Source organism: Streptomyces sp. NPDC056987 (assembly GCF_042673865.1).
Taxonomy (GTDB): Bacteria; Actinomycetota; Actinomycetes; order Streptomycetales; family Streptomycetaceae; genus Streptomyces.
On record NZ_JBHURV010000039.1, the window covers coordinates 1 to 57671 of the forward strand.

Sequence of the window (57671 nt, forward strand, 5' to 3'; positions counted from 1 at the left end):
GGCGGAGAACTCGTGCCGGCGCGGCCGCCCCTCCTCGACGTGGCCTATCCCGCGTGCACCTTCCGGTACAGGTCGCCGTCGTAGAAGTCGGCGGGGTCGGGGTTCTCCGCCAGTTGCTTGTTGTGGACGAAGAGGTCGCCGAGCTTGCCGAGCGAGCGGCCGATCTCGCCGCTCGCGGTCTTCGCCGCCAGGTCGTCGGTGGAGAAGGTCTCGACATGCGAGGCGTCGGCCTTCGCCTGCGCCTCGCTGACGTGCAGCATCGCGGCCACGAGGGCGACGGACTCCTCGGGGTGCTGCGCACGCCAGTCGTTGGCCTGCTGCAACACCTTGATCACTTTGGTGTTCTTCTTCCCGGACACCTTGTTCCCGGCGACGAAGGCGGTGGGGAAGGCGTCACCGGTCTCCTTGGTACTGGCCACCTCCACCAGGTCCGGGACCTTCTTCCTGATGGTGTCGATGGAGGGGTAGAAGATGCCGGCGCCGTCGATCTTTCCGGAGGTGAAGGCCGACACGACGGTGGAGGGATCCATGGCGATCTTCTGGATGTCCTCCGTGGTCATCCCGGCCTTCTCCAGCGCGATGTTGAGGATCATGTCGCCGGACGTGCCCTCCGGCACGCCGACCCGCTTCCCCTTGAGGTCCTTCATGGTCCGGATGCCGGGCTGGGCGATGACGCGGTCGGCGTAGGTGTAGGTGTTGACCGCGATGACCTTCGCCTTGCCGGAGGCGGGCAGCCACATCGCGCCCGGGCCGATGTAGCCGTAGTCGAGGTCGCCGGAGCCCAGCGCCTGGATCTGCACCGGTCCGTTGGTGAACACCTTCGTCTTCGCGGTGAGGCCCTGCTCCTTCCACAGGCCCTGCTCCTGGGCGATGGCCAGCAGACTGGCGCCGTTGTAGTCGCCGATGTAGCCGAAGTTGACGGTGTCGTCGTCGGAGGCGCTGCCGGAGCAGGCGTTCAGGGCGAGGGTGAGGACCGTGACGGAGAGGAACGCCGACAGGGCGCGGCGGATGGTGTTTCCGGGCATGGCGGAGTGTCCTAACGGGGAGAGAAGGGCGGCGGGACTTTCGAGACACGCTCCGGGCGGCTACGGGGCGGGGGCGGCGGTCTCCTGGTGGTGTACGGAGGTCCACACCGCGTTGCGGATGCTCCGGAACTCCGCGGAGAGCCGGATCTCCTCGGTACGGGGATAGGGCAGGTCCACGTCGATGACGCGGTGGACGCGGCCGGGCCCGGCGGCCATGACCACCACCCGGTTCGCCAGGTACACGGCCTCGTCGACGTCGTGCGTGATGAACAGCACGGTCCGTTTCTCCTGGCTCCAGGTCGCCAGGAGCTGGTCCTGCAACTGCACCCGGGTGAGGGCGTCGAGCGCTCCGAACGGCTCGTCCATGAGGAGGACCCGCGGGGCCACCGCGTAGGCGCGGGCGATGGCGCAGCGCTGTTTCATGCCGCCCGAGAGCGTCTTCGGAAGGGCGTCGGCGAAGTCGTCGAGCCCGACCAGGGAGATGGCCTCGGCGGCCCGGCGGCGCCGCTCCTCGGCGGGAACGGAGGCGATCCTGAGACCGAACTCCACATTCTGACGCACCGTCAGCCACGGGAAGAGCGCGTACTGCTGGAAGATCACCCCGCGGTCCGGCCCGGGCCCGGTCACCGGACCGCCGTCCACCAGTACCCGGCCCGAGGTGGGTTCCTGAAGGCCGGCGGCCATGCTCATCAGGGTGCTCTTGCCGCAGCCGGAGGGGCCGACGACGGTGACGAACTCCTGGTCGGCGATGTCCAGCGACACCCCGTTCAGCGCGGTGAACTCGGCCCCCTTGAGCGGGAAGGTCTTCACCACGTCCTGAAAGCTGATCTTGCTGTTCATCGTCGCTCCTGCCAGCCGGTGAGCCGTCGTTCGGCGAGCAGCAGCAGCCGGTCCATGAGCAGCCCGAGCACACCGATGGTCACCAGCGACACGAAGATCGTGTCCATCTCGAACCAGGTGGACGCCTTCTGCATCCGGTAGCCCAGCCCTTCCTGCGCGCCGATCAGTTCGGCCGCGACCACGGTGGCCCAGGAGGCGCCGAGCCCGATGCGCATGCCGACGAGGATGAACGGTGTGGAGGCGGGGATGACCACCTTGGCGAAGATCACCCGGTCCGAAGCGCCCAGCACCCGGGCCGCGTTGATGAGCGTACGGTCCACATCGACGACGCCCTGGAAGGCGGCGACGACGCAGGCCATGAAGGAGGCGAGGCAGATCACCGCGATCTTGGGGACCTCGCCGATGCCGAGCAGCACCACCGTCAGCGGGATGAGCGCCAGCGGCGGGATCGTGCGGAAGAACTGGACGTAGGGTTCGACGACGGCGCGGACCACCGGGTACCAGCCCATGAGGAAACCCACGGGTACCGCCGCGATCACACCGAGGGCGTACCCCAGGAAGACCCGGCGCAGGCTGGCGAGCGTGTCGGCCGCCAGGGTGCCGTCGGCGGCCATGTCCCCGGCCCTGCGCGCCACGGCGAGCGGCGTCGGCAGGTTCTCCACCAGTCCCGGCGCGGCGACGGCCGCCCACACGAGGACACCGGCCAGGAGTGCGACGGCGTTGAGGACCAGCGGCCGCCGTCGGGAGCGGTCTTCGGTACGCCGCGGGGAGGGGGCCGCGGCGGTCTTCTCCGGAGGGACGATCACGGCCATGGATGCCTGCCTGGGTTCACGCGTGCTCCTCGGTGACGGGCTGCGGATAGCGGGAGAGCAGGGGGGATTCGCGCAGGACGAGGGCGATACCGCCCAGCGCGCTGCCGGCTTCGCCGAGGGCGGCGCGCCGTACCCGCACCCGGTGGCGGACCATCGGCAGCACATGGGTGCGCAGCGCCCGCTCGACGGGCTCGAACAGGGCGGCGCCGGCCTCGGCGAGTTCGCCGCCGATGACGATGACGCCGGGGCCGACCGCGTTGCACACGGCGGCCAGCACCGTGCCGATGTCGGCGCCGGTACGCTCCAGCACCGCGTGCGCGCGCCGCTCGCCGGACGCGGCGGCGGCCAGGAACGCGGAGATGTCCTCGGCCCGGCCGCCTGCCGAGCGGTAGCGGCGCAGCACGGCGTCGAGCGAGGCCACGGTCTCCAGACAGCCGGTGCCGCCGCATTCGCAGGGCGCGCCGCCCGGGTCGACGGTGATGTGGCCGAACTCGCCCGAGACGCCGTACATCCCGCGGTGCAGCCGACCGCCCGTGACCAGACCGCCGCCCACCCCGTGGGACAGCCGCAGGTACACGACGTCTCCGCGGTCGGAGGCCGCTCCCCACACGGCCTCGGCGAGGGCGGCGAGCCGGGTGTTGTTGTCGAGCAGTACGGGGACACCGAACCGCTCGCGCAGCAGTCCGGACAGGCCGTCGGTGCCGCGTCCCTGTGGGCCCGCGCCGTCGGGGTCGACGACCGGTCCGACCACGCCCACCCCGATCGCGCTGAGCAGGCCCAGCCGGAGTGTGCCGCGCCGGGGGGCGGGCCCGGCGCCTTCCCGGGGAGGCCCGCCGAGCGAGCCGAGGAGACGCTCCGCGATGTCGGCCCGCTGCGGCCAGGTGAGCCCGGGGGCGTGCGCCTCACTGGCCGAACCGATCACCTCATGGGCGACGTTGACCACCGAGACATGGACCGCGCGGCGGGCGAAGTCGATGCCGATCGCCTCTCCGGCGTCCGGGTTGAGGCTGAGCTTCTCGACCGGCCGGCCGCGCCTGCGCACCTCCGCCCGCGGCGTGGCGGCGACCACGGCGCCGCCGTCCACGAGGCCGGCGACGATGTCGTACAGGGTGGTCCGGGAGAGACCGCTGTGCGTTCCCAACTCGGCCCGGCTGAGCGGGCCGTGCTTGCGGAGGAGGTCCAGAACGGACTGCTCATGGCTCTTGCGCAGCCGCGTCAGCGGACCGTCGTGTGCCTGCATGCCGAACAGCATGGGGAGCGCCACGTTTTTCGTCAATGAGTCGGAACAAAGGAATTCCCGGCCGGTGCGACGGGCCGGGAACCGCTCCCACCGTGCCGTTGAGGCCCTGCGCCGCCCTGGCGGGCGGCGCAGGGGTGGCCGGAGGCGCCATTAATGTTCGCACCATTGACATAAAACTTGTGCGGGCCGGAACATGCCTCGCGTGGCACCGGTCAAGGTCGCCCCCGCTCGCCACCGACCGAACCGAAAGGGTCCCCGTGCGCCCCAACATGCTCTTCCTGATGACCGATCAGCACCGGGTGGACACCTTGGGTGCCTACGGCAACCCGCATGTCCGCACCCCGAACCTGGACCGGCTCGCGGCCGAGGGCACCCGGTTCGACAGCTGCTACACCCCCACCGCGATCTGCACCCCCGCCCGCGCCAGCCTGCTCACCGGCGCCGCGCCGTTCCGCCACAAGCTGCTGGCCAACTACGAGCGCAACGTGGGCTATCTGGAAGACCTCGCCGACGGCCAGTTCACCTTCGCCGAGCAACTGAGCGCCGAGGGCTACCGGTTGGGGCTGATGGGCAAGTGGCACGGGGGCGTGCGCCGGACCGCCGCCGACTACGGCTTCGAGGGCCCCGACCTGGCGGGCTGGCACAACCCGGTGGACCACCCGGACTACCTCGCCTACCTGGCGGAGAACGGCCTGCCGCCCTACCGCATCACCGACCCCGTGCGCGGCACCACTCCCAACGGCAGCCCCGGCAATCTCCTCGCCGCCCGGCTGCACCAGCCGGTCGAAGCGACCTTCGAGCACTACCTCGCCACCCGCACCATCGAGATGCTGAGCCGTTGGGTGGCGGAGGGGGCACCGCCCGGGGCGGCCGCGCCGGGACCCGGGGGCGGCGGGCAGCGGCCGTTCTTCCTGGCCACCCACTTCTTCGGCCCGCACCTGCCCTACATCCTGCCGGACGCGTACTACGACCTGTACGATCCCGCGCTGGTCGAGCTGCCCGCCTCGGTGAGCGAGACCTTCGCCGCGAAGCCGCCGGTGCAGAGCAACTACAGCAAGCTGTGGGCCTTCGACACGATGCCGATCGAAGAGAGCCGGAAGCTGATCGCCGTCTACTGGGGGTACGTGACCCTCATCGACGAACAGATCGGGCGGATCCTCGACGCGCTCCGCGACCTGGGCCTGGAGGAGCACACCGCGGTGTTCTTCACCGCGGACCACGGCGAGTTCACCGGCTCCCACCGGCTGCACGACAAGGGCCCGGCGATGTACGAGGACATCTACCGGATCCCCGGCCTCCTCAAGGTCCCCGGCGCGCCGCCCGGCCAGGTCCGTGACGAGTTCGTCTCGCTCACCGACTGCACCGCCACCATCCTCGACCTCGCGGGCAGCGACACCGGGCCGGCCGTCGACAGCCGCAGCCTGCTCCCGCTGGCCGCAGGTGAGCGGCCGGAGTGGCCGCAGCACCACCTCGCGGAGTTCCACGGCCACCACTTCCCGTACCCCCAGCGCATGCTGCGCACCCGCCGCTACAAGCTGGTGGTCAACCCCGAGTCCCACAACGAGCTGTACGACCTGAGCGACGACCCCGACGAGCTGCACAACCGCTACGACCACCCCGAACTGCGGGAGGTACGGGCCGAACTGACCCGCACCCTCTACGGCCTGCTCCGCGAGCGGGGCGACAACTTCTTCCACTGGATGACACCGATGTACGACGTGGAGACCGACTACGACACCACGCTCTCGGCGTTCGAGAGCGAACCCGGCGGCGCCCCCGTTCCGGGGCGGGCGCGGCAGGAGCACGCGTGACCCCGGCGGACCCGGGGGCCGGCGCGCGCACCTGCTGCACCCCCGCCCGTCAGCCGCCCGGTGCCGCGGCCCAGGCTCCCGGGTCGGCCGTCGCGCGGGTACCGGACGGCGCGGCGCAGGCGTACCGGACACGGATCGAACTGCCCGGCGGCGCCTTCCGGATGGGCAGCGAGGACAGCGACGCGAACCCCGGGGACGGGGAGGGACCGGTACGCGAGGTCACCGTGGAGCCGTTCGCGCTGGACGCCCACGCCGTGACCAACGCGCGCTTCGCCGCGTTCGTCGAGGCGACCGGGCACCGCTCCGACGCCGAACGCTTCGGCTGGAGTTACGTCTTCGGGGCGTTCCTGCCCCGGCCGCTGCGCGAGGCGGCACCGCGCCCGGTCGCCACCCCGTGGTGGTGCGCCGTGGAGGAGGCCCGCTGGGACGCGCCGGAGGGGCCCGGCAGCGGACTGGACGGACGCTGGGACCACCCGGTCACCCACGTCAGTTGGGCGGACGCCCGCGCCTTCTGCGCCTGGGACGGCGGGCGCCTGCCGACCGAGGCGGAGTGGGAGTACGCGGCCCGCGGCGGACTCGACCAGGCCCGCTATCCGTGGGGCGACGAGCTCACCCCCGGGGGAGCGCACCGGTGCAACATCTGGCAGGGCGACTTCCCGGACGGCGGCACCGCCGAGGACGGCCACGCGGGCACCGCGCCCGTGCACGCCTACCGGCCCAACGGCTTCGGGCTGTTCAACGTCGCGGGCAACGTCTGGGAATGGACGGCGGACCTCTGGCACCGGAGGGCGCCGGGGCTGCGGGCGATGCGCGGCGGCTCGTACCTGTGCCACGACTCCTACTGCAACCGTTTCCGCGTCGCCGCGCGTACCGCCAACACCCCGGACAGCACCACGGGGAACCTCGGCTTCCGGGTGGCCCGTGCCTCCGCCGCCCCGACCCGCTGAGACAGGCACCGCCCGCTCTCCGCCGGGTGTGAGGCGCGCCGGTTCCAGGCCCCCGTAGCTGCCCTCATCGCGACGTTACTGTACCTTCTGGATTGTATAGTTACTGTCTTCGGCCACGCGGGTGTGTCACGGCGCGGCGAAGGACGGAACGGTGACGACGGATGAGGGAAGAACTATGAACGGCAGCGCGAGGCGCTGGTGGCTGCTGGTGACCGTGTCGGCGGGCCTGCTGCTGATCAGCCTGGACATGTCGGTGCTGTACACGGCACTGCCGAGGCTGACGGAGGATCTCGGGGCGGACGCCTCGCAGAAGCTGTGGATCATCAACGCGTACCCCCTGGTCATGGCGGGACTGCTGCTCGGGGCGGGCACGCTGGGTGACCGCGTCGGGCACAAGCGGATGTTCCTCACCGGGCTCGTCCTCTTCGGTGCCGCCTCCGCGCTGGCGGCGTTCGCCGCCACCCCCGCCCTGCTGATCGGCGCGCGGGCCTTCCTCGCGGTGGGCGCCGCGGCGATGATGCCCGCCACGCTCTCGCTGATCCGCGTCACCTTCGACGACGAGCGCGAACGCACCATGGCCATCGGGGTGTGGGGCTCGATGTCCGTGGTGGGAACGGCGCTCGGACCGATCGTCGGCGGACTGCTCCTGGAGTACTTCTGGTGGGGGTCGGTCTTTCTGATCAATGTGCCCGTGGTGCTGCTCGCCCTGGTCGCCGGCGCCGTCCTCGCCCCCGGCGACACCCACGGCTCGGACAAGCCCTGGGACCTTGTCGCCTCGCTGCTGGTCATGGCGGGACTGGTCGGCCTGGTCTACGCGGTCAAGGAGGCCACCAGGCCGGGCGCGCAGCCGCTGTACGTCGTGGCGGCGCTCCTCGTGTCGGCGGCCGGGTTCACCCTGTTCGTCCTACGGCAGCGCCGCCAGACCCATCCGCTGCTCGACCTCGCCCTGCTGCGCCATCCGCACATCCTGTCCGGCATCGTCGCGGCGGCACTGGCCATGTTCGGCACCGCGGGCGTCCAACTGGTCCTCGCCCAGCGGCTGCAACTGGTCGTCGGCCTCACCCCGCTGCACGCCGGAGTACTGGTGGCCGCCTTCGCCCTCGGCTGCCTGCCCGCCGGTGTCGCCGCGGGGAGTCTGGCCTGGCGCACCGGTCCCCGTCCGCTGATCATCGGCGGTCTGCTGACCGCGGCGGCGGGCGTCCTCCTGACGCTGCTGCTCACCCCCGGCGCGCTGCCGGTCCTCGACGTCCACCCCGACCACCCGGTCTGGGTCGTCCCCGGACTGCTCGTGGCGGGCGCCGGGACGGGCCTGGCCATGACCGCCGCCTCCGCGGCCATCATGGGCAACGCGCCCGCCCACCGGGCCGGCATGGCCGCCTCCGTGGAAGAGGTCTCCTACGAACTCGGCAGCCTCTTCGGTGTCGCCGTCCTGGGCTCCGCCCTGACCTCCCTCTACACGAACACCGTCCGGCTGCCCGAGGGCAGTCCCGCGGTCGCGAAGGACAGCCTCGACCAGGCGCTGACGGCATCCGGCGGGCTGCCCGAGGACCGGGCGCGCGGCCTGCTGGACGCGGCCCACTCCGCGTTCGACAACGGCTACGTCGCCGTTCTGCTCGTCGTCACCGCCGCCCTGGCGATCGGCGGAGCGGTCACGGCCCGGCTTCTCGCCCGCCCCACCGCCGCAGTTGAGCAACCGGAGCACGCGCCGCGATGAGGCCCGGATCCGGGCACGCCGTGCCCGTACGACGATGAAGGGATGGAGACCCAACCGACCGGCGCCGCACGGCAGATGCCCGCCGGACTCACGGAACGGGGACTTGCCGAGGATCCGGCGTCCGCGGGCTGAGGGCCGGTCCGCGGACGCCGGGAACACGCGGACCGGGCGCCGGCCCGCGGGCCCTCGGCCGCCCGTCCCCGCGCCGGCCTGGTCACCGGCAGGCCCTAGGCCGCCTCGGTGACGCGCCGGCGGCCGCGGGCGCGCTGGACGAGCAGGCCGGTGATGCCGAGGGCGAGCAGGACGTAGAGGGTGATGGTGATCGGACTGGAGACCAGGGCCGTGGGGTCGTTCTCGCTGACCGCCATGGCGCGGCGGAACTCGGTCTCGGCGAGGGGACCGAGGATGACCGCGATGAGGACGGGGGCGACGGGCAGCCCGTAGCGGCGCATGGCGAAGCCGAGGAGCCCGATGGCGAGGACGAGGACCAGGTCGAGGATCTTGCTGCTGGTCGCGTAGACGCCGAGCATGGCGAACACGGTGATCCCGCTGTAGAGGTAATGGCGCGGGATCTTGAGGAGTTTGGCCCAGAGCGGTGCGAACGGCAGGTTGAGTACGAGCAGCACGGTCATGGCGATGAAGAAGCTGGCCAGCAGGGCCCATACGAGGTCACTGGCCCGCTCGAAGAGCAGCGGGCCGGGCTGCAGACCGTACTGGCGGAACGCGGCCAGCATCACGGCGGCCGTCGCCGAGGTGGGCAGGCCCAGAGCGAGCAGGGCGCCCATCGCGGTGCCCGCGGTGGCGTTGCCCGCCGCCTCCGGGCCGGCCACACCCTGGATGGCGCCCTTGCCGAACATGGAGCCGGGGCGGCGCGAGCCGAGCCGGCGTTCGGTGCCGTAGGCCAGGAAGGTGGGCACCTCGGATCCGCCGACGGGGATGATGCCGAACGGGACACCTATCGCTGTGCCGCGCAGCCAGGCGGGCATGGCCTGGCGGATCTCCTGGCGGGAGAGCCACAGCCGGCCGGTGGACGGCATGACACGCAGGTCCTCGTCGGTGCCGCGGCGGGCGGCGACGGAGATGACCTCGCCGAGGGCGAGCAGACCGACGGTGATCACCACGATGTTGATGCCGTCGAAGAGTTCGGGCAGTCCTCCGGTGAAGCGCGCGGCGCCGGACATGCCGTCGACCCCGACCAGCGCGATGGCGAGGCCGATGACCAGGGCGGCCAGACCGCGCAGGATCGAGTCGCTGACCACGGCGGAGATCGCGACGAACGCGAACACGGCGAGCGCCAGGTACTCGGCGGGGCCGAAGAGGGTGGCGAGTTCGGCCAGCGAGGGCGCGAAGAACACCACGAGCACGGAGGAGAGGATGCCGCCGGTGAAGGCACCGATGGCGGCGGTCGCGAGGGCCTGGGCCGCGCGACCGGACTTCGCCATCCGGTGACCCTCGATGGATCCGGCGATCGCGGTGCTGTTGCCGGGGGTGTTCATCAGGATTCCGGCGGTCGAGTCGCCGAACAGGCCGCCGAACAGCACACCCGCGAACATGATGAACGCGCCGATGGGGTCGAGCGAGAACGTCACCGGCAGCAGCAGCGCCACCGCCATCGCCGAGCCGAGGCCGGGCAGCACGCCGACGGCCGTGCCCAGCAGGGCGCCGACGAGCACCCACAGCATGTTCATGGGTGTCAGGATCGTGAGGAACCCGTCACCGAGGTTGCCGAGTGATTCCATCAGAGCACTCCTGCCAGGATGCCCGGGGGAAGGCTGAGGCCCAGTCCCGCGGAGAAGGCCAGTTGGACGGTGGACGAGATGGCCACCGACAGGAAGATGTCGAACACCGGACGGCGGCTGCCGAGCGCCCGCGCCACGCCCCAGAAGAGCAGCGCGCCCGAGAGCAGCCAGCCGAGCGGGACGAGCAGGGCGATGAAGGCCCCGATCGTGCCGACCAGTCCGGCCACCGCCCATCGGTTGCTGCGGGTCCGGACCGCCGCGGGGGTCTCATCGGCCGTGGTGCCGGTGGCGTCCGTGGCCGCGGTGGTGTCCGTGGGCGCGGCGGCGACCGTGGAGGAAACGGAGGAGACGGAGACGGCGGCGGCCTGCTCGGGCTCCGGGCGGCGCAGTACGTCGATGCCCAGGAGGACGGCGAACACCAGACACGCGACCGCGACCACGGTGGGGAACATCTGCGGGCCCGGCGAGGCGACGTTGGCCGGAACCTCCATGGTGAGGGTTCCGGCGCCCAGTACGACGCCGGTGACGAGCAGCAGCAGCGGAATGATCAGGCCGGTGCGGCGGCGCAGGAAGGCGGCCGGGCCCGGGTCCGGCGCGGGGTGGGTGGTCACAGACCCAGCTCCTTGATGATCGTGTTGACTCGCGCCTGGTCCTGGCGGATGAAGTCGGCGAACTCGTCACCGGTCAGGAGGCTCTTCACCCACTTGTTGCGGGTGAGCGCGTCCTCCCACTCGGGGGTACGGGTCGCCTCGGTGACGATGTCGGTCAGTTCGCGGCGCTGTGCGTCGCTGATGCCGGGCGGCGCGACCAGACCGCGCCAGTTGGGCAGCGACACATCGACGCCCTGCTCGATGAAGGTGGGTGTGTCGATGCCCGGCACCGGCTTGTCGGCCGAGACCGCCAGCGCCCGCAGATTGCCCGCCTCGATCTGGTCGCGGAAGTCGTTGTAGCTGCTGACCCCGATCTCGACCGTGTTCGACAGCAGCGCCGTGAGCACTTCGCCGCCGCCCGCGAACGAGATGTAGTTGACCTCCTTCGGGTCGATGCCGGCCTCCCGCGCGGCGAGCCCCGCGAGCAGGTGGTCGGTGCCGCCGAGCCCGCCGCCGCCGACGGCGTGGCCGTGCGGATTCTTCTGCCACGCCGCCATGAAGTCCTGGAGCGTCCGGTACGGGGAGTCCGCGGGGACGATGAAGACCTGGTAGTCCTCGGCGAGCCGGGCGATCGGTGTGGTGTTCTCCAGGTCCACCCGCGACTTGTTGACCGTGATGGCGCCCTCCATCACGGTGCCGGTCATCATCAGCCGTGTCGGATCGTCGCCGAGCTGGACGAACTGCCCGAGCCCGATGGTGCCGCCGGCGCCGGGCACATTGACGACCTGGACGTTGTTGACGATCGAACCGGCCCGCACTGCCTGCTGGAACTCGCGTGACGCGAGGTCCCAGCCGCCGCCAGGTGCGGCCGGAGCCGTGACCGTCAGTTTCGACCTCGCAGTGGCGCCCGAGGTGGAGTTGCTGGCGTCCACGACGGCGGCTCCGGCGAGCACCGCGGTGCTCAGAGCGCCGGCGACGCCGAGCATGAAACGTTTCCTCTGCACGACCACTCCCTTGTGATCTCGTACCGAGCTGATTCCCGAGATGGCCGGTTACCCCGGTGTGTCCATCTGGTGGATATTCATGACCGCCAGATGGTAAACATCATCTCCGGGACGAAGCAATGGAGACGACACGGCGAAGAAAGGAAACCGATGTCCGCGACGACCGACGGTGGTGGCATCCGGGCGGTGAACCGGGCGTGGCAGGTGCTCCGCGCGTTCACCCCGGAGCGCATGTCACTCACACTGACCGACCTCGTCCGTGAGACGGGCCTGCCGAGGACGACCGTCCTGCGGCTCGTGGAGACACTGGCCGGGGAAGGACTGGTGGAGTCCGGGGCGGACGGACGGGTCCGGGTCGGCACCAGCCTGATCGCCTTCGCCGCTTTCGCCGAGACGGCCTGGACGGTCCCGCCCGCCTCGCTGGCACGCATGCGGGCCCTCGCGGCCGAGACCGGTGAGACGGTGAGCCTGTACGTACGCGAGGGCACGCGGCGGGTCGTGGTCGGCCAGGCCCCCAGCCCCAACAGCCTGCGCCATGTGGTGGAGCCGGGCGACTCGCTCACCATGTCGGTGGGGTCGGCCTCCTACGTGCTGCTCAGCCTCGAACCGCCCGAGGAGCGGGACGCACTCGTCACACGCATCGCCGCGGAGTGCGGCAGTGACCCCGAGGCGCTGCGCGCCGGGGCGCGGGCCGCGGCGGAGCGGGGCTGGTGCGTCACCCACGGGGAGCGCGAACCGGGCAACAGCGGGCTGGCGGTTCCCGTCCCGTTCCCCGGCGGCGCCGCACCCGCCCGCCCGCCGGTCCTCGCCGTCGGCGGACCCACCGTGCGGTTCACCGAGGACAAGATCCCCGGCTTCGTCCACGCGGTCCGCCGCTGCGCGGAGGACATCGCCAGGACCGGTCTGCCGCCCGCGCTGTACTGACCCGGCCGGTCCGTCACCACCGACCCGGCCGGTCCCGCACGTGCACCGCACCGACTCGACCGCACCGACTCGACGACACCGCACTGACTCAACCGAAGGAGAACCGTGCACGACTATCCGCCCCCCGGGGCGTTCCCCGTCGCCACCGTGTCCGACGCGATGGACCGGTTCGGCGTCGCCGACGGCATTCGCCCGCTGTGGCCGGGGGCCGTCCTGTCCGGCCCCGCCTTCACGGTGTGGACGCGGCCGGGTGACAACAAGGGCCTGCACACCGCGTTCGAGACGATCCGGCGCGGGGAGGTGCTCGTCGTCAACGGGGGCGGGGACACGACCCGCGCGCTGATCGGTGAACTCGTGGCGCAGAAGGCGAAGGCGCTGGAGATCGGCGGCATCGTCCTCGACGGCGCGGCCCGGGACGTCGTCGAGCTGGCGCAGCTCGGCGTCCCGGTGTTCGCCCGTGCCGTCACCCCCGCCGGACCGTGGAAGACCGGCCCGTACCGCATAGCGGGCCCGATCGCCGTCGGCGGGGTGCCCGTCGCCCCCGGGGACTGGGTGCTCGGTGACGACGACGGCGTGGCCGTCGTCCCGGCCGCCCAGGCCGAGGACGTCGTCGCGCGGACGCGCAGCCTCATCGACGGCGAGACCGAGCGCCGCGCGGCCAACCAGAGGCTGGTGCCCCGTGACTGAACGCCCGCTCGTCTGGATCCCCCGGCCGGTCCACACCGACGCCCTGGCCCGCCTGCGCCCGCACGCCGACGTACGTCCCGGATACGGCGCCGACGGGGCCACGTTCGACGAGATCAGCGACCGGGTCGCCGCCATTCTGCTGCGCACCGAACGCGTCGACGGCGCCATGCTGCGCCGCGCCCCCCGCCTGCGCATCGTGGCACGGCACGGCGTCGGCCTCGACACCGTGGACGTCGACACCGCGCGGGAGCTGGGGATCGCCGTCACCACCACCCCGGCGGCCAACAGCCGGTCCGTCGCCGAGCACGCCATGACCCTGCTGCTGGCGGTGCGCCGGGGCATCGGTATCGCGATCCGCAACGAGGGCGACACCCGCGCGGCGATCCGCGGCCGGGAGCTCTCCGGCGGGGTGCTCGGGCTGGTCGGCTTCGGCCGGATCGCCCGCGAGGTCGCCGCGATCGCGAGCCACGGCTTCGGCATGCGCGTCCTGGCCCACGACCCGATGGTGCCCGTCTCCGTCATGACCGACGCCGGTGTCGAACCCGCGGACCTCCCGACGCTGCTCTCCCTCGCCGAGAACCTCAGCCTGCACGTGCCGCTGGTCGAGGAGACCCGCGACCTCATCGGGCTGCCCGAACTCATGGCGCTGCCCGAGGGCGCGGTGGTGGTGAACACCTCGCGCGGGGGCATTCTCGACGAGTCCGCCCTCCTCGACGCCGTCCGGCGGGGCCATCTCGCGGGCGCCGGCCTCGATGTCACGACGGTCGAACCGCTCCCGTCCGACCACCCCCTGCGCGCCGAGCCGTCGGTCGTCATCACCCCCCACACCGGAGCGCAGACCGAGCAGGCGCTGCGCCGCATGGCGACCGAGGCGGCCGACCACATCATCGCCCGCATCACCTGACCCACCCCCGTGCGCCCCGGGCCCACGCCTGCCCACAGCGAACCACCAGGTGGTTCGCTTGTGCCGCTGGATGGTTCCGTGGTGTGATGAAACGGCCCACTCACCGGCGAGGCGTCCGCCTCGCCGTGTGCCGAGACACGAAGGAAACGGCATGCCCGAATCCGACGCAGGCGGCGTCCGCAGTGTGCAGCGCGCGGTGGAGCTGCTCGCCCTCTTCGACGCCGACCACCCCAGCCGGCCCGTACGCGAACTGGTCGACGCGACCGGACTGCCGAAGACCACCGTGGTACGGCTGGTCCACACACTGGAGCAGTGCGGCCTGCTCTGGAGCCGGGGGGACGGCCACCTCGTCCCCGGCACCGGACTCCTGCGCTGGGCCGAACTGGCCGGCCGGACCTGGCGGTTGCCGGAAGAGGCACTGCGCCGCCTCGCCGAGCTGAGCGAGGCGAGCGGCGGGGAGACGGCGTCCGTCTACGTCCGGCAGCAGAACACCCGTGTCTGCATCGCCCGCCACGAAGGCACCCGTACGCTGCGCCATGTCGTCCACATCGGGGCGGAGATGCCGCTCTGGTCGGGGGCCGCGAGCCACGTCCTCCTCTCGCGCTCGGACCGCGCCGACATCGCCGCGGTCGCCGCCCGAGCATCGGGCGGCGACGGGGACGACCGGCTCGGGGAGCGCGTCCGGAAGGCCGCCGAGGACGGCATGGCCGTCAGCCACGGCGAACGCGAGCCCGGCGTCTCCGGCGTCGCGGCCCCGGTCTTCGCCCCCGCGTCGGGCCGCCTCACCGCGGCGGTCGCGCTCGGCGGCCCGACCACCCGTTTCACCGACGAGGCCATCGCCGGTTTCACCCCGGCCCTGCTGGACACCGCACGGGCCCTCACCGCGCTCGACTGCATCGGAGGCACCGCCTGATGACGACCCCTCTCCTGGAGGGCGTACGGATCCTCGATCTGACCAACGTCCTCGCCGGCCCCTTCGCCGGCTATCAGCTCGCTCTGCACGGCGCCGACGTCATCAAGGTCGAGCTGCCCGCGTCAGGCGATCTCGCCCGCCAGTTGGGCGCGGACCGCGAACTCGGGGAGGAGCTGCTGGGCGCGTCCTTCCTCGCCCAGAACGCCGGCAAGCGCTCACTCACCCTCAACCTGAAGGACCCGGACGGACGGGAGGCGCTCCTGCGCGCCGTCCGCGAGGCGGACGTCCTGCTGGAGAACTTCCGTCCCGGCGTGATGGACCGGCTCGGCGTCGGCTGGAAGACACTGAGCGCCGAGAACCCCCGGCTCGTCTACTGCGCCATCTCCGGCTTCGGACAGACGGGCCCGCTGCGGGACCGCCCGGCGTACGACCAGATCATCCAGGGCCTCAGCGGGATGATGAGCGTCACCGGCACCCCGGGGACCGCTCCGCTGCGGGCCGGATTCCCCGTCGCCGACACCCTCGGCGGCATGGCGGCCGCCTACGCGGTCGCGGCCGCGCTCGTACGCCGCGGACGTACCGGGGAGGGCGCCTTCGTCGATGTCTCGATGCTGGAGTCCGCGCTCACCGCCATGGGCTGGGTCACGTCCAACTACCTGATCAGCGGACGCGTACCCCACCCCATGGGCAACGAGAACTTCACCGCGGCCCCCTCGGGCACCTTCCGCACCGCCGACGGCCACCTCAACATCGCCGCCAACCGGCAGCAGCAGTTCACGACCCTGTGCCGGCTCATCGGACGCGAGGACCTGACGACCGACCCGCGCTTCACCCACCCCGCCGACCGCAAGACGCACCGCGACGCCCTGCGCGACGAGGTCGAAGCGGGACTGGCCGCCCGGCCGGCGGCGGAGTGGGAGGAGATCCTCTCCGACGCCGGAGTCCCGGCGGCGCGCGTCCTGTCGGTACCGGACGCCCTCGGCCTGGACCACCTGGACGCGCGCGGCTTCGTCCACGACCTGCCCTTCCCCGACGGCCGCGAGCGCGCCCTGCGCGTCCTCGGCAGCCCGGTGCGCGTGGACGGTGAACCCGCCGTGACGCCTTCCCCGCCACCCCTGCTGGGGGAACACACCGACACCGTGCTGGCGGAACTCGGCTACACCCCGGCGGAGATCACCGCGCTGCGCGAAGGCGGTGCAGTGTGACCGGGGCACCGGTACCCGCGGGCGACGGGCAGGGGCTGGACACCGCCGACGGGGGAGAGAAACTGATCGCTGAACGCACCGTGACCGACTGGTGGTCCACGGCGGTGAGCGAGATCCACCCCGGCGAGATCCGGCTGCGTGGCTATCCGGTCGAGGAACTGATCGGCCGGGTCACCTTCGCCGAACAGATCTGGCTGATGCTCCGCGGCGAACTGCCCACGCCCCGTCAGGGACGCCTCCTGGAAGCCGCGCTGGTCGCCGCCGTCGACCACGGCCCGCAGGCCCCCTCGATCGCCGCGGCCCGGATGGCGGCCACCTGCGGCGTGGGACTCAACAGCGCCGTCGCGACCGGCGCCGGCCTGCTCGGCGACGTCCACGGGGGAGCGGGGCAGCAGTGCATGGAGGTACTGCAACGCGTCGCCGACGGTGAACCGGCCTCCGACATCGTCGCCGAATACCGCCGTCGCCGCGCCTACATCCCCGGATTCGGCCACCGCTTCCACCCCCGCGACCCGCGCCGGGACCCGCTGCTCGCGCTGGTCCGGGAAACCGTCGAGGCCGGCGAGGTCCCCGGCCGGGCCCTCGCCGCCGGACTGGCGCTGGAGGCCGCGCTCGCCGAGGGCCGGGACCGCCCGGTCCCGATGAACATCGACGGGGCCACCGCGATCATCTACGCGGAACTCGGCTTCCCGGCCCAGCTCGGCCGGGGCCTGTTCGTCCTCTCCCGCAGCGTGGGCATCCTCGCCCACGCGTGGGAGGAGACGGAGAACGGAACCCGCATCAAGGGGCCGCTGCCCCGGCCCCTCCTCGCGGGCTACCACGGCACACCCGAGCGCCACCTGGACCGGGACGCCTGACCCGTGGGACGGGGGAAGCCATGCGGCTGACCGAGTTGGAGATCGCCCGGCAACCGTGGCAGGACATGGTCTGCGGGTGCGGCGACTCCGCCGAGCACCTTGCCCAGGACCTGCTGCGGCTCGCCGGGCGCGGACCCGGGCAGGAGCCGGGCCAGGAGCCGGGTCAGGCCAGTCTCGAAGGGCACGTCTGGTCCCCGGTGATCCTGTGGGAGCCCGCTCCCGCCGTGGCGTCCGTCGCCCTGGCGGCCCTCGCGGACGGGATCGCACCGGCTGCCCGCGGCCGGTTCCTCGACCTCCTTCAGCGTCTGGTGGCGGGCGAGGGCACGGACTTCGCGTCCGCGGGGCGCGGGCTCGACCTTCCGGAGAGCTGCCGGGAGCTCGCCGTACAGGGACTGTGGCTCCTTTACGCGGAGGTGATGTCGAACCCGACCACCGGTGCGGCCGGCACCGCCTTCGAGATCCTGACGGTGGTGGAACCCGACCGGGCCCGTCTGCGGCGTGTCCGGGAGATCGCCGCCGAACGGCTGCCCGTGTGCTGCCGGACCGGCCTCTGCGACGACGACCCCGTCGGCCCCGGGGCATGAGGGATGCCCTGGCCCCGGGGCGAGGAGAACGGCGAAGGGGACCCGCCGGTGGCCGCCGGGTCAGGACGGGGCCGGCCAGGGGCCCACGGTCAGGGCCGTCCCGGTCGTCCGGTCGGCGGACGGGCCCGTCGCGATCTCGAACGTCCCCGGTTCCACGGCCTGTTCCAGGGAGCGGGTCACCGAGGCCAGGGTCTCCGCGCCGATGGTGAAGGACACCTCGGCCCGTTCACCCGGCGCCAGCGCCGTCCGTACGAAGCCGCGCAGTTCGCGCACGCGCGGCCACGACGAGCCGCCCACCAGCCGGCGCACGTACAGCTGCACCGTCTCGTCCACCGGCCGCGCCCCGGTGTTGGCGACCTCCACCACGCAGGTCAGCGGAGGGACGGCGCCGGACGGGGACACGGTGACCGCGTCCCGGGAGAGCCGGGGCGCCCCGTACTCGACCGTCGTGTAGGACAGGCCGTGCCCGAACGGGTGGCGGGCGGTGGCCGGCTGGTCGACGTACCCCCGGTAGCCGTGGTCCTTCCCGTTGTAGAACACCGGCAGTTGCGCCGCCGAGCGCGGTACGGAGACCGGCAGCCGGCCCACGGGTCCGGCCGCGCCGAAGAGCACCTCGGCGATCGCGCGCCCGCCCCAGGGGCCCGGATACCAGGCGCTGAGCACCGCCCCCGCCCCCGCGGCGAGCTCCTCCGGCACGGCGTGCGGCCGGCCCTGCACCAGCACGACGACGACCGGCGTCCCGGTGGCGGTCACGGCGCTCAGCAGCGCCGACTGGCCCTCTGGAAGCCCGAGTTCGGCGAGGTCGACGCCCTCGCCGCAGGTCATGTCCACCGGAAGGCCCGAGCTGACCACCGCCGCGCCGTTGGAGTCGAAGCGGGTGGCGGACTCCCGCGCGCTCGATCCGCCGAGCATCAAGACCGCCACCTCGCAGGAGGCGGCCAGCGCGACCGCCTCCGGGATGCCGGACCGGTCGCCGCCCACGAGTTCACAGCCGCGCGCGTACCCGACCTCGCCGCCCGCCGCCGCCCTGATCCCGTCCAGGACGGTGACACCGGACCCCGGGCGCTGGGGCGCCGTGTAGTCGCCGATCTGCTGCGGTACGGAGTCGGCGTTCGGGCCGATGACGGCGATCCTGCGCAGATGCTCCGGCAGGGGCAGTGTGGCGCCGTCGTGCCGCAGCAGCACCACCGACTCCCGCGCGATCCGCTCGCTCAGCTCACGCAGCCCGGCGGGCGCGCGCCGCTCGCCGGTGTACGGCCGCTCGAACAGACCGAGCCGGAACTTGAGCGCGAGCACCCTCCCGACCGCCGCGTCCAGCACGCTCTCGCGGACCAGACCGCGCCGCACCGCCTCGGCCAGCCGGGGGAAGCTCTCGTCCCACAGGCTCAGATCCGTACCGGCGGCCAGGGCGAGCGCCCCCGCCGCCACCGGATCACCCGCGAGCCGCGTCAGCCGGTCGAGCGCACACCCGTCCGCCATCACCAGGCCCTCGAAACCCCAGCGTTCGCGCAGCAGCCCCGTCAGCAGCTCCCGGTTGGCCGCGCACGGCATCCCGTCGAACTCGTTGTACGCCGCCATGACGCCCGCCGCCCCGGCCCTGACCCCCGCCAGCGCGGCCGGGAGGTGGATCTCGTGCAGCTCACGGGCGCCGAGTTCGGTGGCCGCGCTGTTGCGGCCGCCCACCGTGGCGCCCTGGCCCGCGAAGTGCTTGAGGACCACCGCCGCCCGGTCCGCGCCGTACGACACGGGCCCGCGTCCGGGCCCGTCACCGGGGCCCTGCGCGCCGCGCACCAGCGCCTCGGTGAACCGGGCCGCCAGATAGGGGTCCTCGCCGAAGCACTCCTCGGCGCGCCCCCAGCGCGGGTCCCGTACGAGATCCAGGGCGGAGACGAGCGCGACATGGCCGCCGCGCGCCCGCAGTTCGCCCGCCGCGAGCGCCGCGGCCTCCTCGTACAGCCCCGGGTTCCAGGTCGCGCCCACCGCCAGGTTCACCGGCAGCACCGTGCCGTCCAGCGCCTGATGGCCGTGCGGCATCTCCTCCACCATGAGCACGGGGATGCCGAGCCGGGTGGTCTCCACGACGTGCCGCTGCACCGCGTCGGACACCCGGGCGCCCTCGGCGGCGCCGATGCCCGTCCCGAACGTCACCCCCGACCAGGGGTCGGCCCGCTGGAGCCCGTAGAGCGCGCCCATGCCGTCGTACGCGGCGACCTCGGCGTGGAACGCCTCGGTGAGGCGGTGGCCGGCGGCGGTGCGCTCGTACGCCTGCCAGCCGTACATGCGCTGGTTGACCTGGCCCACCTTCTCGGTGAGCGTCATCCGGGAGAGCAGGTCGCGCACCCGGTCCGCGACGGGCGCGGCGGGATCCCGGTACCGGGGCTGGGACATGGGACGGATCTCCTCGACTGCTTCGACGGGACTGACCTGTCTGACGGGACTTACGGGACTGGCGGGATCGGCGGAGCCGACAGGACTGCGGCGGTGCGGTCAGTCCAGCTCCAGGACGCGCACCCCGTACGGGGCGATCACCACGTCCCGCACCGGCTCCCCGCCGTCCAGGTCGCGCAGTTCACCCTCCGCGCGGGGGCGCACGGTCAGTTCCCGCTCCGCCTGGCTCACCAGCCAGACGAAACGCTTCCCGTCCTCCCGTACCAGCGTGTCCGCCGAGACGTACGGCGTGTCGACGGTCACCGGCCGCGCCGCGCCCGCGAGATCCGCGAGCGCCGCGTACAGCCGGTGGGTCTGCTCCGGATTGACGCGGGCGGTGCGGGCCGCCATGTGCTCCAGCGGATACGTGGCCAGGACCGTACGGCCCCGCCCCGTCTCGTGGACCAGCAGCGCCGGGCGGCCGTGCGCGTCGGTGGCGACGACCCGCGCCCCGGCCGGGACGACCGGCAGATAGGCGCGGCTGTCCTCGTTCCCCGCGACCGGGAAGCGCAGCGTCTCGCCCGCCGCGACCGAGCCGAAGTCCTCGGTGAACGTCATCTCCAGCACGTCGTCCTCGATGGGCTCGGCCACCCCGTACGAGAGCTGGAGCTCCACCCCGAAGAGCCCGTCCAGGTCGTGGAACCAGGGGCCGCGCGTCGTCGGGTGCTCGCCCGAGCAGAACGACAGGTACACCGTCGCGCCCTCGCGCGCCCGCCGTTCCAGCTCCCGCCGGGTGCGCGTGGTCAACTGCCGGGTGGCGGGCAGCAGATAGAGCGAGGCGTCATCCGGCAGCCCGTCCGCCTCGCGGACCAGGGCGACGGGCAGATCGGCGCCGCGCGCGGCCACGTACCCCTGGTGCAGCGAGGTGAAGATCAGCGGGCGGTCGGCGGGCCGGCTGTAGGGGTAGCCGCGTTCCAGGAACGCGGGCACCACCAGCGCCGCGTCGGTGTCGGCGCGGCGGCAGCGCGCGAAGTCGACGCGCTCCAGCACCGCGGCGAAGGCGGCCAGTTCGCGCAGCGGCTCCTTGGGCCGGCCCGTGTGATCGGTGATGCCGAAGTGCATCTCGAAGGGGTGGTGGTCGTACGGCGATCGCTCCCACAGGTCGTCGTAGTCCGTGTTGTTCCAGGCGATCCAGCCGGTGGCACCGCCGAGCAGCGAGTTGTGCAGCGTCTGCCGGTAGAAGACGCCCGCGTTCGCCGCCGAGACCGTGTCGGTGGACAGGCCGAACTCCTCCAGCACCACCGGCTGTCCGGTGACGGAGGCGAGTTCGCACTCGAAGGCGGCGCGGTAGTGCTGGCGCGGCCGGTCCGTGTCCGAGCGGTACACGTGCGGTCCGACGAAGTCGACGTACTCTGCGGTGTCGCGCAGCGAGAAGCCGTTGTCCCGGCCGGTCACCTCGATGCCCCACGCGCCGTCGCCCAGCGACACCGGCTGCGTACCGCCCGCCGCGCGCACCGCGTCGCACATGAACTGCGCCCAGGCGGTGACGACGTCGGAGGAGGGCGGGTCGACCTGGTAGACCCGGCCGTACCCCGGCATCTCGTTGGTGATCAGCCAGCCGGTGACGGCGGGATGGTCCTTGAAGCGCCGGGTCATCTGCGAGACGAACCAGGCCTGGCGGCCGACGAGCCAGACGTCCTCGTACAGATCCCGGCCGCCGCGCCATGCCGGGTCCCAGTTCTCCCCGGACATGTGGCCGACGATGAAGGTGGGGACCGTGCCCATCCCCGCCTCGGTATGGGCGTCGAGGAAGTCACGGAAGTGGTCGCACAGCTCCTCGTCGATCCGGTGCGGCTCCGGGTGGAAGTCCGGCCAGTAGAAGAAGGACCGGGTCATCGTCAGTCCGTGGTCGCGCAGGACGGCCAGTTCCTCGCGGACCGTCTTCGGCTGATACTCCCGCCACATCAGCGGACCGCCGCTACGGGACCAGAAGTTGGCGCCGAGCCAGGGCAGAACGGCGGAGTCATGGGTGAGCTGGGCGCTGTGGCGTCGCATGGGGTCTTTCTCTGGATATGGGTGGGTGGACGGGGGAGAGGGAAGTGCGGTCAGGGCGCCGTCGGCGCCGGGCCCGTGGTCTCCCGTACGACCAGCCGGGGCCGGCCGTCGAGCACGGGCGCCGGTACGTCCTCACCGCACTCGGCGAGCAGGGCCCGGGCCGCGGCGGCGCCGACGGCCTGCACCTGCTGGTCCACCGTGGTCAGCCGGGGGTACATCCAGCGGCCGAGCGGCAGGTTGTCGTACCCGACGACGGACAGGTCGCGCGGTACCCGAAGCCCGGCGCGCTGGGCCGTGCCGATCCCGCAGACGGCCATCGAGTCGTTGGAGTACACGACGGCCGTGGGCCGGTCTGCCAGGGCCAGCAGTTCCTCGGTGGCGGCGACCGCCGCCGCCTCCGTGAAATCGGTCTCCCGCACGGCGACCGGCCGTACCCCGGCCTCGGCGAGCGCGTCCTCGAAGGCCGCGCGGCGCAGCCGGGTGTGCGTCAGCTCGGCGGGCCCCGTGACACAGGCGATCCGCCGGTGGCCCAGCTCCAGCAGATGCGCGACGGCTTCCCGCACCCCGGCGCCCTGCTGCCCGAGCCCCACGTTCACTACCGGGGAGGCGGGGTCGGGCGCGCTCAGCAGGACGGCCGGCAGCCCGAGCCCGCGCAGCAGCGGCGGGCGCGGATCGTCGGCGCGCGCGTCGGTCAGCACCGCTCCGTCGATCCGGCCCTCGGCGACCAGCCGTTCGTACAGCGCGCTCTCCTGCGCCATGTCGGCCACCAGGTGGAGCAGCAGACCGTAGCCGCGCGGGGCCAGTTCGCCCTCCAGACCCGTGATCAGCTCGCCGAAGTGCGGGTCGGCGCCGAGCACATCGGTGGCGCGGCGCACGACCAGCGCGATCGTACGGGTCCTGGCCCGGCGCAGCGCGGTCGCGGACGCGCTCGGTGACCAGCCCAGCTCGGCGACGGCGTCGAGCACGCGGCGCCGGGTGGCCTCGGTGATCCGGCCGGTGCCGTTGACGGTCTGGGAGACCGTGGCGGTGGAGACGCCGGCCGCGGCGGCCACGGCCTTGATGGTGGGGCGTTCCCGGGCGGGCGGGGTGTCCCGTTGCCGGGGTGCCCTCTGGGGATGCTGGGTCACATCTTCACCGCCCCGCTGACGAGAGCATGCTGCATCCGCTTCTGGAGCACGGTGTAGACGATCCACACCGGCACCAGTGTCAATACCGTACCTGCGGTCAGGATCCCGTAGTCGGTGCCGGTCACGGACCTGAGGGTGGGCAGCGCCACCTGCACCGTGCGCTGCGCGGGATCCGGGCCGATGATCACGAGCGAGTAGAGGTACTCGTTCCAGAAGGTCAGGAAGTTCAGCAGCAGCACGGTCGCGATGCCCGGCATGCACATCGGTGTGTAGACGTGCCGCAGCACCGCGAACGTGGACGCGCCGTCGATCCGCGCGGCCTCCTCCATCTCGCGCGGGATGGTCCGCATGAACTGGACGAGGATGACGACGGAGAGCGGCATCGCCGTGGCCGGGAGGAACAGCACCATGAAGGAGCGTGTGTGGAACAGCCCGGTGGCCGCGGAGAGCAGGAACGTCGGGAAGAGCGCGGCGAACGTGGGCACCAGGAACCCGAGCGAGAACACCCGCTCCACCAGCGCCCCCAACGGCCCCTGCGCGCGGGCGATCGCGAAGGCCGCGGGGATGGCGAGCAGCAGGGTCAGCACGAGCGCGAACATGGTGACGAGCGCCGAGTTGACCACGGCCAGGCCCAGGTCGGCGGAGGAGAACGCCTCGTCGAAGTTGCCGAAGGAGAAGGAGGTGGGCAGCGCGAAGGGGCTGCCGAAGACCTCGTCGTTCGTCTTGAACGCCGAGACCAGCAGGTAGTAGAGGGGGACCACCAGCAGCACCGCGTACAGCCACGCGAGGATGTGCGCGGGCAGCCAGGACTTTCCGAGTTTCGTGGCACTGGGCTTCATGGCACGGGCTCCAGATCTGCGGATCGGTTCAGTAGTTCTGGCGGAAGACACGGCGGATGACGAGCAGACCGGTCAGCCCGACCAGGAAGAGGATCACACCGACGGTCTGGCTGTAGCCGAGGTCCGCGGCCATGAACGCCTTCTGGTACACCAGGAAGGACAACGTTGTCGACGAGCTTCCCGGGCCGCCCAGCGTGAGCAGCAGGACGTTCTGGGCGGAGCCGAACAGCGTCCACAGGAACTGGAGCATCGTCACGACGCCCACGAAGTCCCGGATGACGGGGAAGTGGACGCGCCACATCGTGCGCCAGTGTCCGGCGCCGTCGAGCTGCGCGGCCTCGCCGATCTCGTCCGGCACACTGCCCAGGCGCGCGGCGAACAGGACCGCCGTGAACCCGATGCCGCTCCACACGTCCACCACGATCAGGCAGAGCAGCGCGGTGGAGGGCGAGGCCAGCCAGGCGTCGGTCAGCGAGCCCAGCCCGGCTTTCGTCAGGGCCCCGTTGAACAGCCCGTCCGGGGAGAGGACCGCGTAGAACACCATGGCCTTGGCCGGGGCCGAGATCAGACCGGGGATGAAGAGGAGGTAACGCAGCACACGGTGGCCCGGCGGCCGCTGTGTCACGTAGTAGCCCAGCATGTACGCGGCCACGATCATCACCGGCAGCGCGACGGCGAGCTGGACGGCCGTGTTGGCCACGGCGTCCCGGAAGACCGGGTCGGCGAGGACCGTACGGACATTGCCCAGCCCGGCGAAGGAGACCGGCTGGAGCATGCCGGGCCAGTGCAGGGCCGCGATGACGAAGATGGCGACCAGCGGGCCGACCATGAAGACCAGGTACCAGAGCAGCGCCGGAACGGCCAGGATGACGCCGCCCTGGTGACGGCGGTCGCGGCCGGCGGGGGACGGGGACGGACGGGCGGGGGTGTGGTGGGCCGTGGTGCCGCCGGGGGTGGCGGACGAGAGCATCGTCATGGCCTGACTTTCGGAGGCTCGGGCGAGGGATCCGGAGGTCGCTCGGACGGGCGGGACGCCGCTGCGCCCGTCCGCGCCACCTCTCAGGCCCCGCGGTACGCGGATTCGAGGGCGGAGCGTACGGAGGCGGCGCTCGTGCCCCGGGTGAAGGCGGTACTGGTCGCGGTGATCAGCGGCTGGGTGGCCGCCGGGGGCACGTACAGATCGGGCAGCAGCACCTGGCCGACCCGGTCGCCGAGCCGCTGCGCCGCGGCCACGAGCGGGAAGTCCGTGCTGACCGTGTCCGTCACCAGCGCCATGTCCCGGCCGCTCTCGGTGATGAAGCGGGAGACCACGTCGGGCCGGTACATGAAGCGCAGGAACTTCTCCACGGCGGGCAGTTTCTTCGTGCCGTTCGGGCTGATCCAGAAGCCGATGAGGGTGTAGGCGCGCATGATCGTCGGCTTGTCGTGCACGGCGCCGGGCGCGAGCGGCCAGCCGCCGACCTCGGTGTGCGCGGCGACCTCCGCCGGCACCTTCCCGAGGGCCGAGGACATCGCGGACGCCATCGCGGCGGCCTGCGTGTTGTACTGCGTGGTCATCGTGTCGGAGGTGAGCCCCTGTGCCTTGTCGGCGAAGACCCCGGCGTCCCGCAGGGAGACGAAGTACTCGATGCCCTCGCGGACGCCCCTGCCGCCGAAGTCGCCGGTCGCGTAGACCTGTTGGGCCTCCTCCTGGGTGAGGAAGGTCTGGATGATCTGGGCGAGCAGCTTCTGCCCCGTCCAGTCGTTGCCGCCGACGGTGACGGGGGCGATGCCCTTGGCGCGCAACTTGCGTGCCGCGCCGATGAGTTCGTCCCCGGTGGTCGGTATCGCGCTCACCCCGGCCCGGTCGAGCAGGGCCGTGTTGAAGGCGACGGGCCAGTTGGTGGCGAAGTACGGGAAGCCGCGCAGCCGCCCCTTCCCGTCGGTCCACGCCGTCAGCGCGGCGGGGAGGACCCGCTCCCGCAGCCCCCAGGCGTCGAGATACTCCTCGACGTCGACCGTCGCCCCGACATCGGTCCAGGCCAGCGTCTTGTCATACAGGTTGACCATGACGACGTCGGGTTCCTTGCGGGCCAGCCGGGAGGTCTCGTACACCTGGCCGAGGTCGTCGCCGTTGACGAGGTTCTTGATCCGGAGCCCGGGATTCTCCTTCCGGAACTGTTTCACCATGGCGGTGTACGTGACCGAACCGGGCGCGGTGGTGCCCAACTGGGTATGGACGAGCAGGGTGTCGGGATCGGAGTCGGCCGCGGCGATGGAGGAGCAGCCGGACAGGGCGGGAAGAGCGGTGGCGGCGGTGATACCGGAACCTGCGGCAAGGAAGCCGCGCCGACTCAGGGGTGAGCGCACAGCGGGATATCTCCAACCAGAGGACGTCAACCAGAGTTGGTTAATCGATGTACCAGCGGGTTGCGAGAAAGGTAGGGGCACTTGCGTGTACGGTCAACCCCTCGTGCGGCCGACGGGACGCGTGTGCCGCGTGCGGGCATCCGGCGTGAGGGTGGGGCGGGGAAGGGAACCACCGGCGCGATGTGGGGGGCGGGTTGCGAGAGCAACGGCGCGACGGTGGGGCGGACTTCCGCGTCACCGCGCCGCGAAGCCGGCAGGGGAGCAGGCAGGGAAGCATGCAGGGAAGCAGGCCCGGAGCGCGGCCGAGGCTCTTCGGCCGGCCGCGCTCCGGGCCGCTTGCGGCAGCCACCGGGTGCCGCTCACGAGGTGTCCGTGCCCGGATCGGCGTGGCTGTTCGCGCCGCTCCGGGCCGGGTCAACTGCTGCGTCGGGTGAGGCTGTAGACGAGGATCAGCACAGCCGCAGCCATCACCAGCACGTGTAACCACGCGGGGGCGGCGGAGGCGTCGGCGGCCGAGATCGTCGTGAGTGAGGTCATCGTCATGTCTCCTTCAGCGCGGTCGTCCAGGACGGAACCGCGTTCGTCGTGTGGGTCCCTGCCGCACGGGAGCGGGCCCGGATCGGCCCGTCGGCGGCGTCCGCGGGACGCACTTCGGGTCGGTGCCGCGGTACGGGTCCGCGCACGGCCGAGGGGGCGGCCCGGCCGTCACCGGCCGGGGTGAGGCCGCCACCCGCACGGCGAGCGGTGCCGGGCACAGTGCCTGTCGTTCACCGACGCGACGGCCTTGTCCGACGCGATGTACGCGGCGTCGATCGGAGAGGTGGCGCTCAGCAGTACGCGGCTGTCCCAGCATGACCGGCTCCTTCGGCAGTCCCTCTGCGTGTGCCCCCAAGTCGCGAGGACAGACCTGTTCCGGCCCGATCCCGGTCCCGCCGCCACCGCCGGCCCGGCGCCACGCTCAGTGCGTGAGCCCCGATCCCAGCAGCCGTCCCACCGACCGGCGCCCGGCGTACAGGGCCAGCCCCAGCCCGATGCCGCAGGTGGCGGTGACGGTGAGGTACGAGGCGCTGTCGATGGCGGTGAACAACTGGCCGAGCAGGCCCGCCAGGGACGAACCCAGGGCGAGAGTGAGGAAGTTGAGTCCGACCATCTGGGAACGGAACTTCTCCGGGCCGATCCTCGTCGCCAATGACAGCCCGATCGGACCGACGAAGACCTCGGAGGAGCCGGCCGCCATCATGAACAGGAGGATGAGGGCCAGCGGGATCTCGGCGTCGCCGGTGGTGGTCTCCGAGATGACGAGCAGGAACAGATAGGCGCAGCCGATCTGGATCAGCCCGATGGCCACCTTGGTCACCGGACCGGGCTGGCGCTCCCCGAGGGTGTTCCACATCCGGGCGACGAGCGGGGTGATCAGGACCGCCGCCAGCGGACTGACGGTGGTGATCCAGGCGACCGGGAAGGTCCAGCCGCCGATGTGGAGATCGATCCGTTCGGTGATGAGGATCGAGATCGCGGTGAACTTCTGGAACAGGAAGCCGAAGTACACCCCGGACGCCAGGAAGAGCGGAAGGTAGCCGAGGATGCGCCGGCGCTCGTTACCGGTGACCGTCGCCGAGGTGGTCATCGTGAGGAAGTAGGTGGCGGCGGCCACCAGCGCGGCGACGGTGACCACGGTGGACAGGTTTTCCGCCCGCAGCAGCCCCGTCACGACGGCCCCGCCCGCGAGGGCGATCACCCCGAGGGCCGCGCAGGCCACGAGCGGACGACGGCCCGCCGGGAGAGGGTTGTTGACGATGCGGGCGCGCTCGGGGAGTTTCCCCATGGAGACGAGGTACTGGACGAGCGCCCCGCACATGCCGATCGCCGCGAGCCCGAATCCGAAGTGGAAGCCGAGTTCGTTCTGGGCGAGGCCGGTGGTGAGCGGCCCGGCCACCGCACCGATGTTGATGGCCATGTAGAAGTACGAGAACCCGGCGTCCCGGTACCGCTCGTCGGGGTTCTGGTCGAGGACGAAGCCCACGATCGAGGTGATGTTCGTCTTGAGCGCGCCGGTGCCCAGGACGATGCACAGCAGTCCGGCGCCGAGGCCCGCCGGGCCGGGGGCGAAGGCGAGCACCACATGTCCCGCGGTGATGACGACGGCACCGTACAGCACCATGTTCCGCGGGCTGACCAGCCGGTCGCCCAGCCACGCGCCGAGGATCTGGCAGAGGTAGACGGCGCCGCCGTAGGCGCCGACGATGCCCGACGCGACGGCCGGGTTCAGGGCGAGGCCGCCCTGCGCCACCTCGTAGAGCAGGTAGAACGAGAGGATTCCCTGGAGCCCGTAGAACGAGTAGCGCTCCCAGAGTTCGGTGAAGGCCATGCTCCACAGGCCCTGCCGGAAGGATCCCCGGGGCGCGTCGGCCTGTGTCCCGTCGGTCCGTGTCCCGTTGAGCTGTGTCCCGTCGGTCCGTGTCCCGTCGGCCCGCGGGGCGACGGGGCCTGCGGCGCGGTCCGGTGTCGTCCTCATTCGCTGAGTCCTGCCAGTCGTGATCCGAAACGGGCGAGGAGGGAGGTGTTCCGGGAGTGCCGGATCTCCTCCCACCGGTCGGCGACGCCGAAGAGCCGGTACATGCCGTGGACGCCGATCCAGCGGAGCGGTTCCGGCTCCCAGCGTCCCGAGTCGTGGTCGTTCCAGGGCAGCCGGGTCAGCGCGGTGTCGCGACCCGCCGCCCGGTCCAGCAGGGTGCGTGCCGCGAGGTGGGTGGCCGTCACACCGTGGCCCGCGAACCCCCGCGCGACACCGATCCTCGTGGCGGGATCGAAGGTGATGCCGGCGCACCAGTCGCGGGTCACGCCGATGGCGCCGCGCCAGGCGTGCTCGACGGTGAACCGCACGTCGGGGAAGAACAGGTGGAGCCGTTCGCTCAAGGCGCGCACGGTCCGGGCGTCGACGCTGCCCTGGCCGGGGGTGCCGGAGTTGAAGGCGTACGGCGTGCCGCGGCCGCCGATGGCGATGCGGTCGTCGGCCGTGCGCTGCGCGTAGACGAAGGTGTGCGCGGCGTCGCCCAGGCACTCCCCGCCCTGCCAGCCGATCCGCTCCCAGACCTCGGCGGGGAGCTGACCGGTCACGACCATCGAGGAGTTGACGGGGATGATGTCGCGCCGGCCCAGGCCCCGGGCGTCGCTCGTGACCTGCCCGGAGTAGGCCTCCAGGCAGGTCAGGACCGTCGCGGCGGTCACGGTCCCACGGGTGGTGGTGACGGCGCCGGGCGCGACGTGGGTGGCGCGGGTGCCCTCGTGGATACGGACGCCCCTGGCCTCCGCGGCCGCCGCGAGGCCGTGGACGAGCTTGGCCGGGTCGACGCGGGCGGTGGTGCGGGTGAGCAGGCCGCCCAGCGCCGGACCGATGGCGATCCGCCTCTTCACCGCCTCGGCGCCGAGGAGTTCGAGGTCTTCCGGGCGGTACCCGCCCGCCAGGTCCGCGGCATGGGTGGCTTCGAGGCGCTTCAGCGCGGCCGGTGTGGTGGCCACGCGCAGATGCCCGCCGCGCCGCTGATCGGCCTGGATCCCCTCCTGTTCGAGGACGCGCAGGGTGTCGTCGACGGCTCCGTCCATCTCCCGCTGGAAGGAGGCGACGGCGGCGGCGCCGTCCTCGCCGCGCCGGCTCGCGGCCCTGGCGTAGACGGCGCGGTTGCCCGGGATGAGCGGGGACAGCCAGCCGCCGTTGCGGCCGGAGGCCCCGTATCCGACCTCCTCGGCCTCCAGGACCGAGATCCGCGCGCCGGGACGCTCCACGGCGGCGTGGTAGGCGGCCCAGAGCCCGGTCAGGCCCCCACCGACGATGACGAGGTCCTGTTCTTCGCCGGGCAGGGCCATGGTCCGGCGCCGGTCCTGGCCGGCCGGCCCGCCCGCGCTGCGGGAGGCCCTCATCCAGTGCGAGATCTCGCCGTTGCGGTAGGGGGTCATCACTCTCTCCGGGGGACGCGCGGTGGTTCGGTGGGCCGGTTTCGGTAGGCGACGGGCCGGCTTCAGTAGGTGGGGGGCGCCATGGCCCACAGCACGCGGGCCTCCTGCGTGCCCGTGCTCTCCGCGACGCGGTGCGGGTCGCTGCTGATGTAGTGGACCGAGTCCAGGGCGGACAGCCGGTGGTGCCGCTCGCGGACCCACACGTCCACCTGGCCGGACAGGACCAGGAGCAGTTCCTCGGAAGCGCCGTGGGTGTACGGCTCGACACCGGTGGAACCCCCGGGGGCGAAGTGCCCGAGGAGCACCTCCAGGTGGTCGAACGACCCGGGAGTCAGCTTGATCTTCGTGGCTCCCTCCCCGAAGGACATGCCGCGGGCATCACGGAACCGGAGCACCGGACTGGTTTCGGAACCACTCTGCTCGAAGAGGCCGCCGACGGTGAGTTTCAGTACGTCGCAGATCCGCTGCAGGGTCCGCACGCTCGCGTTGACCTGATCGCGTTCGACCTGGGAGAGGTAGCCCTCGGTGAGACCGGTCCGGTCCGCCACGTCCTTCAGCGTGAGGTGGAGTGCCCGCCTGCGCCGGCGCAGCCGGGCACCTATACCGGCCGCCGGGCCGGACTGCTCGTTCGACATGAGGAGGAACGTAACAACGCTGTGCCCACATCACAATGCCTATTGCCATGAGAAAAGTTTTCTTTGATGAGCGTGACGGCGCTGACAGACCGGGCCCGCGTCGGTGGCCCGGCGCCGGACGGTCCCTGGTCCCGTACTGGGTAGACTGACCTACCTACTAACGGATGGAGGGTCGGATGAGCGAGATCGGCACCGCGGCGCAGCGCCCCCGCGGACGGCGGGGAACCGCGCGGGAGCGGCTGCTCGCCGCCGCGTCCCGGCTCTTCTACGCGGACGGTGTGACGGCGACGGGGATCGACGCGATCACCGCCGAGGCGGGCGTCGCGAAGATGAGCCTGTACAACAACTTCTCCTCCAAGGCCGATCTGGTGAGGGCCTACCTCGACGCGCGCCACGAGGAGTGGCTGGAGCTGTACCGGCGGCGGCTCGAAGGGGCGCGGGACGGCCGTGGCGGGGTGCTGGCGGTCTTCGACGCGTACGCCGATCACGCGGCCTTCGCCTACGAGCACGGCTTTCGCGGCTGCGGCCTGCTGAACGCGGCGGCCGAGCTGCCCGCCGGGAACGAGGGGCGGTCCGTGGTGCGCCGTCACAAGGAGGAGGTCGAGTCCCTGCTCGCCGGGCACGTCGGGGAGATTCTGCCGGGGCGGCCCGAGCAGGCGCGTGCGATCGCGGAGCAGTTGGCGTTCCTGCTGGAGGGGGCGATGGCGCGGGCCGGTCTGGAAGGCGGGGGGACGCGGGTCCGGCATGCCCGGGCGATGGCGTCGGACCTGCTGGAGCGTCTGTGAGGCGGGCCGGCGGGGAGCGGTCCGCCGCGGCGGGCGCGGGGTCGCTGTGCATTCTGGTCGCGTCGGTGCTGTGGGGCACCACGGGTACGGCCGCGACCTTCGCCCCTGACGTGGGCCCGCTGGCGATCGGGGCCGCCGCCATGGGGGTGGGCGGACTGCTCCAGGCCCTGGTCGCCGCCCGCCGCGTGTCCCGGCAGGCGTCCGCACTGCGGGCGCGGAGAGGGGTGGTGCTGCTCGGCGCCCTGGCGGTGGCGGTCTACCCTCTGGCGTTCTACAGCAGCATGCGCCTGGCCGGAGTGGCCGCCGGAACCGTGGTGTCGATCGGATCGGCCCCGCTCGCCTCGGCCGTCGTCGAGCGCGTGGTGGACGGACGCCGCCTCACCCGCCGCTGGACGACCGGTGCGGCCCTGGGGCTGTCCGGAACCGCCCTGCTGTGCCTGGCCGAAGCGGCCGGCGCGCACGACGGCTCCGGGGCCCGGCCGGTGGGCTCCACGGTCCTCGGCGTGGGACTGGGGCTGGTGGCCGGGGTCACCTACGCCCTGTACTCCTGGGCGGCCCACCGTCTGATCAGCCGCGGTGTCGGCTCGGGCGCGGCGATGGGGGCCGTCTTCGGGATCGGCGGGCTGCTGCTCCTGCCCGTGCTGGCGTTCACCGGCGCTCCGTTGGTGGACTCCTGGTCGAACGCGGCGGTCGGCGTGTACATGGCCCTGGTGCCCATGTTCCTCGGCTATGTCCTGTTCGGCTGGGGGCTGGCCCATGTCCCGGCGAGCACCGCGACCACCCTCACGCTCCTGGAACCCGCTGTCGCGGCCGTCCTGGCCGTGCTGGTCGTCGGTGAACGCCTGCCCCTGCTGGGGTGGTTCGGCATCGCCCTGGTCCTCGGCTGCCTCGCCGTCCTCACCGCGCCGTCCCGCGCCCCCGCCCCGTCACACCCGGCGCCGGCCTCCGAGCCCGAGCAGGTCACCACGGGCTGACCGAGCGGTCCCCGGGCGGCGGATGCGCCGCCCGGGGACCGCCGGGGCCCGGCCGGAACTCAGTCCACGGTCGTGACGGGGAACGGCACCGCTCCGGCCGTCGGGGCGAGGGCGCCGCCGAAGTTGCCCTCGACCTCCGCCTTCTCGGCCGTGTTCGGGTACGGGTTCGTGCACGTGGTTCCCGCGCTGGACCCGGACATCAGACTGGAGCAGGGGCCGGGCTTGCGGTCCGGCAGGCCCAGGATATGGCCCAGTTCGTGGGAGGAGATGCGGATCGTGTTGTGCCCCTCCGTCACGGCCTGCCGTCCGATGTAGACGGTTCCGTTGCCCAAGGACGTGGTGATGGCGCGTGGCCAGCCGTTGTCCGCCAGGACCCGTATGTTGGCCCGCTGGCCGGCCGCGGCGGGCCGCAGCTCGACCGCGTCGACACTCTCGTTCCAGATCGCCGCGCCCCGGTCGACCGCGGACCTGAACTCCGCGGTACCGCTGGCGTCGTAGGTGACGACCCGCGCGGCCAGGGCGCTGTCCGAGGCCGTGGACGGAGCGGCCGATGCCTGGCCACCCATCAGGGAGAACGTCACCGCCACAGTGGCAGCGAGCCCACCGGTCACCGTGCGAACGTGCATGGTCGGCCTCCTTGCGGAAGAGGTAGTCGTGCACATGACAGACGATTCCTCTGCTCACTGCCCAGCGAAGGGTGCCACCAATCCGTCAATCAGGCGACCGCCGAAGTCCTCGGGTGCGGCGGGGAGTTGTCGGGTGGGGAGGCGCGCACCGGGGGCCCGGCGGAACACTTCCGGTTCACCCTCTTGACGCGAGCTGAGCCGAGGCCCAGAGTACGCAGTTAATGCGCATTACTAATGCGCATTAACGCGCGGGAATCGCGCCGGAGTCGTACCGGAGACGTACCGGAGTCGTGCCGAGAAGGAGTGCCGGTGGAGCAACCACGCAAGCGGGCCAAGCCGGGACGGGCCGCCACGCCCCCGGGCCGTACCTCACGGCCTCGCCAGGCCGAGGTGGCCCGGCTGGCCGGGGTCTCGCAGGCCACGGTCTCGCTCGTGCTCGGCGGCAAGAAGCAGGGCGCCGCGATCTCGCCGGAGACGCGGCAGAAGGTGCTCGACGCGGCCCGCAGCCTCGGCTACGTACCGGACCCGGCGGCCCGCAGGCTCGCCGCCGCGCGCAACGACCTGCTCGGCGTCTTCAGCTTCACCGCGACCTTCCCCACGGACGTGCAGCACTCGTACTACCCCTTCCTGGTGGGCGTGGAGCGGGAGGCGGCCGCCCGCGGCTACGACCTCGTGCTCTTCACCGGTTCCAGCTCCGGTGGCGCGGGGGCCGCCGGACCGGACGCGCTGAGCCGGGTCCGGCTCGCCGACGGCTGCCTCTTCCTGGGGCGGCATGTGCCCACCGAGGAACTGCGGCGCCTGGTCGGAGACGGCTTCCCCCTCGTGCACGTGGGCCGCAGGGACGAGTTGGAGGGCCTGGCCTGGGTCGGTGCCGACTATGTGAGCGCCAGCCACGAGGTCGTCACCCGGCTCGCCGCGCTCGGCCACCGGCGCGTCGTGCTCGTCCGCGAGGACGACGACGCGCCCGCCTCCACCGACCGTGAACACGGCTTCCTCAAAGGGCTGGAGGCGGCCGGCCTGCCCGCCGGCCCCGACGCGGTCTTCCGCACCGCCGACCCCGTGCGCGCGCTCTCGCCCGAACGGCTGCGGGCCTGGCTCGACGACGGGGTGACCGCACTGGTCGCCGAGGAGACCGACAGCGGCGGCCCGTGGCGGGCCCTGCGCACCGCCGTCGACGGGGCCGGTCTCGACTGCCCCCGCGAGCTGAGCCTCGCCCTGCTCGGCAGCCCGCCCGCCGATCTCGCGGCCGGACCGGTCCCGACCGGGTTCGACATCCCCCGCCCCCAGCTCGGTGCCGCCGCCGTCCGGCTGCTCGCCGCGCTGGTCGCGGGGGAGGAGGCGGACGAGCCTCTCGTGGCCTGCCCCTTCAGGACCGGCGCCACGGCCGGGCCCCCGCCCCACAGCACCTGACCCCCACGCCCGTACGACCGCACCACCGGCACCACACCGCACCACCCGCATCACAGTGCATCACAAGGAGAACCGTGACCAGCCAACCTGACATCCTCGTCGTCGGCGGCGGACTCGGCGGGGTCGCCGCCGCCCTGGCCGCCTGCCGCGCCGGCCGCACGGTCGTCCTCACCGAGGAGACCGACTGGATCGGGGGCCAGCTCACCTCCCAGGCCGTCCCGCCGGACGAGCACCCCTGGGTCGAGCAGTTCGGCGTCACCGCCTCCTACCGCGCGCTGCGCGAGGCCATCCGCGGCTACTACCGCGACTGGTACCCGCTGCGCGCCGAGGCCGCCGCCCTGCCAGGACTCAACCCCGGCGCCGGCCGCGTCAGCAAGCTGTGCGCCGAACCCCGCGTCGCGCTCGCCGCGCTGGAGGGGCTGCTCGCCCCGCACCGCTCCGCCGGCCGGCTGACCCTGCTCACCGAGCACCGCCCGGTGGCCGCCGAGACCGAGGGCGACACCGTACGGTCCGTCACCCTGGAGGACCTGCGCGGCGGTGGCCGCCGTACCTTCACCGCCCCGTACGTCCTCGACGCCACCGAGACGGGCGAACTGCTGGAGCTGGCCGGGGTCGAGCACGTGCTCGGCGCCGAATGCCGCGACGAGTTCGGCGAACCGCACGCCCCCGAGCAGGCCGACCCGCTCAACCAGCAGGGCATCACCTTCTGCTTCGCGCTCTCCCACCACGAGGGCGAGGACCACACGATCGAGAAGCCCGCCGACTACGACTTCTGGCGCGGCTACACCCCGGAGTTCTGGCCCGGCCCGCTGCTCGGCTTCCTCGCCCCCGACCCGCGCAGCCTGGAGGCGGTACCGCGTACCTTCGTACCGAACCCGGATGTCGACCCGCTCGCCGTCAGCGCCGACCAGTCCGCCGACGCGGGGGACAAGGAACTCTTCGGCTTCCGCCGCATCCTCGCGCGCGGACTCCACCAGGACGGCGCCTTCGACTCCGACATCACCCTCGTCAACTGGCCGCTCAACGACTACTGGCTCAAGCCGCTGATCGGCGCCGGGGAGCGGACCACGGCCGAAGCCCTGCGCGAGGCCAAGCAGTTGTCGCTCTCCGTCCTGTACTGGCTCCAGACCGAGGCCCCGCGCCCCGGTGGCGGCGCCGGCTTCCCCGGGCTGCGGCTGCGCCCCGACGTCATGGGCACCGAGGACGGCCTCGCCAAGGCTCCGTACGTACGCGAGTCCCGCCGGATCAAGGCCGTCACGACCGTCACCGAACACGACGTGGCCATCGACCTCGTCGGCCCCACCGGCGGCACCCGCCACCGGGACTCCGTCGGCGTCGGCAGCTACCGCATCGACCTCCACCCCTCGACCGGCGGCGACAACTACATCGACATCGGCTCCGTGCCCTTCGAGATCCCGCTCGGCGCGCTCGTCCCGCGCCGGACCCGCAACCTGCTGCCCGCCGGGAAGAACATCGGCACCACCCACATCACCAACGGCTGCTACCGGCTGCACCCCGTCGAGTGGAACATCGGCGAGGTCGCCGGCGCGCTCGCCGCCCACTGCCTCGACGAAGGCGTCGAACCGCGCGAGGTGCAGGCCGAGGACAAGCGCTTCGAGACCTTCGCCGCCCTGCTCGACCGCGCCGGAGTCGAACGGCACTGGCCGCAGGTACGCGGCTACTGAACCCCACCGGAGACCGGGAAGCAGTACGGCGCGCCCGGCCGCCCGGCGGCGGGACGGCCGGACGGGAGCAGCTCCACCTGCCCCGCCCGGCCCACCGCCCGCGTACGCGCCGACCCAGCACAAGGAGGTGCCCAGACCATGACCACCCACCGCATCCGCGTCGGCATCGACGTGGGCGGAACCTTCACCGACGCCGTGGCCGTAGACGCCACGACCCTCGACCTGCTCGGGCAGGTGAAGGTTCCCACCAGCCACCATCACGAGGACGGGGTCGCCCACGGCATCGTGGAAGCGCTCGACCGCCTGCTGGAACAGACCGGCCACGCCCCTGAGGACGTCGCCTTCCTGGCCCACGGCACGACACAGGCTACCAACGCCCTGCTGGAGGGCGATGTCACCACCGTCGGGATGCTCGGCATCGGCACCGGCGCCGGAGCCGCCTTCACCCGCCGCCTCGCCGCCCTCGGCAAGCTGGAACTGACGCCCGGCAAGCGGTTCCCGCTGGTCTACGCCCATGTCCCCGACCCCGGGGACCGGAGCGCCGTCGAACGCGCCGTCGACGAGGTGGTGCGCGGCGGCGCCCAGGTCCTGGTCGCCACGGAACCCTTCAGCGTGGACCGCCCCGAAGGGGAGGACGCGGTGCGGAAGGTGGCGGCCGAGCGCGGTCTGCCGATGACCGCCGCGCACGACATCACCTCGCTCTACGGCATCCAGAAGCGCACCAGAACCGCCGCCGTCAACGCGGCGATCCTGCCGAAGATGTTCGCCACCGCCGACCTCGTCGACGCCTCCATCACCAAAGCCGGCGTCACCGCCCCGCTCATGGTGATGCGCTGCGACGGCGGTGTCATGTCGCTCGACGAGATGCGCCGCCGCCCGCTGCTGACCGTGCTCTCGGGACCCGCGGCCGGCGTCGCCGGGGCACTCATGCGGGAACGCGTCAGCGAGGGTGTCTTCCTGGAGACCGGCGGCACCTCCACCGACATCAGCGTGGTGCGCCGGGGCAAGGTCGCGGTGCGCCACGTGCCGCTCCTCGGCAGGTCCTCGTACCTCTCCGCGCTCGACGTGCGCACGGTGGGCGTCGGCGGCGGCTCGATGATCCGGACGAGCGGCGGGAAGATCACCACCGTCGGCCCGCGCAGCGCGCACATCGCCGGACTGCCCTACGCGTGCTTCGCCACCGCCGAGGACCTCGCGGGCGCGCGGGTCGCCACAGTCCGCCCGCTGCCCGAGGACGCCGAGGACCACGTCGTGCTCGACGCCGCGGGCGGCCGCTACGCCCTCACTCTGACCTGCGCCGCCAACGCCCTGGGCCGGGTCCCCGAGGGCGACTTCGCGCGCGCCGACCGCGAGGTCGCCCGCGCCGCCGTCACCCCGCTGGCCGCGCTCCTCGGCACCGACGTCGACACGGCCGCGGGCCGGATCCTCGACGCGGCCGTCGCACAGGTCAGGAGCGTCGTCGACAGCATGATCGACGAATACCGCCTCGACAAGGACACCGTCCTGCTCGTCGGCGGAGGCGGCGGCGCCGCCTCCGTCACCCCGCACCTGGCCGCCACCACCGGCCTCCAGGGGCGCATCGCCGCCCACAGCGAGGTCATCAGCCCCATCGGGGTCGCCCTCGCCCTCGTACGCGAACAGATCGAGCGGATCATCCCCGGCGCCGGCCAGGAGGACATCCTCGCGGTGCGCTCCGAGGCCGAACAGGCCGTGATCGCCCAGGGAGCTGTCGCCGACGCCGTCGAGGTGGAGGTCACCGTCGACCCGCAGACCAACACCGTGCGCGCCGTCGCCACCGGCGCCACCGAACTGCGCACCCAGGACCGCGCCCACCGGGCCGACGACGCCGAACGCCTGCGGCTGGCCGCCGCGAGCCTCAAGGTCCCCGAGAACCAGGTCGACATCCTCGCGGGCACCCCCGCCTACACCGTCTACGGCACGGAACAGCGCCGCAGGCTGCGCGGAGTGCGCCACCCGGTGCGTGTCGTCGACGCCGACGGCGTGGTCCGGCTGCACGCCCCGGACGCCCGCGTGCGCACCACCGTCGTCGGCTCCGCGCAGCAGACCCTCGCCACCCTCGTCGACGGCGCCACCGCCTACGGCGACGGCGGCGTACGCGCCCCGGCGCTGCGGCTGCTCATCGGCTCCCGCATCGCCGACCTCTCCGGGGTGCTCGATCCGCAGCCCCTGCTCGCGCTGGCCCGTACCGAGATGGAGGGCCGCCCCGGCGACGAGCCCGTCGTCGCGATCGTGGAGGAGCGGCCATGACCCGCGCCACCGCCACCCGCGCGGGCACCGGTCTCGCCGCCGTCGACGATGTCGAGTACGGCGCCCGCTTCCTCGGCTCCCTCACGCTGCACGAGGGCCGCGACCCCGCACTGCTGCGCCACTGGGCCGCGACCGCGGCCGGGTTCGGCGCCGCCCTGGCCCCCGCCGGGACGCCCGCCCGGTTCCGGATCGTGGAGCGCGGGGACGGCCTGGAGCGCGGGCTCCTCGCCCGCTACACCTCCAAGCCCCCCACCGTCGAGCTGTACACGGACTCCGTCGCCGCGGCGGAGTGCCTGGTGGCCGCGTACGGCTGGCGGGAATGGTTCCCGGCCGGCTCGGTCCGGGCCGCCGCCCTCGCCCACGAGGCGGTTCACGAACGGCTGCACCACGGCCCCGAGCGCACCGCGCTCAAGGAGGCCCTCGGCCACACCGCACTGCGCCTCGGGCGCCTGCGGGTCCTCGCACACGTCGCGGGCGCCGAGGAACTCGCCGCGCACGCCTACGCGCAATCCGTCTGCGGCCTGGGCCGCAGCCCGCTCCTGCTGTCCGCCGCCCTGGCCGCGTCCGCCGCCCCGGCAAGAGAGAAGTAAGTCATGGGCATCGTCATCCTGATCATCATGGCGGCCGGTGTCGCCGCGATGCTCACCAAGAAGCTCCCCACCGCCTTCGCGCTCGTCCTGCTCGGCGTGGCCATCGCCTTCGTCTCCGGCGCCCCGGTCACCGGCGAGAACAGCGTCCTCGACACGGTCCTCCAGGAGGGCGTCGCCACGCTCGCCGCGACGATGATCGCGATCCTGCTGGGCTCCTGGCTGGGGAAGCTGCTCGACGAGACCGGCATCGCCGGCACCCTCGTCCGCAAGATAGTCGAGTTCGGCGGTGACCGGCCCACGGTCGTCGCGCTCGGCGTGCTGATGGTCTCGACCCTCGTCGGCACCGTGACCGGCTCCGCGCCCGCCGCGATGCTCGCCGGCATCATCGGCATCCCCGCCATGATCGCCGTCGGCATCCCCAAGGTGACCGCCGCCGGGACGATCCTCATGGGCATCGCCGCGGGGATCCCCTTCGAACTGCCGGTGTGGCAGTTCTTCTCCAGCGCCCTCGACCTGCCGGTCTCCGACGTACGCGACTTCATGGTCAAGCTCTTCCCGTTCGCGCTCGCCGCCGCCGTCACGTTCGTCCTCGTCGAGTCCCGCAGGCGCGGGGTCGAACACGCCTGGGCCTTCCGCACGGAGGAGCCGCGCACCAAGGCCGGCAAGCGGCGCGCCCGCCTCGGGGACGCGCCGTGGTACGCGCTGCTCACCCCGGTCGTCCCTCTCGTGCTGGCCCTCGGCTTCGAGATCGCGATCATCCCCTCGCTGCTGGCCGGAGTCCTCTACGCGCTCGTGACCACCACCCGCCCGCGCGACATGAACCGCCGGCTGCTGCGTACCCTCTACAACGGCTTCGAGGTGGCCGCCGCGCCCATCACCCTCTTCGTGGCCATCGGCATCCTGCTCACCGCGGTCAAGCTCCCCGGCGCCGTGACCGCCCTCGAACCCCTCGTCAAGGCCGTCAGCCCGCAGAACCCGGTGCTGTTCGTCGTGGTCTTCACCCTGCTGGTGCCGCTGTGCCTGTACCGCGGGCCGCTCAACGTGTACGGCCTCGGCGCGGGCATCGCGGGCGTCCTCATCGCCGCCGGCATCTACCCGGCCGTCGCCGTCCTCGGCATCACCGCCTCCTACAACCAGGTGTTCGGCGTCGCCGACCCCACCAGCACCCAGACCGTGTGGAGCGCGCAGTACGCGGGGGTCGGCGCCCAGCAGGTGATGACGCGCACCCTGCCCTACGTCTGGTTCGTCGCTCTCGGCGGTTTCTGCGTCACCGCGGCCACCGCCCTGTGACCGCTCAACTCCCGCACCACACACCCCTGCCACCTATCGGGACGGAGTACTCCATGCACGAGACACCCCAGCCCAGCCGCCGCATCCTCCTCAAGTCGGCCGTCGCGACGACGGCGGCCCTCGCCGCGGGCTCCGCGGCCTCGTCGGCACTCGCCGCCGACGCCACGGCCTCCCCGGCCCTCGCGGCGGGGTCAGAGGCCTCCCCGGCACTCGCCGCCCAACCGGCCGCGGCCCCCGGCGGATTCCCCGACTACCGCTACGTCAAGACCCTCCTGACGCCCGGGCAGCTCAAGTACAACCCCACCGGCGAGATCATCTTCCCGTGCATCCGGGGCACCAAGGACCGGCTGTCCGCACCGCTGGGCCGCTACTACCTCTACTACGCGCCGCACGACGAGCCCGGCGGGATCTGCCTCGCCTACGGGGACCACATAGAAGGCCCCTTCACCGAGTACCCGCGCAACCCGATCGTCTCGAACACGTGGCAGCCGCACTACTCCGTGGGCCACGTGTCGTCCCCGCACGTGATGTGGAACGAGAGCGCGAAGGAGATGTGGCTCTACTTCCACGGCGAGAACACCACGACACGACTGGCCCGGTCCAAGGACGGCATCAACTTCACCTACGACAAGGTGGTCCTCACCACCGCCATGCTGCCCGCGGGCACCACCGAGACCTCGTACGCCCGGGTCTTCCCGTACGAACTGCCCGCGAAGAAGGCCCACTACGTGATGTTGTTCATGCTGAACAACAAGACCAACCACCGTGACATCCACTGGGGCTGGTCGGCCGACGGCCGCAACTGGACCTTCGACCAGACGGCCCTCGTCAAGCACACCGATGTGTCGGCCGTCAACATCGGCGGCCCGCACTTGCTGACCCGTAACGGCAGCGCCTTCGTCGTCTACAACAAGGACAAGGCGAGCGGCGGCGACCTCATGATCACCGAGGTCGGCAAGGACTTCACACTCCGCCGCCACCTCGGCCGCTTCTACGACTCCGGGAACGGCGCCCCCGACAACGGCCGCAGCGCCGCACCCAGCTTCGGCACCGAAGGGGGAGTGCCCTACATGGTGTACGAGGCCGGTGAACGCCTCAAGGGCAGCATCGCGGTCGCCAGGGGCTGACCGCACCGCGCGGGCCTGCCCGCACCAGAGCGTGCCCTGGTGCGGGAAGGCCCGGCGCGACGCGGGGCCGGGACAGGGTTTCAGCGATGCGATGCCGACGGGCGTTCCCGGCTTACGACGGCCGCCCGCCGAACTGCCAGTTGTGCACCTCGATGTCGGCGTACCGGCCCGGGGTCAGAAGGGCGCCCGCCGTGTCCGCGTCCGGCGCCCGGACCAGCGCCGCCGTACCCAGCCAAGTGGCACCGTCGTCGGACAACAGCGGCCCGTAGGCGATCAGTTCGTCGCGGCCGGGCGGCACCGCGAGGTCGGCGGCCTGCCCGGTGCCCAGGCCGAGCACCAGGTACCGGTTGCCGCCGTTCCGGCCGCCGGGGAAGTCCCACATGGTGCGCCCCAGCGTGTTGCGCCACCGCCGCAGCAGCACGTCCCGGTAGACGCCGGCCTGGTAGCTGGGTTCGTCGAACGCGAACGCCCGCGCCGCGGCGGGATCGGGCAGATCGACGATGTGCACGCTTCCGGTGGGCGTTCCGCCGCCGGCGGCGAGGGTCGGGCCCCGGGCGATCATCTCTTTCGCGTACCGGTCCATATAGGCCCAGTGCTCTGCCAGCAGCTTGTCGCGCAGGGGCAGGGAGTCGGGCCGGTCGCGGTGGTAACAGAGGAACTCCATGCCTGAGGGTCCCTCCACAAGAGTGACCAGGTCCAGAGGGTTTCGCCGCGGCAGTTCCCCAGGAGTGGTCGTCGTCCGCGTGCAGGTCGTACTCAGACCAGGGTGGAGATGGCAGAACGGGTGGCCCGCGGGGGCCGGCAGCACCCGCCACCGGTCCGGGTCCGGCTGGAACTCGGGCTCGACGGCCCCCGGCGCGAGCAGCCGGGACTGCGCGGAGTCCAGGTCGTCGACGCCCAGTTCGATCCGGGCCTGCTCCTCCTGAGCGGGGTCCGGCCAGGTGGGACGGCGGTAGTCGGCCAGCCGGTTGAATCCCAGCCCGGCCGAGCCTTCCTGGCCGATCAGGACGGAGTCCTCGGTGGCGAAGGCGACGGGCAGGCCGAGGACCCCGTCACCCCCGCGGCCGACGGCGGGGCGGCGTAGGAGGTCGCGTGCTTGACCTTGACACGGTGACAACGTCTTCACTGTGGCCGAGGAGGTGATCCCGATGACCTTGCCGAAACAGGACACCGACAGGATCCGAGTTCTCCAGGGGCTGGAGAACAGCAGCGCGTCGACGCGGCTGCGGGCGGCGCTCGCGGTCGGCACGACCCCGGACCCCCGGTTCATCGAGGGACTCGTCGAACGATGCGCGATCGAACCCGACTTCCACGTACGGGAGATGCTGACCTGGGCACTCACCCGCCACCCGCCGTCGATGACGGTCCCGGAGCTGCTCCACGCAGTCCGCTCGGAGCACGCTCAGGCACGGAGCCAGGCGTTGCACACGCTCTCCAAGATCGGAGACCGGCAGGCGTGGCCGGCGATCACCCGGGAGCTTCTGACCGATGCCGACGACGAGGTGGCGCGGACCGCCTGGCGGGCGGCGGTCGTGCTCGTACCCGAAGGCGAGGAGCCCGGGCTGGCCGCAGTATTGTCGACACAGCTCGGGCGGGGTGAACGTGAGACGCAGCGGAGCCTCAGCCGGGCACTGATCGCGCTCGGTGAGGCGACGGTGCCGGCTCTGCATGCGGCGATGACGGATCCCGGGCCTCACGTGCGGCAGCACGCGATCGCCACGGAACGGCTGTTGCGCGACCCGGACGCCGGATTCGAGTGCGTGATCGAGGAGGCGAAGCGCGCCGTGGCCCTCGGCGGGACCGGCGCTCAGGAGGGGTGACAGGCAGTGCTGATCGGTGAGGTGGCACGACGTTCCGGGGTCAGTGCCCGCATGCTCCGGCATTACGACGCTCTCGGCCTGGTGCGGCCGACGGGCCGTACCGACGGCGGCTACCGGGAGTACTCCGGCGAGGACATCCGGCGGATCTTCCACATCGAGAGCCTGCGGTCACTGGGGCTGTCGCTGCGTGAAGTCGGGTACGCGCTGGACGATCCCGGCTTCACGCCCTCGGCGCTCGTCGACGACCTCATCCGCCAGACGCGGGAACGGATCGCGGGGGAGACGGCGCTGCTCACGCGACTGTGCCGGATCGGCGCGGCGGAGCCCGCCGGCTGGGAGGACGTCCTCCAGATCGTCGCGCTGCTCCAGGCGTTGGGATCGACGAGCGCCGGGACACGCCAGCGCGCGGCCCTGTCCTCGGTCGAAGAGGGCTCCCTGCCGGTGGAGACCCTGGTCGAGGCGGCTCTGAGGGAGGCCGACCCGCACGTCGCCGGAGCCCTCCGCTGGGCCTTGGCGCAATCGGGCGGCGGAGCACTGCCGCTCCTGGCGGAAGGCCTCGGCTCACCCGTGGCCGAGGTGCGCCGGCGCGCCGTCCGGACCATTGTCGAGATTCCGGACGGTGAGGCGACCGTCCTGCTGCGGGACGCGCTCACCCACCCCGACCTCGTGGTCCGCAGATACGCGGCCCTGGAGCTCGGGGCACGGGGGGTGCCCGACGCGGTGCCGACGCTCATCGGCATGGTCGTGGAGGAGACGCTCGATGTCGACGCGGCCGACGCGCTGAGCGTGCTGGCGAGCTGTTCCGCTTCGGCGGACCGGATCGCCACCGGGCTCGTCGACCACCTCGCCAGAGGTGAGCCGTCCGCACGCCGCCGGCTGGCACAGGCGCTCGCGGACATCCCCGGCGCCACCGCGGGACGCGCCCTCGCGGAGCTGTCATGTGACCAGGACCGTACGGTCGCGCTGACCGCGGCCTATGTTCTCGGGCTGCGCGACCCGCGATGAACGGCCGGGCGCGGTCGGCACGTACCGGACGCCGCCGCCTCATGCAGGGCCTGGTAGGACGTCGTCGGGATCCGTGGTCAGCGCCCGCAGCATCCGGAGGATCTCGGCGCTGATGCCCTCGGCGGTGGCCCGGTCGAAGAGCGCGGTGGCGTAGACGAGGGTGCCGGTGACACCGCCGAGGCCGGGCTCTTCCGTGAGGTGGAACAGCAGGTCGAACTCGGTGTGCGGTACGGGTACGGGGCGCGGCCGGGCCGTCAGCCCCGGGAGGCGGGGCGTCCCGTCGCCGTGCGGCGCGGTGTGGGTGACGGCGACCTGGAACAGCGGGTGCCGCGAGGCGGAGCGCTCCGGGTTGACCAACTCGACGAGCCGGTCGAAGGGGTACTCCTTGTGGTCGTGGGCGTCCAGCAGACCGTCCCGGACCCGCCCGATCAGCTCGCGGCCGGTCGGCCGCCCGGAGGTCGCAGTGCGCAGCACCACGGTGTGCACGGCGCAGCCCACCAGGTCGTCGAGGGCCTCCGTGCCCCGGCCGCTGACGGCGACGCCGACCGGAATGTCCGTACCCGCGCCGAGGCGGGTGAGCGCGGCGGCCAGGGCGGCGTGCCACACCGTGTAGGGGGTGGCGGCGCACTCCCGCGCGACCCGGTGGATCCGCTCGTGGGCCGCGGCGTCCATGGAGAACGCGAGCGTGGCCGCGCCCTTGCCGGCCGCCCTGGAGCGGGGCCGGTCCAGGGGCAGCGGCAGCTCGTCCGGGAGCCCGGCGACGGCCGCGCGCCAGTACCGCGCCCCGGAGGCGGCGGTACTGCCCGGGTCGGCCTCGTCGCCCGCCCGGTCGCGCAGCCACCGGGCGTAGTCGGCGTACTGCGGGGCGGGCGCGGCCCAGGCGGGGGGCGCGCCCCGGAGCCTGCTGCCGTAGGCGGTCGCGAGGTCCCGCAGGAGCGGGGCGAGCGACTCGCCGTCCACCGCGATGTGATGCATGACCAGGAGCAGCAGGTACCGGCCGTCGGTGACGCGGAAGAGCCGCACGCGGAACGGCGGCCGGCGCAACAGGTCGAATCCGGTGCGGAGTTCGGCCTCGACCGCGGCGTCGAGTCCGGCGGCCGGCACGTCGGCGCCCTTCAGGTCGAGCTCCGCGGACCCGGGCGGCAGGATCCGCTGGACCGGGCCCCCTTCCATGTACGGGTAGACCGTCCGCAGGACCTCGTGGCGGTCGACGACATCGCCGAGGGCCGCACGCAGCGCGGCGGTGTCGAGTGTCCCCCGCAGGTCGAGGGCCGCGGTGGTGAGGTAGTCGGGCTGGTGGTCCGCGAGGTAGTGGATGGTCCACAGCCGTTCCTGCGCGGGGGAGAGCGGCGCCTGGTCCGGGCGGGGACCCGGCGGCGGCGCCGGGAACGCGGCCCTCGCGGCGGGGGCGTCCGGAGTGCCGGCGAGCCGCCGCTCCAGCGCGGAGACCGTGGGCGCGTCGAAGAGGTCCCGTACGCCGACCCGTACCCCCAGTCCGGTACGGAGACGGCCCACGAGCCGCATCGCGGCGAGCGAGTTGCCGCCGAGCGCGAAGAAGTCGTCGTCGGCGGCGACGGGCCCGGTACCGAGCGTCTCGGCGAACAGCGCGGCGATGACCTCCTGACGCGGGGTGCGCGGAGCGCGGACGCCCCCCGAGCCGGGCGCGGGCAGGGCGGCCGTGTCGACCTTGCCGTGGGCGGTCAGGGGCAGGGCGCCGACCGTGACGACCGTCGCGGGGACGAGATAGCCGGGGAGCACCGCGGTGAGCCGGTCGCGCAGCGCCGCGGGATCGACGGGGGTACGGGGGACGACGTACGCGGTGAGCGTCCTGCCGGTCCCCGCGGTGTGGGCGGTCACGGCCGCGGCGGCGACCTCGGGTTCGCGGCACAGCGCCGCCTCGACGGTCCCGGGCTCGACGCGGAACCCGTTGACCTTCAGCTGCCGGTCGGCCCGGCCGAGGAAGTGCAGCCGGCCCTCGGCGTCCCAGCGCCCGAGGTCGCCGGTGCGGTACAGGCGCGAACCGGGCGCGCCGTACGGGTCGGCGACGAACCGTTCCGCGGTGAGCGGGGCCGCGCGGTGGTACCCGGCCGTGAGCCCGGCCCCGGTGAGGTAGATCTCGCCGGGCGCTCCGGTCGGCACCGGCCGGAGCGCCGTGTCCAGCAGCGCGACGGACGTGTTGTCGATGGGCCTGCCGATGGGCAGCGGCTCGTCGCCGAGGGGGCCTTCGGGGACCGGATGGCCGAGGGCGAAGGTGGTCGTCTCGACGGGACCGTAGTAGTTGACGATCCGGAGGCCGGGGCGCGCCCGCCGGGCGCGGCGGACGGCGGCGGGCGGGACGACGTCACCGCCGGTGGACACCTCGCGCAGTCCGGCGAGGACGCCCGGAGCCTCCTCGCTGATCAGCGCGAACAGACCGGCGGTGAACCAGGCCGCGGTGACCCGGCCCGCGGCGACGACGGCGGTGTAGTCGTCGAGGTCCAGGTCGCCCGGGGGAGCGATCACGGCCTGACGGCCGGTCAGCAGCGGCATCCACAGCTCGTAGACCACGGGGTCCCAGCTGTGCGAGGAGTGGAAGAGCACCCGCGCGTGCCCGTCACCGCGGAAGGCACGGTCGTACACCCGCGCCAGGATGTTGCCGTGGGTCACCGCGACCCCCTTGGGGACCCCGGTCGAGCCCGAGGTGAACATCAGACAGGCGGGCGTGTCCGGCGGGATCTTCAGCCCGGGGTCGGTCGCGGGCCCGCCGGCCGCCTCCGCCGCCGCGACGCCGGGGCCGTCCAGGACCAGTTCCGCGCCGGCCCGGGTCAGCAGGTCGCCGGCCGCCGCGGGCGGCAGGTCCTCCCGCAGCGGGACGCAGACCGCGCCGAGCTTGGCGAGGGCGAGGAAGGCGACGGCGACCTCGGCGGACCGCTCCAGGCGCACGCCGACCGGGGTGCCGGGGCGAACACCGCGGCGCAGGAGGTGGTGGGCGAGCCGATTGGCGCGGGAGTTGAGCTCTCCGTAGCCGGTCGTCCGGCCGGCCGACCAGAGCGCGGGCCGGCCGGGACCGGCGCCGACGACCGCCTCGAACGCCTCCGGAAGCGAGCCGTACGGCACCGGACGGTCCGGGCCGCGCCCCCGGGCGGGCAGCCGCTCCCGGTCCTCGGGGCCGAGGAGGCCGATGTCGCCGACGAGCGTGGCGCCGGACCCGGCGAGCGCCCGGCACGCCTCGGTGACGAGCCGCCGGATGTCCTCGGCGCCGCCGAACCGGGCCGTGCGTCCGGGCCGGAGGTAGCAGCGGAAGTCGAGCCGGCCGGCGCGGGGCAGCACCGCGAGGGCGAGGGGGTAGTGCGTGGAGTCGTGGACCTCCGCCACGGTGGCCCGCAGCCCCTGTCCGGGAGCGCTGAACTCCTCCGACTCCAGCGGGTAGTTCTCGAAGACGAGAAGCGTGTCGAAGAGGCCGCCGGAACCGGCCGCCTCCTCGACGGCGGCCGGACCGAGGTGCTCGTGGCCGAGCAGCCGGACCCGGGCGGCCTGGACGGAGGCGGCGAGATCAGTGAGGGGAAGGGCGGCGGGCAGCCGTACCCGTACGGGCACGGTGTTGATCAGCAGGCCGACCATCTCCTCGGCCCCGTCGAGTCCGGCGGGCCGGCCGGCGACCGTCACACCGAAGACCACGTCGTCCCGGCCGGTGAGATGGCCGAGCACCAGCGCCCACGCCGTCTCCACCAGGGTGTTGACGGTGAGTCCGTGGCGCGCCGCCGTCGCCGTCAGCGCCGCGGTCGTCTCCTCCGGCAGGGTGAAGGTGTACGGCGCCGACGGCCGCGGCCCGGCGTTCCGGTCTCCGTCGCCCACCCGGGTCGGCTCGGCACCGGCCAGCTCACGGCGCCAGACCTCCCGCGCCCGGTCGGCGTCCTGGGCCGCCAGCCACGCCAGATGGCGCCGGTACGGGACGGCGGGCGGCAGCTCGGTGCCGTGGTACAGCGCGAAGAGCTCCCGGAGCAGGATCGGCACCGACCAGCCGTCGAGCAGGGCGTGGTGATGGGTGAAGGCCAGGGACCAGCGCCGGGCCCCGGTCCGGGCCAGGGTGAAGCGCAGCAGCGGCGGCCGGTCCGGGGAGAACGGCCGGCGGTCCTCCGCCAGCCGCTCGCGGAGTTGTTCGGCGGAGAGCGGCCCCGACTCCGGGTCAAGGGTCCGCCAGGGCGGGGTGACCCGCAGGGGGACCACGCAGAGCGGCTGAGCCCCCTCGCCGGCCCGGAAGGCACCGCCGAGATGGGGGTACCGGCGGAGCAGGGACCCGGCCGCCGCCCGCAGTCGCCCGGGATCGACGTCCCCCGCCGACCCCGTCGGCCCCGCCGGCCCTTCCAGATCGAGAACGAGCTGGACGACGTACGGGTCGTGGTGGGCGGCGCCGTCCTCCGGCGCGGTGAGCGCGTGGAACAGCAGCGCCGACTGGAGCGGCGCGGTGGGCAGGAGGTCCGTGAGGGGCCCCAGCTCGGCCTCGAAACGGTCGACGTGCGTCTGGGTGACGGACACCAGGGGGAAGTCCGACGGGGCGTGCCCGCCCCCGTCGGCGTCCGGGTGGTGCTCGGCGAACGCTTGGAGCGCCGCACGCCAGGAACGGGCGAGCGCCTCGGCCCCGGACCGGTCGAGGACCCCCTCGGCCCAGGTGCAGGCGAAACGGAACCGGGGGCCGTCGTCACCGGGTTCCACGAAGGCCTCGGTCTCCAGGGCGTGGGCGACCGGCAGCGCCGGGTCGGCCTCGCCGCGCAGTGATCCGGGCAGCGGTTCGAACGCGCCGTCGCCGGGGCCGTCCTCCGTGTCGAAGCGGCCCAAATAGTTGAAGCCGATCGGTGCGGCGGCCGCCAGCCGCTCCCGGAGCGCGGGGTCGGCGCCGTACCGCAGCAGGCCGTACCCGATGCCCTGGTGCGGTACGGCGCGCAGCCGCTCCTTCATCCGCCGCACCGCGTCGCCCAGGCCCGCGCCCCGGGCGGTCAGGGCGTCCCAGTCGTCGGCGCGGGCGTCGAGCGGCGCCGGGTGGACGACGGTGAACCAGCCGACGGTGCGTGACATGTCGAGACCGGCCACCTCCGCCAGGCCGGGATCGCGGCCGTGGCCCTCGACATCGACCAGGACGGGTCCGCCGTCCCGATCGCCGGACCAGCGGTGCACCGCCAGGGAGAGGGCGGTCAGCAGGATCTCCGGGACCTGGGCGTGGAAGCGGTGGGGGACCTCGGTGAGCAGGGCCCGGGTGGCGTCCGCGTCGAGGGAGAAACGCACGGTGCCGGTGGCGCCGACGGTGCACCCCGAGGCGTCCGCGAGCCGGTGGTCCTGCGGGGCGCGCGCGATGATCCCGGCCCATTGTTCGGCCTCTTCCGGCGACGGGACCGCCTCGGCGAGCCTGCGGGCCCAGGCGCGGAACGGGGTGGGCACGGGCGGCAGTCCGGCGGGACGTCCGGCGACGGCGGCGGCGTGGGCCGTCGCCAGGTAGGGCAGGAGGACGCGCCAGGACACCGCGTCGACCGCCAGATGATGAACCACCATCAGCAGCAGACCGCCACCGTCCTCGCCGGGCGCCCGCACCCCCGCCTCGCCGTCGTCCAGCCAGACGGCGTGCAGTACGGCGCCCCCGCGCGCCGACAGCCGGCGCCGGGCCCGCTCCCGCTGCCGCTCCACCTCGGCCCGCGGCTCGTCGGTCGGCACCCGGGTGAGGCACGCCTCGGCACGGACCGCCCCGACGGGCCGGATCGTGACCGGGCCCGCGGAGCCCGGGGCGCCGGGCGCGACCAGACGCAGGGTGTCGTGGTGGTCCAGCAGGGACTGCAGCGCCGTGACCAGGGTGGCCGCGGTGGCCCCGGGAGGTACCCGGCAGACGACCGACTGGGCGAACGAGTCGCCGGGCGCACCGGCGTCGGCGAGCCAGTGCATGATCGGCGTACGGGGGAACGCGCCGACGGCCTCCTCGGCGGGCCCCGGCTCGGCGGGCGCCACGGCCTTCCCGGCGGCCCGTGCCAGCGCCCGCGGGGTCCCCGACTCGAAGACGTCCCGGGGGGTGATCAGCACACCGGCCGCCCGGGCCCGGTTGACCAGGCGGATGGCGAGGATGGAGTCCCCGCCGAGCCGGAAGAACTCGTCGTCGGGACCGACGCCTTCGACACCGAGGAAGGAGTCGAACAGGGAGACGAGCAGCTCGGTGGCGGGCGCCTCGGAGGAGGGCGCGGACCGGGCGGAAACGGGCCCTGAGGAGTCGGGCTGGGCGGGCTCCGCCGATCGGAGGGCGTCCCGCTCCTCCGGGGACAGGACGGTGACTGCGTCGTACGGTCGCTCCGGGTCCGCCACGACGGCCGCGGCCAGCCGCTCCAGCGCTCGCAGGAGGAGTTCGGCGGTCCGCCGCTCGAACGCCTCGGCGTCGTACTCCAGTACGACGTCGAATCCGCCGGCCGCGTTCTCCGTGAACTCGAAGAGCAGCCCGAACTTGGCCATCGACCGGCCGAGGACGAGCGGCGAACAGCGCAGCCCGGGAAGCTCCGGCACGGCCTGTGCCCCGGAGTGGAGCGTGACCATGACCTGGAACAGCGGATGGCGGCCGAGCACCCGGGGCGGACCCACGGCGTCGACGACCCGGTCGAACGGCACAGGGTGGGCGAAGGCCGTGAGATCGGTGTGGCGCGCCCGGTCGATCACCTCGGCGAAGCCGGGGGAGCCGGAGAGGTCGGTGCGCAGGACCACCGTCTCGGCGAAGAACCCGACGAGGTCGTCGAGGCCGGCGGCGTCGCGGCCGGCCACCACGGTCCCGACGGGGATGTCGGTGCCCGCGCCGAGCCGGCTCAGCAGACAGGCGACCGCGGCGTGCAGCACCATGAACGGGGTCGCGCCGCGCTCGGCCGCCAGCTCCGCCACGCGGCGGCCCAGCGCGGGTTCCCACATGAGGCCGACGGCGTCGCCCCGGTGGGCGGGGGCGGGCGCCGGATCGTGGTCCGTGGGCAGCCGGAGGGCGTCCGGCAGACCGGCGAGCACGTGCCGCCAGTGGGCCAGTCCGATGGCGAGTCCGCTCCCCGGCCGGCCGGCGTCGCCGAGCAGCCGCCGTTCCCACAGCGCGTAGTCGGCGTATTGGACGGCGAGCGGGGGCCAGGCCGGGGCGCCGCCGCGGGTTCCGGCCGCGTACGCGGCCGACAGATCCCGGGCGAGAGGGCGCAGCGAGTGTTCGTCGGCCGCGATGTGGTGCAGCACGATCAGCAGCGTGTGCTCCTCGGGCCCGGTGCGGAACAGCGTGACCCGCCAGGGGAGTTCGGTCGTGAGATCGAACCCGTGGGTGGCCTCGGCGCGTACCGCCGCGTCGAGCGCGGCAGCGGGCACGGCGCGCACCGTGAACGGCGGCTCCGGCCGCTCCTGCACCTGCTGGCAGGGCTCCTCCGCGCTGTCGGGGAAGACCGTGCGCAGGCTCTCGTGCCGGTCCTGGACGTCGCCGAAGGCGGCACGCAGCGCCTCCGGGTCCAGGGGACCGTCCAGCCGGACGGCCAGCGGGATGAGATAGGTGGCGGCCCGGCCCTCCAGCCGGTGCAGGAACCACAGCCGGCGCTGGGCGTACGACGCGGGGACACGCGCCGGACGGGGCCCGGCGACCGGCCCGCGGGCCGCCCCCGCCGGGCCGTCGAGGGGACCGCCGGCCGGTCCGGTCGAGCCGGTCGAGCCGTCGTCGGAGCCGCTGATCAGAGCGGCCAGGCCCGCGACGGTCGGTCGCGCGAACACGTCACGTACCGAGACGGCCGCGCCCGTGGCTGCGGAGATCAGCCGGGCGAGCCGGTTGGCCAGCAGCGAGTCCCCGCCGAGCGCGAAGAAGCTGTCGTCGGCGGTGAATTCCTTGCCGCCGAGGACCTCCGCGAACAGCCGGTACACGGTGGCGGCGGGCCCGTCCACCGGCCCCGGCGCCCCGGCGGTCGGCCCCGCCGGATCCGGCCGCCCGGCGCGCAGCCGCCGCTCGTCCAGCTTCCCGTTGGGGGTGAGCGGGAAGGCGTCCACCACCTGCACGGCGGAGGGCACCAGATGGGCGGGGAGCACCGCCGCCACGGCGTCGCGGAGCGCCCGCGCGTCCGCCACCGGGGCGACGCCGTCGGCCACCACGTAGCCGACGAGACGCCGGTCGCCCGGCCGGTCCTCGGTCACCAGCACGGTCGCGGCCGTGACGCCGGGCAGCCCGCTCAGCGCGGCCTCCACCTCGCCGGGCTCGATCCGGAAACCGCGGATCTTGACCTGCCGGTCGGCCCGGCCCAGGTATTCGAGCCCGCCGTCCGCGCGAAGGCGCGCCAGGTCGCCGGTGCGGTACATCCGCTCGCCGGGCGCGCCCGACGGGTCGGCGACGAACCGCCGCGCCGTCAGGCCGGGCAGGCCGTGGTAGCCGCGGGCCACCCCGGGGCCCGACACGTACATCTCGCCCGGAAGACCCGGCGGTACGGGCCGCAGCGCGGCGTCGAGCACCTGGACGCGCAGGTCGGGCAGGGGTGTTCCGATGAGGCTGCCCGCCCCCGCAGCGGCGGCGCCGGCACCGAGGCGCCGCGCGGTGACATGGACCGTCGTCTCGGTGATCCCGTACATGTTGACCAGCCGGGGCGCGGTGTCGGCGTGCCGGGCGTACCAGTCGACCAGCCGCCACGGCTCCAGCGCCTCGCCGCCGAAGACGACGTACCGCAGCGCGAGCCGGGCGCCCGCCGACGGGCGCCGCGCATCGGCCTCGACGAGCTGGGTGAACGCCGAGGGCGTCTGGTTGAGCACCGTCACCCCCTCCGCGACGAGGAGGTCGAGGAAGTCGTCCGGGGACCTGGCGGTGTCCTCGCCGACCACGACGAGGCGGCCCCCGTACAGCAGGGCGCCCCACAGTTCCCAGACGGAGAAGTCGAAGGCGGTGGAGTGGAAGAGGGTCCACACGTCGTCGGCGGAGAACCGGAACGCCTCCTCCGTCGAGGTCAGCAGCCGTACGACGTTCGCATGGGTGACGACGACACCCTTCGGCCGGCCGGTGGAGCCCGAGGTGAAGATGGTGTAGGCGGCGTCAACGGGACGCGGACGCCGGGCGGGCCGCCGCTCCTCGCCGGCGCCGGACGGCTCGTCCAGCCGCAGGACCGGCACGTCCGGGTGTGGGGAGGCGCCCCCGCCACGGGTGATCAGCAGCGCGGGCGCCGCGTCGGCGAGGGTCGCGCGCAGCCGCTCGGCGGGGTACGCGGGGTTCAACGGTACGTAGGCCGCGCCGGCCTTGAGGACCCCGAGCACCGCCACGACCAGGTCGAGCGAACGGGGCAGCGCGATCGCCACGAACCGGCCGGGAAGCACCCCGCGCCCCGCGATCCTGCGGGCCACCTCGTCCGACCGCTCGGCGAGCTGCCGGTAGCTCAGGGACACCCCGTCGTGGACGACGGCCGTCGCCTCGTCCCGGACACCGGCCTGCCGCTCGAACAGGTCGACGAGGGTGTGGGCGGGCCGCGCCACGCCGGGGGAGGGAAGGGCGGGAGCGGCCGGCCCGCCGGGCGCCCCGAGCCGGCCGGCCGGCAGTGTGTCCGGCGCGTCGGCGACCGCGGCCAGCGCCGAGAGCAGCCGGTCCCGGTGGGCCGCGACGTCCTGCTCGGTGTGGCGGGCCGCGGATGCGTCGATGTCGACCCGGAGCGCCGGCTCCCCGTTGTCGTACACGCCCACGGCCAGCCCGTCGGTCCGCCCGGGCGAACCCTCGTGCACCGTCGCCCGGCACCCGGCGAACTCCAGCCCAGTGTCCATGGACATCAGGTTGACCGTCGGACCGGTGATCCGGCGCCCGCCGTCGAGCGCGCCGGTGTCACGCAGGATGTCCTCCATCCGGTAGCGCTGGTGCCGCAGCACGGCCGTGATCTCCACCCCCGCGGCCCGCGCCAGCTCCGCCACCGGGCGCGCCGGATCCACTGTCAGACGGACCGGCACCACGTTGGAGGCGGTGCCGAGCGCGTCGCGCGCCGCCCGGCCGGCCCGGCCCGGCACCGAGAGGCCGAGGACGACATCGCGCCGCCCGCTGTCCGCGTGCAGCAGCAGGGCGGTGGTCGCGCAGACCACGGCGGGCCACCGTACGTCCCACGCGGCGGCCCGCTCCCGCAGCCGCGCCCACCGCTCCGGCGCCAGCCGCCCGGAGCGCCGGAGATGGCCCGAGGCGCCCGGCGGCACCGGGCCCTGCGCCAGGACCGGGGCGTCGTCCAGGCCCGCGAGCCGCTCCGCCCAGAACACGGCGTCGTCGGCGAACCGCGCGGAGGCCCGGTAGCGGGCGTCCTCGGCGAGCAGGGTCTCCACCCGGTCGAAGACCCCGTCGTCGACGGGGAGTCCGGCGCACAGCGCGGTGTACGCCCCCGCCACCCGGCGGAGGAACGTCGCGAGCCCGGCGCCGTCGCACAGCAGGTGGTGGAAGCGTACGCACCACAGGTAATCCCTCTCGGACACCTTCACCAGTGCGTGCTCGAACAGCGGAGCCACCGTGAGGTCGAACGGCCGCTCGTACTGCGCCGCGACGAACCGCTCCGCGGCCTCCGCCGGCCGCTCCGCCCCCGACACGTCGACGCGGCGCAGCGCCCAGGCCGGGGCCGGCTCCACGAACTGGCGCGGCCCGTCCGGGGTCCCGGCGAACCGTACGCGCATCGTCTCGCTCCCCGCGACGACCACGCGCAGCGCCCGCTCGAACCGATCCGCGTCCACCGGGCCGTGGATGTGGACGTACTGCCCGACGACGTAGCGCAGCCCCTCCGGATCCAGCTCCTGCCCGAACCACAGGCCCGACTGCGCCGCCGACAGGTTCCGTCCCGCTTCGCTCGGCATGCTCTACTCCCCCTTCAGCAGGCCGAGTTCACCGGCCAGCACTCGGCCCACCTCGGACAGCGAATCGGGGCTGCCCATGTCGGCATGGCGGAACTCGCCGGGGACGACCCGGATCCGGCCGTCCGTCACGTACGGCTGCCACGAGTCGACGGTCATCGGGACCGACATGTCGTCCGCCCGCTTCTCGAAGAAGAGGACATCGCCCCGGAAGACATCGGGCCGGAAGACCCGGCCCAGCCTCAGGTTGTTGCTGTACACGTTCCCCATGCCGATCAGATGCCGCTCGGTGAAACCGGACAGCAGGCTGTCGGTCTCCCGGGCGATCTCCAGGAACCGCGCGGTGTCCAGCTCGTCGAGGCGCAGGGCGGCCGGCTGGATCCCCGCGAACGCCAGGAGAGCGGCGTACATCATGCGGGCCCCGCCCAGCTCCTCCTCCGACGGCGGCGCCGGGTGGTCGGCCATCACATAGGCGTCGATGAGCGCCAGCAGACCGACCTGTTCGCCCGCCGCCTGCAACCGGGTCGCCATCGCGTGGGCCACCACCCCGCCGAACGACCAGCCGAGCAGGTGGTACGGCCCCTTCGGCTGGATCGTCCTGATCTGCTCCAGGTAGTCGTCGGCCATCGCCGCGACATCACCGGGCAGCGGCTCGTCACCGCCGAGCCCCCGGCCCTGGAGCGCGTAGACCGGCTGATCCGCGCCAAGCCGTCGCATCAGCACCGAGTACATCCAGCCGACCCCGCCGGCCGGGTGCACACAGAACAGCGCGGGGCGCTCCCCGGTCCGCCGCAGCGGCAGCACCACGTCGAACGCGAACCGCTGGTCGTCGGCGCCCAGCCGCTCGGCGAGCGCCGCCACCGTCGGCGCGACGAACAGGGTCGCGGTGTCGACATCGGTGCCCCAGGTCGACTCGATCCGCCGGGCCAGCCGGGCGGCGAGCAGCGAGTGACCGCCCAGATCGAAGAAGTTGTCGTCGATGCCGACGGCCGGCAGGCCCAGCGTCTCGGCGAACAGCTCGCACAGATGCTTCTCCTGGACGTTCCGCGGCGCCCGCCCCGCCGGCTCCGCGGCGGCCTCCGGGTCCGGCAGCGCGCCATGGTCGGTCTTGCCGCTGCGGGTGAGCGGCAGTTCCGGCAGGACGACGACCGCGGCGGGCACCTGATGGGCGGGCAGCACGGCGCGCAGGCTCCGTGCCAGCTCCGCCGGGAGCGCCGCCGCCACGCCCGCCGTGGCCGGTTCGTGCACGGCGCCGTCCGCCGGGTCCCCGGCGCCGGCGTACACGTCCCGGACCACCCCGTCGCACGGCGCGGGCAGCAGCACGGCGTCGAAGCGGCCGGGCGCGGCGCCCGGCGCGGCCAGCACCCGGTAGCCCAGCCCCCGCCCCAGCTCCGCCAGTTCGTCCGGCCGGACGCCGGGATCCCCGGAGACCCGTAGGTCCAGCGCGCCGATCGTGGTCCCCGGCGCGGCGGCGTCGAGCGCCCGCACCACGGCGAGGTCCGCGGCGGGCCGGGCGTCGGGGATGTCCGTGACCCGCAGCGGCAGCACCCCGCCGGCCGAGGAGAGCAGCGCGGCCAGCTCCGCCGTCCCGCCCACGTCGGCGCCCCAGACGAGCCGGGTGGCCCCGGCCGCCGAGACGCCCGGCAGCGGCGCCTTGTACAGCGTCACGTCGTAGCGGTAGCGGGTCAGCTCGTTGTCGTGGCTGCCGGACTTCAGCCGGACGTCGGCCGCGTCCCCGAAGGCGCCGAAGAACCCGGGCGCCACCGCCAGCTCCTTGTCCAGCAGCAGCTTCCGCCCGGCGGCCAGCCGCGCCCGGGCCACCGTCGTCAGCGCGCCCGCCGCCCCGACCCCGGCCGCCGTGAACAGCACGGGGCGGCTCCTGGTGTCCCTGACATCGCCGACGAAGACGGCCCCGCCCGGCGCCAGGAGGCGCAGCGCGCCGGTCAGCACCCGCTCCAGATACGCGCGCGAAGGGAAGTACTGCACCACGGAGTTGAGGACCACGGCGTCGAAGTGGCCTTCCGGCAGCCCCGAGAAGTCATCGGCCGCCCGATGGTCGACCGTGACCCTGTCGCGCAGCGCGGGCACCCGCGCCACCTGCCCGCGCAGGGTCTCGACCGCGACGGCGGAGAGGTCGGTCGCGTGGTAACTCACGCAGTGCGGGGCCAACTC

41 protein-coding genes and 1 pseudogene (1 of these 42 running past the window's edge) are annotated in these 57671 nt (G+C 73.2%); 20 read left to right on the plus strand and 22 right to left on the minus strand.

All coding sequences use genetic code 11. The features are described 5' to 3' along the window. Window positions 1-44: 44 nt before the first annotated feature. Genes ACFTZC_RS33250 through ACFTZC_RS33265 form a run of 4 tightly spaced genes read right to left on the minus strand, consistent with a single transcriptional unit; the run spans window position 45 to window position 3929 of the window. On the minus strand, window positions 45-1025 hold the full coding sequence (locus ACFTZC_RS33250) for an aliphatic sulfonate ABC transporter substrate-binding protein (RefSeq protein ID WP_382896091.1): 981 nt from the start codon (window positions 1023-1025) through the stop codon (window positions 45-47). 60 nt (window positions 1026-1085) lie between these two features. Then, on the minus strand, window positions 1086-1865 hold the full coding sequence (locus ACFTZC_RS33255; RefSeq protein ID WP_382896093.1) for an ABC transporter ATP-binding protein: 780 nt from the start codon (window positions 1863-1865) through the stop codon (window positions 1086-1088). Beyond that, complete coding sequence (locus ACFTZC_RS33260) at window positions 1862-2677, minus strand: ABC transporter permease (protein WP_382896095.1); 816 nt, start codon at window positions 2675-2677, stop codon at window positions 1862-1864. Before ACFTZC_RS33260 ends, ACFTZC_RS33255 begins: the two co-directional genes overlap by 4 nt. Window positions 2678-2693: 16 nt before the next feature. Continuing rightward, window positions 2694-3929: an ROK family protein gene (locus tag ACFTZC_RS33265; RefSeq protein ID WP_382896189.1), complete on the minus strand. Its 1236-nt coding sequence runs from the start codon at window positions 3927-3929 to the stop codon at window positions 2694-2696. Window positions 3930-4186: 257 nt separating this feature from the next. Here ACFTZC_RS33265 and ACFTZC_RS33270 point away from each other — a divergent pair, with 257 nt between their 5' ends. The 3 genes from ACFTZC_RS33270 (at window position 4187) to ACFTZC_RS33280 (ending at window position 8389) form a co-directional block, all read left to right on the plus strand. After that, window positions 4187-5728 (plus strand): sulfatase-like hydrolase/transferase, encoded by a 1542-nt coding sequence (locus ACFTZC_RS33270; protein WP_382896191.1) that lies wholly within the window; start codon window positions 4187-4189, stop codon window positions 5726-5728. Continuing rightward, complete coding sequence (locus ACFTZC_RS33275) at window positions 5725-6675, plus strand: formylglycine-generating enzyme family protein (RefSeq protein ID WP_382896097.1); 951 nt, start codon at window positions 5725-5727, stop codon at window positions 6673-6675. The genes ACFTZC_RS33270 and ACFTZC_RS33275 overlap by 4 nt, the downstream gene beginning before the upstream one ends. Window positions 6676-6850: 175 nt before the next feature. Beyond that, entirely contained in the window at window positions 6851-8389 is a 1539-nt protein-coding gene (locus ACFTZC_RS33280) for an MFS transporter (protein ID WP_382896099.1), read from the plus strand. A gap of 227 nt (window positions 8390-8616) precedes the next feature. Here the strand turns inward: ACFTZC_RS33280 and ACFTZC_RS33285 are convergent, their stop codons facing one another. The 3 genes from ACFTZC_RS33285 to ACFTZC_RS33295 are packed head-to-tail and all read right to left on the minus strand — an operon-like array spanning window position 8617 to window position 11722. Further along, on the minus strand, window positions 8617-10128 hold the full coding sequence (locus ACFTZC_RS33285; RefSeq protein ID WP_382896100.1) for a tripartite tricarboxylate transporter permease: 1512 nt from the start codon (window positions 10126-10128) through the stop codon (window positions 8617-8619). Further along, entirely contained in the window at window positions 10128-10739 is a 612-nt protein-coding gene (locus ACFTZC_RS33290; protein ID WP_382896102.1) for a tripartite tricarboxylate transporter TctB family protein, read from the minus strand. Before ACFTZC_RS33290 ends, ACFTZC_RS33285 begins: the two co-directional genes overlap by 1 nt. Beyond that, on the minus strand, window positions 10736-11722 hold the full coding sequence (locus ACFTZC_RS33295; RefSeq protein ID WP_382896104.1) for a Bug family tripartite tricarboxylate transporter substrate binding protein: 987 nt from the start codon (window positions 11720-11722) through the stop codon (window positions 10736-10738). Before ACFTZC_RS33295 ends, ACFTZC_RS33290 begins: the two co-directional genes overlap by 4 nt. 150 nt (window positions 11723-11872) lie before the next feature. On the opposite strand from ACFTZC_RS33295, the gene ACFTZC_RS33300 reads away from it, so the two are divergent. From ACFTZC_RS33300 to ACFTZC_RS33330, 7 genes are all read left to right on the plus strand, one after another. Next, window positions 11873-12646, plus strand: a complete 774-nt coding sequence (locus tag ACFTZC_RS33300) for an IclR family transcriptional regulator (RefSeq protein WP_382896106.1) — start codon at window positions 11873-11875, stop codon at window positions 12644-12646. A gap of 105 nt (window positions 12647-12751) precedes the next feature. Next, window positions 12752-13333, plus strand: coding sequence for an RraA family protein (locus ACFTZC_RS33305; protein ID WP_382896108.1), 582 nt, complete (start codon window positions 12752-12754; stop codon window positions 13331-13333). Further along, a complete protein-coding gene (locus ACFTZC_RS33310; RefSeq protein ID WP_382896110.1) occupies window positions 13326-14237 on the plus strand; it encodes an NAD(P)-dependent oxidoreductase in 912 nt (303 codons plus the stop codon). Before ACFTZC_RS33305 ends, ACFTZC_RS33310 begins: the two co-directional genes overlap by 8 nt. Window positions 14238-14388: 151 nt before the next feature. Then, a complete protein-coding gene (locus ACFTZC_RS33315; protein ID WP_382896112.1) occupies window positions 14389-15150 on the plus strand; it encodes an IclR family transcriptional regulator in 762 nt (253 codons plus the stop codon). Beyond that, window positions 15150-16355, plus strand: coding sequence for a CaiB/BaiF CoA transferase family protein (locus ACFTZC_RS33320; protein WP_382896113.1), 1206 nt, complete (start codon window positions 15150-15152; stop codon window positions 16353-16355). The genes ACFTZC_RS33315 and ACFTZC_RS33320 overlap by 1 nt, the downstream gene beginning before the upstream one ends. Then, the gene (locus ACFTZC_RS33325) at window positions 16352-17212 is read left to right on the plus strand and encodes a citryl-CoA lyase (protein WP_382896115.1); all 861 of its coding nucleotides are present in this window, start codon (window positions 16352-16354) and stop codon (window positions 17210-17212) included. Before ACFTZC_RS33320 ends, ACFTZC_RS33325 begins: the two co-directional genes overlap by 4 nt. A gap of 20 nt (window positions 17213-17232) precedes the next feature. Then, window positions 17233-17796: a hypothetical protein gene (locus ACFTZC_RS33330; protein WP_382896117.1), complete on the plus strand. Its 564-nt coding sequence runs from the start codon at window positions 17233-17235 to the stop codon at window positions 17794-17796. Window positions 17797-17856: 60 nt separating this feature from the next. On the opposite strand, the gene ACFTZC_RS33335 is transcribed toward ACFTZC_RS33330, so the two are convergent. The 10 genes from ACFTZC_RS33335 to ACFTZC_RS33380 form a co-directional block, all read right to left on the minus strand. After that, a complete protein-coding gene (locus ACFTZC_RS33335) occupies window positions 17857-20184 on the minus strand; it encodes a glycoside hydrolase family 3 N-terminal domain-containing protein (protein WP_382896119.1) in 2328 nt (775 codons plus the stop codon). 99 nt (window positions 20185-20283) lie between these two features. Next, entirely contained in the window at window positions 20284-22218 is a 1935-nt protein-coding gene (locus ACFTZC_RS33340; RefSeq protein WP_382896121.1) for a cellulase family glycosylhydrolase, read from the minus strand. Between the two features lie 50 nt (window positions 22219-22268). Beyond that, window positions 22269-23270 carry a LacI family DNA-binding transcriptional regulator gene (locus tag ACFTZC_RS33345; protein ID WP_382896193.1) on the minus strand — a complete coding sequence of 334 codons (1002 nt, stop codon included), beginning with the start codon at window positions 23268-23270 and terminating at the stop codon, window positions 22269-22271. Between the two features lie 71 nt (window positions 23271-23341). Beyond that, complete coding sequence (locus ACFTZC_RS33350) at window positions 23342-24184, minus strand: carbohydrate ABC transporter permease (protein WP_382896123.1); 843 nt, start codon at window positions 24182-24184, stop codon at window positions 23342-23344. 28 nt (window positions 24185-24212) lie between these two features. Further along, the gene (locus ACFTZC_RS33355; protein WP_382896125.1) at window positions 24213-25160 is read right to left on the minus strand and encodes a carbohydrate ABC transporter permease; all 948 of its coding nucleotides are present in this window, start codon (window positions 25158-25160) and stop codon (window positions 24213-24215) included. A gap of 83 nt (window positions 25161-25243) precedes the next feature. Then, on the minus strand, window positions 25244-26533 hold the full coding sequence (locus ACFTZC_RS33360; protein WP_382896127.1) for an ABC transporter substrate-binding protein: 1290 nt from the start codon (window positions 26531-26533) through the stop codon (window positions 25244-25246). A gap of 414 nt (window positions 26534-26947) precedes the next feature. Next, entirely contained in the window at window positions 26948-27070 is a 123-nt protein-coding gene (locus ACFTZC_RS33365; protein ID WP_382896129.1) for a hypothetical protein, read from the minus strand. 421 nt (window positions 27071-27491) lie between these two features. Next, window positions 27492-29048, minus strand: a complete 1557-nt coding sequence (locus ACFTZC_RS33370; RefSeq protein WP_382896131.1) for a peptide MFS transporter — start codon at window positions 29046-29048, stop codon at window positions 27492-27494. Next, window positions 29045-30487 (minus strand): NAD(P)/FAD-dependent oxidoreductase, encoded by a 1443-nt coding sequence (locus ACFTZC_RS33375; RefSeq protein ID WP_382896133.1) that lies wholly within the window; start codon window positions 30485-30487, stop codon window positions 29045-29047. Before ACFTZC_RS33375 ends, ACFTZC_RS33370 begins: the two co-directional genes overlap by 4 nt. Window positions 30488-30549: 62 nt before the next feature. Further along, window positions 30550-31122: a helix-turn-helix domain-containing protein gene (locus tag ACFTZC_RS33380; protein ID WP_382896135.1), complete on the minus strand. Its 573-nt coding sequence runs from the start codon at window positions 31120-31122 to the stop codon at window positions 30550-30552. A 176-nt stretch (window positions 31123-31298) separates the two neighbouring features. Here ACFTZC_RS33380 and ACFTZC_RS33385 point away from each other — a divergent pair, with 176 nt between their 5' ends. Beyond that, complete coding sequence (locus ACFTZC_RS33385) at window positions 31299-31907, plus strand: TetR/AcrR family transcriptional regulator (RefSeq protein ID WP_382896137.1); 609 nt, start codon at window positions 31299-31301, stop codon at window positions 31905-31907. Continuing rightward, window positions 31904-32881, plus strand: coding sequence for a DMT family transporter (locus ACFTZC_RS33390; RefSeq protein ID WP_382896139.1), 978 nt, complete (start codon window positions 31904-31906; stop codon window positions 32879-32881). Before ACFTZC_RS33385 ends, ACFTZC_RS33390 begins: the two co-directional genes overlap by 4 nt. 59 nt (window positions 32882-32940) lie before the next feature. Here ACFTZC_RS33390 and ACFTZC_RS33395 read toward each other — a convergent pair whose 3' ends face one another. Beyond that, the gene (locus ACFTZC_RS33395) at window positions 32941-33507 is read right to left on the minus strand and encodes a snapalysin family zinc-dependent metalloprotease (RefSeq protein WP_382896141.1); all 567 of its coding nucleotides are present in this window, start codon (window positions 33505-33507) and stop codon (window positions 32941-32943) included. A gap of 309 nt (window positions 33508-33816) precedes the next feature. Here ACFTZC_RS33395 and ACFTZC_RS33400 point away from each other — a divergent pair, with 309 nt between their 5' ends. From ACFTZC_RS33400 to ACFTZC_RS33425, 6 genes are all read left to right on the plus strand, one after another. Next, window positions 33817-34917, plus strand: a complete 1101-nt coding sequence (locus ACFTZC_RS33400; RefSeq protein WP_382896143.1) for a LacI family DNA-binding transcriptional regulator — start codon at window positions 33817-33819, stop codon at window positions 34915-34917. A gap of 74 nt (window positions 34918-34991) precedes the next feature. Further along, entirely contained in the window at window positions 34992-36602 is a 1611-nt protein-coding gene (locus tag ACFTZC_RS33405; RefSeq protein ID WP_382896145.1) for an FAD-dependent oxidoreductase, read from the plus strand. A gap of 138 nt (window positions 36603-36740) precedes the next feature. Next, the gene (locus ACFTZC_RS33410; RefSeq protein ID WP_382896147.1) at window positions 36741-38870 is read left to right on the plus strand and encodes a hydantoinase/oxoprolinase family protein; all 2130 of its coding nucleotides are present in this window, start codon (window positions 36741-36743) and stop codon (window positions 38868-38870) included. After that, on the plus strand, window positions 38867-39460 hold the full coding sequence (locus tag ACFTZC_RS33415) for a hypothetical protein (RefSeq protein WP_382896148.1): 594 nt from the start codon (window positions 38867-38869) through the stop codon (window positions 39458-39460). Before ACFTZC_RS33410 ends, ACFTZC_RS33415 begins: the two co-directional genes overlap by 4 nt. A gap of 3 nt (window positions 39461-39463) precedes the next feature. Then, window positions 39464-40750: a TRAP transporter large permease subunit gene (locus tag ACFTZC_RS33420; RefSeq protein WP_382896150.1), complete on the plus strand. Its 1287-nt coding sequence runs from the start codon at window positions 39464-39466 to the stop codon at window positions 40748-40750. Between the two features lie 53 nt (window positions 40751-40803). Then, window positions 40804-41877 (plus strand): hypothetical protein, encoded by a 1074-nt coding sequence (locus ACFTZC_RS33425; RefSeq protein ID WP_382896152.1) that lies wholly within the window; start codon window positions 40804-40806, stop codon window positions 41875-41877. 112 nt (window positions 41878-41989) lie between these two features. On the opposite strand, the gene ACFTZC_RS33430 is transcribed toward ACFTZC_RS33425, so the two are convergent. Continuing rightward, window positions 41990-42541 carry a YciI family protein gene (locus tag ACFTZC_RS33430; protein ID WP_382896195.1) on the minus strand — a complete coding sequence of 184 codons (552 nt, stop codon included), beginning with the start codon at window positions 42539-42541 and terminating at the stop codon, window positions 41990-41992. 171 nt (window positions 42542-42712) lie between these two features. Continuing rightward, window positions 42713-43126: pseudogene (locus tag ACFTZC_RS33435) on the minus strand (hypothetical protein); the annotation flags it as partial. Between ACFTZC_RS33435 and ACFTZC_RS33440 the strand changes: the two are divergent. Both ACFTZC_RS33440 and ACFTZC_RS33445 read left to right on the plus strand, forming a co-directional pair. Beyond that, a complete protein-coding gene (locus tag ACFTZC_RS33440) occupies window positions 43026-43697 on the plus strand; it encodes a HEAT repeat domain-containing protein (RefSeq protein WP_382896154.1) in 672 nt (223 codons plus the stop codon). The pseudogene ACFTZC_RS33435 and the gene ACFTZC_RS33440 sit on opposite strands and share 101 nt — an antisense overlap. A 6-nt stretch (window positions 43698-43703) precedes the next feature. Next, complete coding sequence (locus ACFTZC_RS33445; protein WP_382896156.1) at window positions 43704-44702, plus strand: HEAT repeat domain-containing protein; 999 nt, start codon at window positions 43704-43706, stop codon at window positions 44700-44702. A 39-nt stretch (window positions 44703-44741) separates the two neighbouring features. Here the strand turns inward: ACFTZC_RS33445 and ACFTZC_RS33450 are convergent, their stop codons facing one another. Continuing rightward, on the minus strand, window positions 44742-55502 hold the full coding sequence (locus tag ACFTZC_RS33450; RefSeq protein ID WP_382896158.1) for an amino acid adenylation domain-containing protein: 10761 nt from the start codon (window positions 55500-55502) through the stop codon (window positions 44742-44744). A gap of 3 nt (window positions 55503-55505) precedes the next feature. Further along, window positions 55506-57671, minus strand: the final stretch of a protein-coding gene (locus ACFTZC_RS33455; protein WP_382896160.1) for an amino acid adenylation domain-containing protein. It continues 6003 nt past the right edge of the window; the window shows 2166 of its 8169 coding nt (coding positions 6004-8169); its start codon lies beyond the right edge, outside the window; the stop codon is at window positions 55506-55508.

What these genes read in the sequence shown, in the direction of transcription:
- ACFTZC_RS33250 (WP_382896091.1), bottom strand. Translation starts at nt 1,025, where the DNA reads ATGCCCGGAAACACCATCCGCCGCGCCCTGTCGGCGTTCCTCTCCGTC.
- ACFTZC_RS33255 (WP_382896093.1), bottom strand. Translation starts at nt 1,865, where the DNA reads ATGAACAGCAAGATCAGCTTTCAGGACGTGGTGAAGACCTTCCCGCTC.
- ACFTZC_RS33260 (WP_382896095.1), bottom strand. Translation starts at nt 2,677, where the DNA reads ATGGCCGTGATCGTCCCTCCGGAGAAGACCGCCGCGGCCCCCTCCCCG.
- ACFTZC_RS33265 (WP_382896189.1), bottom strand. Translation starts at nt 3,929, where the DNA reads ATGCTGTTCGGCATGCAGGCACACGACGGTCCGCTGACGCGGCTGCGC.
- ACFTZC_RS33270 (WP_382896191.1), top strand. Translation starts at nt 4,187, where the DNA reads ATGCTCTTCCTGATGACCGATCAGCACCGGGTGGACACCTTGGGTGCC.
- ACFTZC_RS33280 (WP_382896099.1), top strand. Translation starts at nt 6,851, where the DNA reads ATGAACGGCAGCGCGAGGCGCTGGTGGCTGCTGGTGACCGTGTCGGCG.
- ACFTZC_RS33285 (WP_382896100.1), bottom strand. Translation starts at nt 10,128, where the DNA reads ATGGAATCACTCGGCAACCTCGGTGACGGGTTCCTCACGATCCTGACA.
- ACFTZC_RS33300 (WP_382896106.1), top strand. Translation starts at nt 11,873, where the DNA reads ATGTCCGCGACGACCGACGGTGGTGGCATCCGGGCGGTGAACCGGGCG.
- ACFTZC_RS33315 (WP_382896112.1), top strand. Translation starts at nt 14,389, where the DNA reads ATGCCCGAATCCGACGCAGGCGGCGTCCGCAGTGTGCAGCGCGCGGTG.
- ACFTZC_RS33320 (WP_382896113.1), top strand. Translation starts at nt 15,150, where the DNA reads ATGACGACCCCTCTCCTGGAGGGCGTACGGATCCTCGATCTGACCAAC.
- ACFTZC_RS33330 (WP_382896117.1), top strand. Translation starts at nt 17,233, where the DNA reads ATGCGGCTGACCGAGTTGGAGATCGCCCGGCAACCGTGGCAGGACATG.
- ACFTZC_RS33335 (WP_382896119.1), bottom strand. Translation starts at nt 20,184, where the DNA reads ATGTCCCAGCCCCGGTACCGGGATCCCGCCGCGCCCGTCGCGGACCGG.
- ACFTZC_RS33340 (WP_382896121.1), bottom strand. Translation starts at nt 22,218, where the DNA reads ATGCGACGCCACAGCGCCCAGCTCACCCATGACTCCGCCGTTCTGCCC.
- ACFTZC_RS33350 (WP_382896123.1), bottom strand. Translation starts at nt 24,184, where the DNA reads ATGAAGCCCAGTGCCACGAAACTCGGAAAGTCCTGGCTGCCCGCGCAC.
- ACFTZC_RS33355 (WP_382896125.1), bottom strand. Translation starts at nt 25,160, where the DNA reads ATGACGATGCTCTCGTCCGCCACCCCCGGCGGCACCACGGCCCACCAC.
- ACFTZC_RS33365 (WP_382896129.1), bottom strand. Translation starts at nt 27,070, where the DNA reads ATGACCTCACTCACGACGATCTCGGCCGCCGACGCCTCCGCCGCCCCC.
- ACFTZC_RS33370 (WP_382896131.1), bottom strand. Translation starts at nt 29,048, where the DNA reads ATGAGGACGACACCGGACCGCGCCGCAGGCCCCGTCGCCCCGCGGGCC.
- ACFTZC_RS33375 (WP_382896133.1), bottom strand. Translation starts at nt 30,487, where the DNA reads ATGACCCCCTACCGCAACGGCGAGATCTCGCACTGGATGAGGGCCTCC.
- ACFTZC_RS33380 (WP_382896135.1), bottom strand. Translation starts at nt 31,122, where the DNA reads ATGTCGAACGAGCAGTCCGGCCCGGCGGCCGGTATAGGTGCCCGGCTG.
- ACFTZC_RS33385 (WP_382896137.1), top strand. Translation starts at nt 31,299, where the DNA reads ATGAGCGAGATCGGCACCGCGGCGCAGCGCCCCCGCGGACGGCGGGGA.
- ACFTZC_RS33395 (WP_382896141.1), bottom strand. Translation starts at nt 33,507, where the DNA reads ATGCACGTTCGCACGGTGACCGGTGGGCTCGCTGCCACTGTGGCGGTG.
- ACFTZC_RS33410 (WP_382896147.1), top strand. Translation starts at nt 36,741, where the DNA reads ATGACCACCCACCGCATCCGCGTCGGCATCGACGTGGGCGGAACCTTC.
- ACFTZC_RS33415 (WP_382896148.1), top strand. Translation starts at nt 38,867, where the DNA reads ATGACCCGCGCCACCGCCACCCGCGCGGGCACCGGTCTCGCCGCCGTC.
- ACFTZC_RS33420 (WP_382896150.1), top strand. Translation starts at nt 39,464, where the DNA reads ATGGGCATCGTCATCCTGATCATCATGGCGGCCGGTGTCGCCGCGATG.
- ACFTZC_RS33425 (WP_382896152.1), top strand. Translation starts at nt 40,804, where the DNA reads ATGCACGAGACACCCCAGCCCAGCCGCCGCATCCTCCTCAAGTCGGCC.
- ACFTZC_RS33430 (WP_382896195.1), bottom strand. Translation starts at nt 42,541, where the DNA reads ATGGAGTTCCTCTGTTACCACCGCGACCGGCCCGACTCCCTGCCCCTG.
- ACFTZC_RS33440 (WP_382896154.1), top strand. Translation starts at nt 43,026, where the DNA reads ATGACCTTGCCGAAACAGGACACCGACAGGATCCGAGTTCTCCAGGGG.
- ACFTZC_RS33450 (WP_382896158.1), bottom strand. Translation starts at nt 55,502, where the DNA reads ATGCCGAGCGAAGCGGGACGGAACCTGTCGGCGGCGCAGTCGGGCCTG.